Origin of the sequence: Streptomyces sp. HNM0574, from assembly GCF_012726235.1 — a bacterium.
Lineage (GTDB): Bacteria > Actinomycetota > Actinomycetes > Streptomycetales > Streptomycetaceae > Streptomyces.
Genome location: NZ_JAASAH010000008.1, coordinates 1 through 56775, shown reverse-complemented (window position 1 = coordinate 56775; position 56775 = coordinate 1). Strand labels below are relative to the sequence as shown.

The following is a 56775-nucleotide window of genomic DNA, read 5'->3' as shown; positions in this document are numbered from 1 at the left end:
CCGGCCGGTTCCCCCGCCCGTACGCGCCCTACCACCTCCGGCTGGACTGGCAGATGTGGTTCGCGGCGCTGTCACCCGCCTACGCGCGCGGCTGGTTCGAAGTGTTCGTCACCAGACTGCTGGAGGGCGACCGCGCCACCCTCCGTCTCCTGCGGCACGACCCGTTCCCCGAAACACCGCCCGTCCACGTCCGCGCCCGGCTGTACCGCTACCGCTACACCACCCGGAAGGAACGGAAGGAGACCGGCGACTGGTGGCACCGCACACTGGTGCGGGAATTCCTGCCTCCCGTACGACTCGGGGACTGACCGCACACCACGGAACCGCGGACCGTCCCGCACGGAGCACCGGACACGTGCGGACGGGCGAAGATCCGACAGCTCGGAGACATCCGCCCGCCGAGCCCGGGACCGCCCGGCCCACCGTCCTACGGTGAGGACGTGAACCGCTCGTCGATCACCACCCGCCGCAGCCCCGGCGCCCCTCCGCCGTCACCCCCCGCACCGCACAGCCCCGACCGGGGCACACGAGCCGACCTGTGCGCCGTCCTCCTGGCCGCGCTGCTGTTCACCGTCGCCACCGTCGCGGGCCAGGCGATCGAGAACGACCACGGGACACTGCGACTGCGCTGGCCACCGCTGTACGCCTACTGGCTGCCGCACCTCGGCCCGGGAACCCCCGCAGCCCTCGCCATCGCCATGCTGACCATCGCGTACGGACCGGCCCTCGCCCGGCGCATGCGCTGGCGCCCGCTCGTCCTCGCCGGCTGGGGCGGCGCCATGGCGTGGAGCTGGTCGCTCGCCCTCATCGACGGCTGGCACCGAGGAGTCGCCGAACGGCTGACGACACGGTACGAGTACCTCCAGTCCGTCCCCGTGCCCGACATCGGCGCCATGCTGCGAGAGTTCACGAGCCGCATCCTGCTGAACTCACCCGACAACTGGCCCTCTCACGTGGCAGGCCACCCACCCGGTGCACTCCTCACATTCGCCTGGCTCGACCGGATCGGACTGAGCGGAGGCGGCTGGGCCGCGGCGTTCGTCATCACCGTCGGCTCCTCCGCCGTCGCGGCCGTCCTGGTGACCGTCCGAGCCCTGTATACGGAGGACGCCGCGCGCAGGGCCGCACCGTTCCTCGTGCTCGCCCCCGCCGCGATCTGGATGGGCGTCTCCGCCGACGGCTACTTCACCGCAGCCGGCGCCTGGGCCGTGGCCCTCCTCGCCCTGTCCACGCAGGAGACGGCACGAGCGCCCCGGGCCACCGCTGTCGCATCCGGGCTGCTGTTCGGGCTGCTGTGCTACCTGAGCTACGGGCTGGTACTACTCGCGGTCGTCGCCGTCGCCGTACTCGTCGCCGGACGGACCGTACGCCCGGTGCCGTGGGTCCTGTTGGGAATGATGCCGTGGGTGGCCGCGTTCACCATGGCCGGATTCTGGTGGTTCGACGGGTACTTCACCCTCGTCGAGCGCTACTACCAGGGCGCGGCACGCATCCGCCCCTACAGCTATTTCGTCTGGGGCAACCTCGCCGTGCAGACCGCGGTCGTCGGCCCCGCCGTCGTCGCCGCCCTGCGCCGGACCTTCGCCCGGCGGAACGGAAACCTCGCACTGCTCGTCGCGGGTGGACTGTGCGCCATTCTGCTCGCCGACCTGTCCGGCATGAGCAAGGCCGAAACAGAACGCATCTGGCTGCCCTTCGCCCTGTGGCTCCTCCCCGCCACAGCGCTGCTGCCCCGACGAGCCGTCCCGTGGTGGCTGTCCGGCCAGGCGGCACTCGCCCTCACCATCAATCACCTCTTCATCACCGGATGGTGACCCGTGCGTCTGCATGTGCCCATGCCCGCGTTCCGCTTCCGCGGAGCGCTGCACGATCCGCGCACCGCGACCGCCGTGGGCCGCTTGCTGGGCGCGGCCCTGCTGACCTGCTTCGTCACCGGCGTCCTCAGCCACGTACTCCAGGAACCGCCCCACTGGCTCGCCGACCACCTCCCCACCCGCCCCGTAGCGGGATACCGCTTCACACAGGGGTTGCACGTGGCGGCCGGCATCGCGGCGATCCCTCTGCTGCTGGTGAAGCTCTGGACGGTCTACCCACGACTGTTCGTCCAGCCCCCGCTCCGCGGCGTGCGGCACGCGCTGGAACGACTGTCCGTAGCCGTACTCGTCTCGACCGCGCTGCTGCAACTCCTCCTCGGACTCGTCAACACCACACAGTGGTACCCCTGGCCGTTCTCCTTCCGTGACGTCCACTGGGCACTCGCCTGGGCACTCACCGGCTCCCTGCTGCTGCACATCGCGGTGAAGCTCCCCCAGATCTCCTCCCACTGGCGCCGCACCGGCACAGGCACCCTGCGGCTGCCCGAAGACAGCGCCAGAGACAGACGCTCCCTCCTGCTGGCCACGGGAGCGGCCGTCGGTGCGGTCACCGTCACCACCGTGGGCCAAGCCGTGCCGTGGCTCCGGCAGGCGACCCTGCTCGCACCACGACGCCCCGACATCGGCCCCCAGGGCCTGCCCGTGAACCGGACGGCAGCCGAGGCCCAGGTGTCCCACGAGACCGTGCGCGACTGGAAGTTGACGGTCACAGGCCCCCGCGGCTACGTACTCTCCCTCCCCCAACTGCACGCCATACAGCAGCACACCGTGGAACTGCCCATCGCCTGCGTGGAGGGCTGGAGCATGCCGGCCCACTGGCACGGCGTCCGCGTACGCAACCTCCTCGCCCTGGCGGACGCACCGTCCTGCGCCCGCCTGCGCATCGTCTCCCTCCAGCAATCAGGCGCCTACGCCGTCACAGAAATGGGCGCCGGATACGCACAGGACCCACTGACCCTGCTCGCGCTGCAACTCAACGGCAGCACCCTGCGCCTCGACCACGGCTACCCGGCCCGCATCATCGCCCCCAACCGCCCGGGCGTTCTCCAGACCAAGTGGGTGCACCGAATCGAGGTACTCGAATGACCGGACGGAGGTAGTGAGATGAGCGGCAGCACAGGCGACGGTCCGACGGGGTCTCGAACACCGGGCACGAACGGAGGCAGAGCTTCGGACGGGGCTCCAGCGCCGGATGGAGACACGGAAAGAACCGTCAGTGCCCCGCGGGGAGGCCCGACTCCAGAGAGGGGTTCGCCCCCGGACAGAGGCGCGGCAGGCGGTGCAGGACGCGGGAACGGCGCTGTGGGCGGCGGCAGCCACACCGACGACGTTCCCGAGAAGCGGCACCAGGTCGCACGGGGCGTGCTGGGGCTCGCCGGAACGGGCGTGATGGCCGTCGGCGCGTGGCTGCTGTTCGCCGACACCCGCGCGGGCACAGTGCCCCAAGTGGCTCTCTGGCTCGCCGGGTCCCTCGTCGCCCACGACGGACTGCTCGCCCCAGCCGTACTGCTCACGGGCCTCGTACTCGGCCGGACAGCGGGACGGACGAGAGGACGGACGGTGTGGCGCGGCGCTCTGGTCACCGGCGGCTGCCTGACAGCCGTGGCACTGCCCGTGCTCCTCGCCCCGAGCGCCCCGGGCAATCCGTCCCTGCTGCCGCTCGACTATCCCCGCAACCTCGTACTCGCGCTGTCCATCACAGCTGGAGTCGCCGTGTGCGTGTTCCTGACCCGCAGGACTCGCGGCTCATGGGAGAGGCGCAGGCAGAGGAAGGGCCGTTCGTAGCAGCGCCATTCCCGCACCACGCGCCATCCGCCGGCCTCCGCGCACGCCCGGAGGGCGCCCGTCCCCACACGGGCCCACGGGAAAGCAGGACCGCTGCCCCCGAGCCCGTCGTCCAGCCGGACCTCGAACCGCTCCTCCACCTCGGCCGGTGCCGCCTCCACCAGCAGCATCCCGCCCGGGGCGAGGAGTTCACCGACCCGGGCGAGGAGTGCCGACGGGTCGCCGCCGATCCCGATGTTGCCGTCGAGCAGCAGCGCACTCCGCCAACGGCCCTCCCCGGGCAGCGGGTCGAAGACGGAACGCTCCAGAGCGGCTCCCCCGTCCCGGCGTGTGCGCGCGACCGCGGCCGGAGAGGAGTCGATGCCGAGGGCAGGTCTGCCGAGCGTGCTGAGAGCGACGACGAGCCGGCCCGGGCCGCAGCCGATGTCGAGCACAGGGCCCCGGCACCAGCGCAGCACCGACAGATCGGCACTGTCCGCACGTCCGCACCAGCGCTCCACTTCCAGTGGCAGCACCCAGCCGTCGGGCCTGCGGAGGAACAGAGGGCCACGTCCGGCACGCAGCGCCGTCGCATAGGGGCCCGTGCACCAGGGGGCCAGCCGCGTGCTCACCGGCGTACCACCCCTGCCACACGCTCGTGAACGGCCGCGAACCTGCTGGCCGTGCCACCCGAGCGCACCCTGTCAGCCAGGTGCTCGGCGACCTCCGCCGCGTCCTCTGCAGTGTCCACATCGCGCAGCACCGGCAGGTCACGCACCATCAGTCCAGCCTCGACCAGACGACGACGTTGCAGCGTCCCCGTCGACTCCAGTGACATGGGAACGCCACGCACCAGTTCGGGCCGGGGTTCGGCCAGGCCGAGCGCCCAGAAACCACCGTCGGCGGCGGGGCCGAACCAGGCGTCGCAACCCTCCCAACCACCCGCTTCGAGGGCAGGTGCGAGCAGCTCAGGCGTGATCTGCGGGGTGTCCATCCCGACCAGCAGAGCGGGCCCCTCGCACAGGGAGAAGGCCGCAGCGATCCGCTCGTCCAGACCGCCCCCGGACTGCGGCACCGCCTCGAACCCGTCCGGCAGCCACGGGCCCGGAGCTCCTGCGAGTACCAGCACGCGCCTGCGCGCGGGCAGCGAGCGGACGGTGTCGAGGGTGTCGGCCAGCGACGCCTCGGCCAGCTCGGCCGCCTCGTCCGGCGAGAACGGTGGCGTCAGACGCGTCTTGGCCCGTCCTGGCACCGGTTCCTTCGCGATGACCAGGAGTGTGGTGCAGGAGGTGGGCGCCGTTTCGGGGCTCGGACAGTCGCCCGGTGACGGTCCGTCCGGTACGTCGTGGCCCTCCGGCGTGCCAGGCTCGTGCAGCACGTCGGGACGCCCGTTCACATGGGACTCAGGGCTCATCGCAGTACCGCCCTCATGTCGCGCACGGCGTGCCAGGTGCCACGCCACGTTCCCGTCACCTTCGACCTGCCGGAGCGCGGCAGATAGTCGACGTCGCGTTCGACCACCCGCCATCCGGCGTCCGCCGCGCGCACCACCATCTGGAGCGGGTATCCACTGCGACGGTCCGTCAGCTCCAGGTCCAGGAGGGCCTTCCTCCACGCCGTCCGCAGCGGCCCCAAATCGTGCAGTGCGTAGCCCGTGCGCCGTCGCACCATTCGGGACAGAGCACGGTTCCCGGCACGGGCGTGCACCGGCCACGCACCGCGGACGACCGGACGCCGCCTGGCGAGCACCAGATCTGCCGCACCGTCCCGCACCGGCTCGGCGAGACGGGTCAGTTCGCGCGGGTCGAGCGTGGCATCGCAGTCGCAGAAGGCGACGAGATCCGCCTCCGCCGCCATCAGCCCCGCGTGACAGGCCGCCCCGAACCCGCGCCGCTCCTCGCGCACCACGGTCGCGCCCAGCTCACGTGCGATCTCCGGCGAGCCGTCGTCCGAACCGTTGTCGACGACGACGGCCCGCCAGCCCTCCGGGATCCGCTCCAGGACCCACGGCAGCGCCGCTGCCTCGTTCAGACACGGGAGCACGAGATCTCCCTGCCAGGTAAGGGAATCAGTCATCTGCCTCACCCTAGGCAGGCAGAACGGACATAAAGGGCCGACGCTCCTTGTGAAGCCCCGACGTCTCTCCCCGCCCCCTCCTCCGGCGGCACGTCTCTGCCGTACGGGTACCGGAGGAGACTCGACGGGCAGGGAACGCGCGGATGCGTCGGAAGCCGCCACGGCAGCGTGGTGAGGGCGAGCCCAGACGCTCACCCAATCTCGCGGCACCCTCCACACCAGCGCCGCATCAAGCTCGGACCGCGACGCCGGCGCGCCCCGGAGTGTCGGCGAGGGGAGCCGTCGCGAAGGCCCGCATTCCCTCGGCGAAGCCGACCTTCGCGCGCCAGCCCAGCTCCCGGCGGAGGCGCTCGGAGGACGCGGTGATGTGCCGTACGTCCCCAAGCCGGTACTCACCCGTCACCACCGGCTGCGGCCCGCCGAACGCCGTGGCCAGCGCCTCCGCCATCTCCCCCACCGTGTGCGGCGTACCGCTTCCCGTGTTGTACGCCCGCAGCTCCCCCTCGGCCAGGTGTCCGGGCTCCCGCAGGGCCAGCAACGCCGTGCGGTTCGCGGCGGCAACGTCCTCGACGTGCACGAAGTCCCGTCGCTGCCCGCCGTCTTCGAACACTCGCGGTGCCTCGCCCCGCTCCAGTGCCGACCTGAAGAACGACGCCACGCCCGCGTACGGGGTATCGCGCGGCATGCCCTCTCCGTAGACGTTGTGGTACCGGAGGCTGATCACCCGGCCGCCCGTCATCCGCGCCCAGGCCGCCGCGAGATGCTCCTGCGCGAGCTTCGTCGTCGCGTAGACGTTGCGCGGATCGACGGGCGCGTCCTCACCCACCAGCTCGGGCGATAGGGCCGCACCGCACCGCGGGCACGGCGGCTCGAACCGGCCACCGTCCAGATCTCGTACGGACCTTGCCCCAGGGCGCACGACCCCGTGCTCCGGGCAGCTGTAGCGCCCCTCGCCGTACACCACCATCGAGCCCGCCAGCACGAGGTGACGGACACCGGCATCCGCCATCTGCTTCAACAGGACGGCCGTGCCGTGGTCGTTGTGACTCACGTAGTCGGGCGCATCGGAGAAGTCCTTCCCGAGGCCGACCATCGCCGCCTGGTGGCACACCGCGTCGACGCCGACGAGGGCTGCCGCAACCTGCCCCGCATCACGGACATCGCCCTTGATCCCCTGCCCACGAGGTGCCGCGTCGAAGACCACAGCCTCGTGACCAGCAGCCTCCCAGGCCCGCACGACGTGTGAACCGATGAACCCCGCCCCGCCAGTGACCAGTACGCGCATGCGCACACGCTAGGGCCTCAACTCCCGCGCGCAGCCGCACCACGGGCCTGTGTCAGCGATCCGTGAGAACTAACGGTTGGGGCTCTGGGGGCTCCCCCTCCCCCCCCCGGCCCCTCCACCCGCCTCCGCTCCCACCCCCAGCCGCCATGCCCCACCAGTTCGCGACGTTCAGCTCCACGCAACGCTCACGAGGTACACCAGTTCGCGTCCAGCCCACGCCGCGAGCGCAGCGTCCACGGCCAGCGAGACGGGAAGCTACGCACTACTCGTCGTCGCCGTGGGTGAGGAGGTCACGCAGACCTCCTCACCCACGGCTCAAGCCCGGCCCGATTTCACGGCATGGCGTGCCGCGGGCGAGTGGTGGTGGGGGTCTTCTTGTGGGCCGGTGTTGCTCCTCTCCCCTTTTCGTAGACGGTCAGTCCTTGTGAGAGGCGTAGCGGGACGAGGAGCAGCTCGACCGTCACGGCCTTCCACGCGTAGTAGAGGTTGACGAGCTTGTTGGGGTACACGCAGGGGATGTTGAGGAGGACTCGCCACGTGGGGAGCTTTCGCCTGCGTGCCGCGTAGACGAGTGGCGGGATCATGAAGACGAGTTCTGCGGCCGTCCACCAGGCGAGGGTTTCGCCGACGGGGTGGCCGTAGCCGAGGGTCAGGACGAGGGGTGCGGACCACCACACGGGTGCGGTGATGATTTCGAGCATGGCCAGGAGGACCCAGAGGGCCAGCATCGGCTTGTGGCGGATCAACTGGCCGGTGTGGAGGCGGACGTTCTGGCAGAAGCCGGCCATCCATCGCCAGACTTGTTTGCGCAGGTACAGCAGGGTTTCCGGGTCGGCGGCCCAGGCGACGGCGTCGGCGACGTACCGGGCGCGGCGGCCGGCGATCTGCTGGGTCCAGGTGAAGTCTATGTCTTCGACGATGGTGCGCTCCGGGAAGCCTCCCGCTGCGACGAGGACGTCGCGGCGGAAGACGGAGCAGCAGCCCGAGCAGACCATGGGGCTTGCGGCGAGGTGCTGGATGGGCCGGTGCCAGTGGAAGCCGAAGAGGTACTCCACGGAGCGGCCGCGTTCCCACACTGTCCGGGTGAAGCGGGTCTGGACGTTGCCCGCGGCGATGACGACGTCCGGGTCGTCGAAGGCGGGGAGGATGCGTTCGATGTAGTCGGGGGCGAGGACGGTGTCGGCGTCGACGGCGAGGACGAGTTCGGTGGTGCAGAGCGGCAGCGCGTGGTTCTGCGCTTTGGCCTTGCTTCCGAGGTTCGCCGGGGGTCGTGCGACGTCGACGCCGTATTGGCGCGCGACGTCCCCGGTGCGGTCGCGGGAGGCGTCGTCGACGACGATGACGCGGTCCGGTGGCACGGTCTGGCCGAGGACGGAGTCGAGGGTTGCGGGGAGGCCCTTCTCCTCGTCGTGGGCGGGGATGATCACTGTCACGCTGCGGCGCATGCCGGCCTCCTCCGCTTCCGCTCTCCTCCGTGGCGGTTCCGGCACCGTCGGGCGCCGTCGCGCAGGAGTGCGGCGACGCCGACGGCGCCGTAGATCAGCACGCTGAACCCGATCATGGGTAGTCCCCCGTGCATGCGGCTCCTTCCTTGCTCGTGGGGTGACGCCGGTCGTGGCGTCGGTCACGGGGAAGAAGCTAACGGCGATGGTCACTTTGCGTGCGACGGGCTTACTTTCTGTGGATAAGGCGGGGTTTGTGGATACGGCCGTCACCGGATCGTGGGCGCTCGGTCGCCGGGAGCTGCAGGGGAGAAGGAGGCTCCGGCTCCGCGTACGGTCGGGCTTCGGGCTGGTCACGCCCGGTGGCGGGCGGAGGGTGGGCGCGAGCACCGGGCCGAATCATGTATTGTTCTTCGTGCGCGAGCGGCGCGGGGCGGAAGCCCAGGCCGCAAGGGCACCGGGACGTGGCGCAGTTTGGTAGCGCACTTGACTGGGGGTCAAGGGGTCGTGGGTTCAAATCCCGCCGTCCCGACAGCACGCGAAGGCGTCTTGAGCAGGGAGTGATTCCGCTCAAGGCGCCTTTCGTCGTTTCCGGGCCGCCGTTTCTGGGGTTACCTGCTCGAAGTGCAAGGTCCGGCGAGCGTCGACGGTCGGCATTGTGGACATGCAGGTGGTTCGGCCACGAAATCACGGTCCGACCCGTGCCCCGGCGCAGGGCCTCAGCCGTCCGCAGAACGGCCCTCTTGCCCATCCCGCCCGAGCCCGCAGCTCGACCGGCAGTCTCATCACCCGCACTCCCGAAACAGACTCCCCCTCGACCGCCCCTCCCCGACGCCGAGTTGCCCAGCCAGCGACTCAACGCCCGTGCCACACGGAGGACGTTGCGGCGACGAGCCGCAGGTACCGTCCAGCAGGGAGCACCGGAGTGGCTTCAGGGGGTCTGACCTGCTGATAGACTCTCTTTCGAGAGCCGACGGGCTGGTGCGACAAGCAGCGGCAAGTTTGGTGATCATCGGGACGTGGCGCAGTTTGGTAGCGCACTTGACTGGGGGTCAAGGGGTCGTGGGTTCAAATCCCGCCGTCCCGACCAGCTTTCGGGCGGGTCGTTTCCCGTTCCGCTTTTACGACGCGACTGGCTTCGGCCGGTCGCGTCGTTGTGCGTGTGCCGGTTTTCGCCGAACTTGTTGTGTTCGTAGGGCCTGTTGGGCGCGGGGTGGATTGCCCGCGCCCTTCCGCTTTCGGTGCCGCCCTGCGGGGTGACCGTTTCCGGGCTCAGTGGCCGGTGGTGGCGGTGAGTTCTGTGGTGAAGGTGGTCCGGTCGTTCTGGGTGCCGGTGATGCGGGAGCGGGTGTGACCGTCGGGGGTGCGCTCCAGGGGGGTGGCCTCGATCCAGCACGGGGCATCGAGTTCGGTGTAGCGGCTGAACTCGGTGTGGAGGGCGACGGGGGCGAACGCATCCCGGTCCGCGCCTGCCTGGATGCGGGCGGCCTGGGTGGCGGCTTCGAGGAGGACCATGCCGGGGATGTGGTCGTGCGCGTGGTCGAAGAAGACGTGGTGGGTGACGTCGGCGCGGAGCTGCCAGCGGAGCGGGTCGGGTGTCGGGGAGAGGACGACGTCGCTCCCGTCGGTCTTTCCGACTGCCGTCGGTGTGACGGGTGGTGGGGGTGCGAGGGCGCGGAGGGTGGCTTCCTCGGCGTCGGCGTAGGCGCCGCGCAGCCGGTCGTAGATGACCGGCGGGTGGGCGGTGTAGTGGATGGAGGCGGAGCCGAGGGGGACGCCGTCGCGGGTGACGGTGATCTCGGCGGTGAGGCGCCATGAGCGTGCGCCGCGGCGGGCGTCGGCGCCGGAGAAGCGGACGGTCAACTCGATGCCGGGTGAGCCGCGCTGGACGCGCATGGCGGCGGGGACGAGCCGGGTGTGGCAGTACTCCCAGCCCATGCGGTGACCGAGGGGGACGCCGCAGCCGGCGTGGGTGAGCAAGGCGAGGGACTGGCGCACCGTCTCGGTGAACAGCATGGGGCTGTACGTCCGGTCGCCGGGTGCGTAGACGCGGTGGCTGCGGGGCCAGCGTGCGGTGACGGTGTAGGAGCCGTCGGCGCGTGCGTTCCAGCCGGTGATGAGGACTTCTCCGGGTATTTTCTTGCCGACCAGCCCTGGCGGCAGGGTGGTTGGGCCGGTGGCCGGAGTGCGCTCGTCGGAGGTGTGGACGATGGCCGGCATACGCATTCCCTCCCCATGGAATGTCGTGCGCGTGTGAGGTGCGGGCGCCGAGGTGGTGACGTCGGCCTCCGCGCCACATAACATAGAGAGTGTTCTTTTTTCTGTCGAGTGGTGTCGGGACAGCGGATGGTGAAACCGAAGCAGGACCGTGCTCTGCGGACGCGGGCTGCCATCGTGCGAGCAGCGGCTGAGGCCTTCGCGGAGCAGGGGTTCGCCGGGACGAGCGTCGCGAGCATCACCAAGCGCGCGGGGGTGACGCTGGGCGCACTGTACTTCCACTTCGCCTCCAAGGAGGAGTTGGCGCGGGAGATCGTGCGGGCCCAGCCGGACCAGGTGCGGGCGGAGGGCGAAACCACCGGACTGCAGCGCGCGGTCGATGTGACCATGGCCTGGGCGCACCAACTCCGGGACGATCCGATGCTGTTGGCCGGTGCACGGCTGGTGCTGGAGCAGGAGTCGTTCGTCGACGGTGTGGCGGAGGAGCACTCCCACCAGCAGTGGACGCAGATCATGGAGCACGAGCTGTGTGCCGCGCAGGACCGGGGGGAGATGCGCGAGGGCACCGACGCGCAGGCGGTGGCCCGGCTGGTGGTCAATGCCTGTACGGGTGCGCAGATGCACTCCCAACTGGCCTCCGGCAGGCGGGATCTGCCGCAGCGGGTGGCCGAGATGTGGCGCTGTCTGCTGCCGGCGGTGGCGACCGAGGAGGCCGCGAGCGGCCTGGATCTGAGCGAAGTACGCGGAAGGACGACATGACCTTGCAGAACACCACGGTGCTGGCGGGGGCGACGGGGGCCGTGGGCCGCCATGTGGCGCACCGCCTCGCGGGCGCGGAGGACGTACGGCTGCTGGTGCGCGATGCGGAGAAGGCGGCGGGTCTGGGGCTGCCGGGCCGGGTGGTCCGCGGTGACTACCAGGAGGCGGAGCGGATGAAGGAGGTCCTGGACGGCGCCGAGCGGCTGTTCGTCGTCACGGGGAATCCGCTGCGTCCGGACGAGGACGAGAACCTGCTGGCGGCGGCGCTGGCGGGCGGGGTGCGGCACGTGGTGAAGCTGTCCGGGCTGTCGGTCGCCGATCCGCACGCGCGGGACGTGATCACGCAGTGGAACCGTGACGCGGAGGACCGGCTGCGCGCCTCGGGCCTGTCGTGGACGGTGCTGCGCATCCGTGCGCTGATGTCGAACACGCTGGGCTGGGCGGATTCGGTGCGGAAGGAAGGCGTGGTGCGGGCGTACGGGGGTGACGCGCGGAACGCGTGCCTGGACCCGCGGGACGCCGCCGAGGCGGTCGTCGCGGCGCTGGACGGGGCGGAGCACGCGGGACGTACGTACAGCCTGACGGGTCCGGTGGCGCTGTCGCCTCGGGAGCAGGTCGAGGAGCTGGCCCGGGGGCTGGGGCGGCCGGTGCGGTTCGAGGAGCTGTCGGCCGAGCAGGTGCGGGAGCGCTGGGCCCGCCGTTACCCGGAGTCCATCACCGAGGCGCTGCTGGAGGGGACGGGGCGCCCGACGGAGTCCAAGACCCCGCTCGTGGAGGACATGGTGACGCTGACGGGTCACGCTCCGGGCGACTACGCCTCCTGGCTGGCGGACCACGTCGACAGCTTCCGCTGAGGGTGGCTGCTTTCGGCTAAGAGGGCGGCAACTGGCGCTTGTGGGCGGGCGGTTGCCGCTTCCGGGGCGGCGGTGCCGCTGGCGGCTCGACGGGGCCCGCCGGCGGGGCGAAGGGTTCCGGCCGGCGAGCGGGTCGTGTGCGTTGCGGGACGGGGTCGGGGTGCTGGGTTTCCGGCGGCCCGGCCCCGTTTGCTGTGCGGGGCGGCTCGCTGTGCGAGCTTGTCCCCTCTCCCCCTGCCTGTTCGTTGCCCCGGGGGCGTGGTTCGCTGGCTCGGCCAATTCCCGCGCTGCCCTTCTGCCTTCTCAGGCGCACCCGCCGCCCGCTCTGGCTCACTGCCCCGGGCCGCTCGCTACGGGGGCGTTTCGCCGTCCAGATCGATTGGCCTCTGGCCCTGGTCCTCTCCCAGACCTGCCCGCTGTCCCGGCCTGCTCGGCGCCGCGGACCGCTCGCCACCCAGGCCCGTTGACCATGCTGACCCCATACCCCTCGCCTGGACCTGCCCGCTGACCCGGTCCACTCACTGCCGCAGGCCATTCGCCGCCCGGGCCCATTGGCTGCTGCCCCCTACCCCCTCCCCCGGATCTCTCCCCTGTCCGAGCCGGGGTCGCCCCCGTCCCCCTCTTCAGCCCCGCCCCTGTTCGTATCCCCACCCTCCCGAAAGGGGCGTCAACGTGGTCCCGGCAAAGGCGTGACCAGGCATGTTGCCTGGTGGGGGACGTATAGTGCCGCGGCGGCCCGGGTGTTGCCCGTGTTGCGCGATCTGTACGTTTTCGAGCACAGGGGAATCACGTGACGGCAGCATCAGCCCGGCGGAGTGACGGTCTGCTGGCAGGCAGGACGGTCATGATCACCGGGGCTTCCAGTGGCATCGGGGCCGCGGCCGCCCGGACCTTCACCGCCGAGGGGGCGCGGACGGTGCTCATGGCGCGCCGGGAGGAGAAACTGCGGGATCTCGCGGCCGAACTGCGCGCCGGGGGCGGGGAGGTGGCCCTCTCGGCGGGTGATGTGACGCGGTCGGAGGATGTCGAGCGGGCGGTGTCGGTGGCGGTGACGGAGTTCGGCGGGCTGGACGCGGCGTTCAACAACGCGGGCGAGGGTTCGCTCGGGACGCGGATGCACGAGATGGAGCAGTCCGTCTACGACCGGATCATGGACGTGAACGCCGGGGGTGTCTGGCACTGCATGCGGGCCCAGATACGCGCCATGCTGGACGGCGGGCGTCCGGGGTCGATCGTCAACACCTCCAGTACGGCCGGGTTGTTCGCGACCGGTGCGGCGGCCCCGTACGTGGCCGCCAAGCACGCGGTGCTGGGGCTGACGAAGGCGGCGGCCGCCGAGTACGGCGAGCAGGGTATCCGGGTGAACGCGCTGGTGGTCGGCGGGACGCGTACGGAGATGATGGACGAAGTGCTGCGGGCGCGGCCCGAGTTGGAGGGGCCGTTCGTGGCGCGGGCCATTCAGCGGCGGCTCGCGGACCCCGAGGAGGTGGCGCGTGCGGCGGCGTGGCTGTGCAGCGACGGGGCGTCCTTCGTGACGGGTGGTGCGATTCCCGTGGACGGGGGTTGCAGCGCGGTGTGATGCGCGTTCCGGTTCGGTGAGTCCGTCCGTGCCGCCCGTGGCCTGATCGTGTGCGTGGCCGGGCGGCGCGGGCGTATACGGCGGGTGGGCGTCCGGTGTCGTCAACCCCCGTTCGGGGGACGGGTGTTGGGAGACGCCGGTGGCGGGCCTGCCGGGGCGCCCGGAGGGGGTGTGCGGGGCTCGGACGGGGCGGGGAGGAAGATCGGGAAGACTCAAAGTCGCATGGCTCTGTGCACTGAAGTCCCGAAGTCGTGGCGAAACCGGGCCGATACACGCACCGTGCCCGAGCACCCCGGATACGTTCCCGATGGCTCCGTCGGCTCGACGACGTGGGCAGGAACGACTGGAAGAGCCGCGCGTTCGGCCGAGTTCGCCACCCGGGCACCGAAGACCAGCAGCCCCGCCGATCCGTACCGGCATTTTCGGTCAACGTTGACGCAGGGTTGCCGGTACCCGTGGACGACGCGCGCCACGCGGCGTCGCCACACTCCCCGGAGGACTCTGTGGTCAAGCAGGAGCGGGCCCAACAGACCCGCCGGTCCCTGATTCTCGCGGCGGCCGCCGTGTTCGACGAGTTCGGATACGCGGGCACCTCGCTCACCCGTGTCGTCGCGAACGCCGGGGTGACGATGGGCGCGCTCACCTTCCATTTCCCCACCAAGCCCCAGCTGGCGGACGCCGTGACCCGGTACGGGGCGGCGGCGGTGCGGGCCTCGTTGCAGCGGCGGGCGGCGCAGGCACCGCCCGGGATACAGGGCGTCATCGATCTGACGCACACGCTGGCCGGCCTGCTGGAGCAGGACGCCACGGTGCGGGCCGCCGCGCGGCTGGCGCGGGAGGTCGCGAGTTCGGCGCCGCACTGGCGTGCCGCGTGGATGCCGGTACTGGGTGAGCATCTCGACCGCACCCACGAGGCGGGTCTGCCGCCCACGGAGGCGGTACGGCGGGCCGTGACGGTTCTGGTGGAGCACCTTGTGGCGGGCAGTGAGGCGGTGTCGCAGTCGGCTTGTCCCGAGTGGCGGGAGGAGGGGGCGGGGCCTCGCGAACAGCTGGCGGCGATCTGGGAATTACTGCTGTCGGGGGCACTGTCGGAGGTGCGCGCCGGCGAGTTCGACCCGCACGGACGTCACTGAACCGGAGCGAACTCCCCCGTATCGCCGGGCAGTTGGTGTGACCCTCGTTCTCTTCCGCAGGGAGCGGGGGTTTCGTGCTGAGCGGCCGGACGGTGGGCCGGTGCGGCGGGTCACACGTGCCAAAGTCGCCGGAGTTCGCCTCCCCACTCGAAAACATAGCGAGCACTCTGTATTCTTTTCTGCGGAAGCCACCACGTTGGGGGAGGACAGATGGCCGCACACCCCGTGCGACCGGGACAGAGGGACGCTCTGGGCCGGTTCGTGGAGGAGATCTTCGGGGCCCTGCCCCGGTCCGAACAGCGCCGCTGGGCCGACGTCTATCTGCGCGGCCTGCTCACCGTTCCGGGACGCAAGTCCCTGCAGAGCCTGGCCCGGACCTACTCCCCCTCGCACACCGTCTCGCAGTCGCTGCAGCAGTTCATCAACTGCAGTACGTGGGACTGGAGTCCCTTGCGGCACGCCGTCGCCGGATACGCGCACACCACCGCGCCCGCACACGCCTGGACGGTCGCGACGGTGGCCGTCCCCAAACGGGGCACCTGCTCGGCCGGCGTGCAGCGCCGCTTCGTGCCCGACCTGGGGCGCACTCTCAACTGCCAGAGCGCCGTGGCCCTGTGCCTGGGCACCGACGCCGGGGTGCTCCCCGTCGACTGGCGCCTCCAGCTCGACGGACCGTGGGCCGAGGACGCGCGGAAGCGCTCCCGCGCCCGCATCCCCGACCGGGTGGGCACCGAACCCGCCTGGGCGCACGTGCTGGAGATGACCGCCGGGCTCTCCGCACAGCTGCCGCCCGCGCCCGTGGTCTCCGAACTGTCCTGCGTCGCCGAACCCGGCAGGCTGATGGCCGGACTCCTGGAGCAGGAGCTGGACTTCCTCCTGGAGGCCGACCCCGACAGCACCGTCATGCCGCTGCTGCGCCGTACCACGGGCGCTCCCCCGCAGGGCGTCTCCCGGCCGGCCCGGATCATCGAGCTGGCCCGCCGCGCGGTGGCGGCGCCGGGGCCCGCGACGCCCTCGGCGCGCGTCCCCTCCGCGACCGGCCACGGCCGGGAGGAGCAGCTGAGCGCCTACCGGTTCCCCGTCGCCCTGCCGGGCGTGCGGCAGCCGCTGCGGATGTGGATCCAGCGTCCCGCCGGCCGGAACACGCCCTCGCGGATCTGGCTCACCAATGTCACGCACGCGCGGGTGGACACCGTCGCGCAGCTCATCCGGCACGCGGTCGGACGGCACGACGCGATGGCCCGCCTGGAGCGCGACTTCGGGCTGGCCGATTTCGAGGGCCGCTCCTATCCCGGCTGGCACCACCACATGACGATGGTGACCGCCGCGCACACCTATGACCGGGTCACCCGGCACCGCACCGCCCCGCAGCCCCCCTCGACCGACGGCGCCACCACGCCCGCGCCCGGGACGTCCGCGCGGACGCCGGCCGAGGCGGTACGCGCGCACCGTTCGGGCCCGTACGCGAGCCGCGGCGAGACGCTGCTGGACGACCGGGCCGAGGAGCGGCCCGCCGCACGGTTCGACGAGAGCCGCACTCCGGGCGGCGTCCCGTGGCCCCGGAACCGCACCCGCCGCCCGCGTCCCGAGCGCGCCGGCTCCGACCGCGCCGGGCAGGGCTCCGGCCTCGCCTCGCAGTACGACAGCGTCTCCCGCTGACGGGGACGTCCCCGGGCCGTCCGCACCCCGTGCGTCGTCGTGACGCGCGGGGTGCGGTCGGCTGGGGGTGAACTCCGGGACGGGGGCGCTCCCTTGTGCCTCGCGGAAACGGCCCACTGTCCCGCAGGTATCAGCGCGACGGAACAGGACCGGCCCTCGCCGGGTTCCTCCTCACGGCACATCGGCATGGCGGAACCTGGGCGCCCCGCCGCAGTCGGACGGAAAGGGCAGGATGAGCGGGCTGGAGATCCGGGAGCTGGAGGCGTTTCTCGCGGTGGCGGAGGAGCTGCACTTCGGGCGGGCCGGGGAGCGGATGCACGTCTCGCAGAGCCGGGTCAGCCAGTTGCTGCGGGCGCTGGAGCGCCGGATCGGGGCGCAGCTCGTCGAACGCACCAGCCGCAGCGTCCGGTTGACGCCGCTGGGGCAGGAGCTGCTGGCGGGGCTCCGGCCCGCGTACGACACGCTGCGGGACACCGTGGACGACGTGCGCAGTGCCGCGCGGGGTGTGCGGGGCAGTCTGCGCGTCGGGTTCCAGGGGGCCGCCGACGACGATGTGGTGAACGCGGTCGCGCTGTTCCAGAACCGGCATCCCGAGTGCGCGACGGATCTGGCGGAGATTCCGCTGTCGGACCCGTTCGGGCCGCTGTACCGGGACGAGGTGGACGCCGCCGTTGTTCTCCTGCCCGTCGAGGAGCCCGAGTTGGTGGTGGGCCCGGTCTTCTCGCGGCAGCCGCAGACGCTGGCCCTGCCGACGCGGCACCCGCTGGCGAAGCGTGCCGCGCTGGGCGCCGAGGAGCTGGCGGACGTCCCGCTGATCGGCGTCGACGGTCCGGCGCCCGGGTACTGGCGGCAGGCGCTCGCGCCCGCGCGCACCCCGGGCGGGCTGGCGACGTGCGGGGGGCCGCGGGTCAGCACCTTGCAGGAGGGGCTGACGCTGGTGGCGGCCGGGCGCGGCGGGATGCTGCTGTGCCGGCACACGGCCAGCTTCTACGGCAGGCGGTCCCTCGCGTTCGTGCCCGTCACGGGCCTGGAGGACTCCTTCCTCGGTCTGGTGTGGCACCGCGACCGGGAGAACGCCCGCATCCGCGCCTTCTCCCGCACCCTCGCGGCGACCGCCACCACGGTCGCGGGAACCCGTCCGGCGGCCGCTCGTCAACCTGCCTGACGATCGGGGGACTTGGCCGCCCCGTCGCATGAAAAGGCCGGAACCGGGCCGTACGGAAAAGGGCAAGCGAACCCCAATTCGCCCGCCCGAGCCCCGAATTCAGACCGGAATCCCAACGATCCATTCCCGCCGCTCATCGCCCCATGAGTAAACACCCGTTGTTCCGGCCCTCAGCCCCCGGTTGGCTTGCCGTATGACACATGTTGAGGACGTCACGGGAACGCCGCCGGTGCGGGAGAAGTCGGTGGTGCGGGGGTGGCTCGGGGTCGTCGCCGTCGCGATCGGCACGTTTACCGTGGTCACTTCGGAAATGATGCCCGTGGGCCTGCTGACGCCCATGGGTGAGGCCTTGAATGTGGCGGAGGGAACGGCCGGTCTGACGCTGACGATTACCGGTCTGGTCGCCGCCCTCTCCTCTCCGCTGCTCGTTTCGGCACTCGGACGGTTCGACCGCAGAGCGGTGCTGTGCGGGCTGATGCTGGTGCTGGTGCTCGGGAATCTCGGTGCGGCTTTCGCGAGCGATTTCGGGGTCATGTTCCTCGCGCGGGTGCTCGTCGGGATCGGCATGGGCGGGGTCTGGGCGGTCGCCGCGGGGATCGCCGTGCGGCTGGTTCCGGCGGGGTCGGTGGGCCCGGCCACGTCGTTGATCTTCAGCGGAATCGCCGTCGCGTCCGTGCTGGGCATCCCGGCCGGTGCGTACGTCGGGGCGCTCGCCGGGTGGCGGGCCGCGTTCGTGGCCGCCGCGGCGCTCGCGTTTCTCGTGGTGCTGGCGATGGCGGTGCTGCTGCCCCGGCTTCCGGCGGAGCGGCCCGTTCCGCTGGGTGGGGTGCTGCGGCTGTGCGGTGAACCGCGGGTGCGTACCGGTCTGGTCGTGGTGGCGGCGCTGGTCACCGGCCATTTCGCCGCCTACACCTATGTGCGTCCGGTGCTGGAGGAGGTCTCGGGGGCCGGGGCGGGGATGATCGGCACGCTGCTGCTGGTGTACGGCGTCGCGGGGGTCTGCGGGAACTTCGTCTCGGGGGCGGGTGCGCGCCGTTCGCCGCGCGTGACGCTGCTGGTGATCAGCGCGGTCCTGGCCGCGACGGTGCTGCTGCTGCCCCTGGTCGGCGGTTCGCTGCTGGTCGCCGGTGTGCTGATGGCCGTGTGGGGGCTGACGTACGGCGGGGTGTCGGTGAGTACGCAGACCTGGGTGCTGGCCTCCTCGCCGGACGCGAGGGAGGCGGCGTCCTCGCTGTTCGTCGGCGTGTTCAACGGGGCGATCGCGCTGGGTGCGCTGGTCGGCGGGCGGGCCGCGGACGGTGTGGGCCTGACCGCGGCGATGTGGGTGGGCGGCGCCCTCGCGGTGGCCGCGCTGCCGGCGGCCGCGACGGGCCGCGCGCCCGTCAGCGGGAGGTTCTGACCGGGCGGGCGCCCGTGGTCACCGTGGGTGACGGCCAGGGCGGAGGCGGGGCGGGCCCGAAGGGCCGGAACTTCCGGTCGGTGCACGGCTGTTGACGGCGGGCGCGAAGCGGGCGATAGCTTAAGGGCTGAGATTTTCGCCACTTAAGTCCGCAGCGTGTGCCAGGGTTGACCTTCGGGTGTGCCCTGGTCGCACGCTGCCTCCGCATCCCGTCACCCCGCCTCCCCCGCCCGCGGAGCGCGGCGAAAGGAACCGTCTTGCCAGTCTCCAGCCGTACGACAGCCGTGCCCGCGCCCGCCGACGGCGACCACGGAACGCACCCGGCGGACCGCCCGGCCCCTCCCCCGGCCGGCGCCCTGGAGACGGCCCGCCGGGACTACGCGCGGCTCGTCGGCCAGGGCCTGTCCCTCGACCTGACCCGGGGCAAGCCGTCCGCCGCGCAGCTGGCGCTGTCCGACCCGCTGCTGGCGCTCCCCGGCGAGGGCGGCCACCTGGACGAGGACGGCACCGACGTCCGCAACTACGGCGGGCAGCGCGGCCTGCCCGCGCTGCGCCGGATCTTCGCCGAGGTGCTGCGCGTACCGGCGGAGCAGCTGATCGCCGCCGGGAACTCCAGCCTCGCGCTGATGCACGACTGCCTGGCGCACGCCCTGCTGAGCGGGATACCCGGGGGCACGCGGCGCTGGGCGGACGAGGAACGTCTCGTCTTCCTGTGCCCCGTGCCCGGCTACGACCGGCACTTCGCGCTGTGCGAGCGGTTCGGCATCACCATGCGGCCCGTGCCGATGACGCCCGAGGGGCCCGACATGGACGTCGTCGAGCGCCTCGTCGCCGAGGACCCCGCCGTGAAGGGCATCTGGTGCGTTCCCACGTACAGCAACCCCGACGGCACCTGCTACAGCGAGGAGACCGTGCGGCGGCTGGCCGCGATGCCCGCCGCTGCCGGTGACTTCCGCGTCCTGTGGGACAACGCCTACGCCGTGCACCATCTGACCGACGAGCCCGTGCGCACCCCCGACCTGCTCGCCGCGTGCGCCGCGAGCGGCCACCCGGACCGGGCGCTCGTCTTCGGCTCCACCTCGAAGGTGACCTTCGCCGGAGCCGGGGTCGCCTTCTTCGGCTCCTCCCCCGCCAACGTGGACTGGCTGCTCGCGCACAACGGCGAGCGGTCCATCGGCCCGGACAAGGTCAACCAGCTGCGGCACGCCCGCTTCCTGCGCGACGCGGAGGGCCTGCGCGCACACATGGAGCGCCACCGCGCCCTGCTGGAGCCGAAGTTCGCCACCGTGCTGCGCGTGCTGGACGAGGAACTGTCCGGCACGGGGCTCGCCGGATGGACGCGCCCCCGCGGCGGCTACTTCGTCACCCTCCACGCGCCCGAGGGCTGCGCCCGGGAGACCGTACGGCGGGCCGCCGAGGCCGGGATCGCGCTCACCCCGGCCGGGCTCACCCACCCGTACGGCGAGGACCCGCGCGACTCCGTCATCCGCATCGCGCCGACCTGCCTGGAGACCGACGAGCTGGAGCAGGCCGTGCGCGGCCTCGCCGTCTGCCTCCGCCTCGCCGCGTACGAACGTCACGCCGGCCACGCGGCGCAGGGCCGAGGGGAGGGGCCGGCATGACGGAAGGTGCGCCGGCGGAGAGCGCCCTCCCCGGTGCGGAGGGCGCGGACGGGGGCGGGCTGCGCCGGGGGCTCGGGCGGCGGCAGATGACGCTGCTGGGGCTCGGTTCCGCGCTGGGCACGGGGCTGTTCCTCGGCGCCGGCTCGACCATTTCCGTCGCGGGCCCGGCCGTCCTCCTCAGCTACGCGGCGGGAGCGCTGATCGCGCTGACGGTGGCGCTGGCGCTCGGCGAAATGGTCAGCGCCCTCCCCGTACGCGGGTCCTTCGGCGCTCTCGCGGCCCGCTATCTGGGCCCGTTCGCGGGGTTCGCCGTCCGCTACCTGTACTGGATGGGGCTGATCGCGGGGATCGGCAGCGAGGTGGTGGCGGCCGCGCTGTACGTGCGGTTCTGGTGGCCGGAAATCCCCCTCGCGGCCGCCGTCGTGACCTTCGCCGTGCTGGTGACGGCGGTCAACCTGATCGGGGTGAAGTCCTTCGGCACCACCGAGTCGGTGCTGAGCGCGGTCAAGGTGCTGGCGGTGCTGGCGTTCCTCGTCGTCGGCGTGGTGCTCGTCGTGTTCGGGCTGCCCGAGTGGCCGGCGACGGGGGTGTCCAACTGGACGGCGCACGGCGGGTTCCTCCCGAACGGGGGCCTGTCCGTGTGGCTGGTGATGGCCGTGGTCGTGTTCAGCTTCGCCGGGATCGAACTCGTCGCCATCTCCGCGCCCGAGGCCAGGGACCCGGCCGGTTCGCTGCGGACGGCGCTGCGGTCGCTGATCGTGCGGCTCGCGCTGTTCTACCTCGGCGCCATCGCGATCATGCTCGCGGTGACGCCGTGGCCGGAACTCGCGGGTCACAGCAGCGTCGAACAGAGCCCGTTCGTGGTGATGTTCGCGGCCGCCGGCGTCCCGGCGGCGGCCACCGTCACCAATGTCGTCGTCCTGGTGACCGCGCTGTCGGCCGTCAACGCCAATCTGTACGCGGCCACCCGCATGCTGCACTCCCTCGGCGGCGACGGGCTCGCGCCCGCCTCCCTCGCGGTGACCGACCGCCGGGGCGTGCCCCGGCGCGCGGTGCTGGTGTCGGCGTGCGGGCTGCTGCTGACCGCCGTGCTCGCCGAGTTCTCCGGCTCAGCGGTCTTCCCGCTGCTGCTCTCCCTCGGCAGCTTCGCCGTCATCGCCACCTGGATCACCATCCTGCTGACGCTGCGCGCCTTCCGCAGGGACCCCGACAGGCCGCCGTCCACCGTCCGTCTCCGCGGCGGACGGGTCACCCCGCTGCTGGGCGTCGCGGCGCTGCTGTCGGTGTACGGGACGGCGGTGTACGTCCCGGAGATGCGGATGGCGTGCTTCGTCGGCGTGCCCGTGCTCCTCGCCCTCGGCATCGCCCACCGCGTCCTGCGCGCCCGCCGCGGCAGGGCCACGGCGACGACGCCCGGCCCCGTGGACAGCCCCTCGCCGAAGGGGAGTTGAACACCGGGAGCGGACGGAATCCGGCTCGTTCGGGTGTGCGAGAGTGGCGGCGTGATGGCCATCGGGCTGCTCGCCCCGGCCGACGGCCCGTAGCCCCCGCAGGGACGACCCGAGGAGAGACAGTGGCAGCACGAGAGACCGGCCCGGACGTACGGCACCACGACGTCGAGGTGAACGGCGTCCGGCTGCACGTCGCCGAGCAGGGCGAGGGCCCGCTGGTGGTGCTGCTGCACGGGTTCCCCGAGTGCTGGTACTCGTGGCGGCACCAGTTCGCGCCGCTGGCCCGGGCCGGGTACCGGGTCGTCGCCCCGGACCAGCGCGGCTACGCGCGCAGCGAGCAGCCGGCCGACGTCGCCGCCTACACGCTGCCGCACCTGGCCGGTGACGTGATCGGCCTGATCCACGCGCTCGGCGAGGAGCGGGCCGTGGTCATCGGTCACGACTGGGGCGCTCCCGTCGCCTGGACGACGGCCATGCTGCGGCCGGACGTCGTACGCGGCGTCGCCGGACTCAGCGTGCCCCCGATGCTGCCCGCGGGCATGGCCCCGCCGTCGGTCACCCGGCAGGTGTACGGGGAGGGCTTCTACCAGGTCCGGTTCCAGGAGCCGGGCGTCGCCGACGCGGCCTTCGGCCGGGATCTCGCCTCGTCCTTCCGCCGCGTCCTGCACAGCGGCTCGGGCGACAACCCCCGTACCCGCACGCCCCGTCCGTGGGTGGTGCCGGAGGGGGCGACGCTGCTGGACACCGTCCCCGAGCCGGAGCGGCTGCCCGGCTGGCTCACCGAGGACGACATCCGCGTCTTCGCCGAGGAGTACGCCCACCACGGCTCCGCCGCCTTCACCGGCGGGCTCAACTGGTACCGCAACATCGAGGCCAACCAGGGCCTCCTCGCCGCCTTCCGGGGCCGCACGATCGACATGCCCGCGCTGTACGTCGGCGGCAGCCGCGACATGGTGCAGGGCCTGCGCGGCATCGACAAGGTCCTCGCCTCCCTCGACCGCGTCGCCCCCCGCCTGCACCGGAGCGTCGTCCTCGACGGCTGCGGCCACTGGACCCAGCAGGAACGCCCCGACGAGGTCAACACCCACCTCCTCGACTTCCTGGAGCACGTGGGCTAGGGCGTATCTCTTTGCCGGGGAGGCCAGTTGGCCCCGGCTCACCGGCATGCGCACAGAGCACGAACCCGCCCGGAAGGTGTCCTGCCGCCCTCGGACCAGATCGGTCACCGCACTTGCGAGGCCGGCCCCGGGCCCGACGCCCGGAGGCACTCCGTCTCGCGGCCGTCCTCACCGGGACCCGCGGCTCAGCAACGGCCGGAACCTAGGAGTCTCCTCCGGCCTCGACATTCGCGACCATCCTCCGCAGCACCTTGAGGGCTGCCACGTACTCGTCGTCGCTGATGCCCTCGTGGACCACGGCGCGCAGCTCGGTTGCCAGCTCGCGCACCCGCACCCTGGCCGCTTCCCCCGTGTCGGTGAGGTGCAGGCCCTGGCCCGCGTCGGTCCAAAGCCAGCCGCGGTGGACGAGCTGGTCGACGGCCCGTGCGATCTCACGCTCCCCGTCTGCGAGGGAGGTCAGTTGGAGTACGACGTCCTCGCGGCTCGGCGCTGTGGGCCCACCGTTCACGCGGTTCAGCACCCAGTACTGCGGCTGTGTGACGTCGATCGCGGCCAGAGTGTCCCGCAGACGCCGGGTGACGATCGAGTGGACGAGGCCGCTCCAGTAGCCGATGGGCTGGGTGGCCAAATTGTCGTCGGCGGCGGCCGGATCAGCCGGCGCCTGATCGGTCAGGGGTCTCATCCTCGCGACGCTACAACCAACTGGCGGACCTGACACGCACTCTGCGCCGCGTCCCCAAGTCCCCCTTCCGCACGCCCATTTCGCGCGCGACCGGAGCGTGCACACGTATGGGGAAGGTGCCCGCGCGTGCTGCCCAGGTGCCCGCCCCTGGCTGGTTATCGTCGGGCCGGTGGTGTTCCGAGGTGTGCGGAGGTTTGTGGTGGACGGTGCGTGTTCCGGTCCCGAGTATTCCGGGTTCGAGGCGGCGTATGCCGGGGAGGCGTTGCGGCAGGGGCTGGAGGGGGTGCCGTGGAACATCGGGGAGCCGCAGCCTCCGGTCGCCCGGCTGATCGAGGACGGGCAGGTGCGGGGGCGGGTGCTGGACGCCGGGTGCGGGGTGGGTGAGACCTCGCTGCGGCTGGCGGAGCTCGGCTTCGACGTGCTGGGGGTGGACTCGGCGCCCAGTGCCGTGCGGCAGGCGCGCGAGGCGGCCGCCGAGCGGAAGGTCCCGGCGCACTTCGAACTCGCCGACGTCACCCGGCTGTCCGGCTACGACGGCCGGTTCGACACCGTCATCGACAGCACGCTCTTCCACTCGCTGCCCGTCGGCAGCCGCGAGGAATATCTCGCCTCCATCGCCCGCGCGGCGGCCCCCGGCGCCGTGCTGCACGTGCTGGTCTTCGCCGACACGGCGCGCTTCCCTGGCGGCGAGGGGCCGAACGCCGTCACGGAGGGCGAACTGCGCGAGGCCGTCGGCCGGTTCTGGACGGTGGACCGGGTCGTCCCGTCCCGTATCACGGCGCTCATTCCCGAGAAGCTCGTGCCGGACGGCGAGCGGGACGAGCACGGCCGTCTCCTGATGGACGCCTTCCTGCTGACGGCGCACCTGCCCGGCACACCCCACCCGGCGTCCTGATCCGAGCCGGCGCACACGGCGACGGCCCCAAGAACGCCCACGGCCCGCACCGCTGTCGCGCGGTGCGGGCCGTGGTTTCCCTCGGGGGGACGGTCAGGCATCGTCGCCGGGGACGGCCATCTCGCCCAGGAGGGACCAGTCGTCCTGGTCCAGCGTCGTGTTCACGACGCGCGGGGTGCGGGCGAGGTAGGGCGGCAGCTTCTCCTGCGCCGCCTTGAAGTGCGCCGACTGCACGTGCGCCACGCCGGCGTCGCCGTCGCGGAACGCCTCGACGAGCACGTACTCCGTCGGGTCCTCCAGGCTGCGGGACCAGTCGAACCACAGGCAGCCCGGTTCGCTGCGGGTGGCCGCGGTGAAGTCCGCGGCGATCTGCGGCCACTCGTCCGCGTGTTCGGCGCGGACCGAGAACTTTGCGGTGATGAAGATCATCAGGCTCCCCTGAACGTTCTGGACTTCCGGCCGCACCTGCGTCGCGGCCGGGAATCGGGCGCCACCGCGCAGGTGCCGCTTCCGAAGGCGGTTCCGAATGCAATCGCGAATTCGTTGCCGGGTGCAATTGTAGGCGGATTGCGGGACAGACCACGCACTTGGGTCAGGCACCCGAGGGCCTGGCGGGACGCCCGCCCCGGGGCGCTCAGTTGAGGACGTCCGGGTCGGGGCCCACGCGTTCCCCGGTCTCCAGTCCGGCGAGGGCGGCCATGTCGGCCTCGTCGAGGGCGAAGTCGAAGACGTCGATGTTCTCCGCGATCCGGGACGGCGTCACGGACTTGGGGATGACGACGTTGCCCAGCTGCACGTGCCAGCGCAGCACCGTCTGGGCCGGGGACCTGCCGTGCTTGGCGGCGATGCCGGTGACGGCCGGGTCGTCGAGGACGCCGTTGCCCCGGCCCAGCGGCGACCACGCCTCGGTGACGATGCCGTTGTCCGCGTCGAAGGCGCGCAGCGCGTCCTGCTGGAGCCGGGGGTGCAGCTCGATCTGGTTGACGGCGGGCACGATGCCGCTCTCCTCGAACAGCCGGTTCAGGTGCGCGGGCTGGAAGTTGGACACCCCGACCGCCTTGGCGCGGCCCTCCTCGTGGATCCGCTCCAGCGCCTGCCAGCTCTCCGCGTACTTGTCGAGTGCCGGGGCCGGCCAGTGGATCAGGTACAGGTCGACGTACTCGGTGCCGAGCCGGGCGAGGGAGGTGTCGAAGGCGCGGAGGGTGGTGTCGTAGCCCTGTTCGGTGTTCCACAGCTTGGTGGTGACGAACAGGTCCTCGCGGGGGATGCCGGATCCGGCGAGGGCGCGTCCCGTGCCCTCCTCGTTGCCGTAGAGCGCGGCGGTGTCGACGCTGCGGTAGCCCGCCTCCAGTGCGGCGGTGACGGCGGCGGACGCCTCGTCGTCGGGCACCTGGTAGACGCCGAAGCCGAGCTGCGGCATCGCGGTGCCGTTGTTGAGGGGGATGGCGGGCACGGTGGTCACGGGAGCACCTCGTGTCGGTCGGGCGGGTACGGGTCAGTAGGCGACGCAGATCCGGGTGCGCGGGTGGGCGTCCTGCTCCAGCTCGTCGACCAGGGCGACCGCGTAGTCCTCGGCGCTGATGCGGCTGTTGCCCTCGGTGTCGGTGAGCAGCCGGTCGCCGCCGACGCGGAAGCGTCCGGTCCGCTCGCCGGGGGCGATCTCGGCCGCGGGTGAGATGTACGTCCAGTCCAGGTCGACGACGGAGCGGCACAGGACGAGCAGGTCGCGGTGGGCGCGTGCCTCCGGCTTGTACGCCGTGGGGAAGCCCGGGGTGTCGACCAGTTCGCGCCCGGGCGCGGCCTCCAGGCTGCCCGCGCCGCCGACCACCACCAGGCGCCCCACGCCCGCCTCGCGCACGCCCTCGATGACGGAGCGGTACGCGGCGAGGAAGGGCTGTGTGGGCTCGGAGCCGTCGCGGGGCGGGGCGAGTGCGGAGACGACGGCGTCGTGCCCCTCGGCCAGCTGGGCGACGGCCTCCCGGTCGGTGACGTCGGCGGCGACGGAGGCGAGGACGGCCTCGGGCTCGGTGTCGTGCACGCTGTCCGGCGAGCGCCCCGAGCGGCTGACGGCGGTGACGTCGTGACCGCGCCGCAGGGCCTCGACGGCGATACGGCTGCCGACCATGCCGGTGGCGCCGAGCAGCAGGATTCTCATCGCGGCTCCGTTGGTCCGTGGCGGGTGCCCGGCGGCGGCCGAGCGGCGGCCGCCCCCGGACATGGTCCGTCCCCGGGCCCGGCGCCGCATCAGGAACGGGGCGGCGGTCCGGGCGCGGAGGCGGGAACCGGAGGGCCGGTCAGAGGTCGAACTCGGCCGGGGGCAGCTCCAGGGTGTGGCACGCCTCGCGGACGACGCCCTGTTCGGTCTTGTCGAAGTCGCCGTCCGCGCCGCCGATGACGATGCCGATCTGGATGACCGCGCGTGCCTCGGTCGGCTTCTTCTTGACCTTGCCGATCTCCTGGAGGACCGAGACGCGGCCGAAGTCGAAGTCGGCGGTGAGCTTGTCGAGGTAGGTGTCGAAGCGGCGCTGCAGGTCGTCGGCGGGGAAGTTCTGCAGCACGTCGTTGGACATGATGAGCTGCGCGACCCGGCGGCGCTCGCTGGCGTCGACGGTGCCGTCGGCGGCGGCGACCAGGGCGCACATGGCCATGCTCGCGTCGCGGAAGGCGCCGCTCTTCAAGTCGTTCTTCTTCGCCTCCAGTTGGCTCTGCATCGACTGCGCGGATTCCTTGAGACGGTCCCAGAGGGCCATGCCCGCTCTCCCCATCGTCGGACGGCCCGCACCGCTCTCCGGCCCGGACCGTAACTTCTACAACGATGTAGAAAATAACAGGTCGTGACGGTCCCCCGGCCCCGCAGGGAGGGATTTCCGGGCATCCGCGCACCCCCGGAACCCGCCCCCGCGCACGGGAACTCCCGGCATCTCCCCGGCCGTTGAGTACGGTGCCTGTCCGCCCTGGCCGTCGAGCGGCTCGGACCGGCCGCGGTGCCGCCGGCTGGACGACGAGGCGCTGCGCGCCGTGCGCCGGACACGCCCTGCCGGTGCGGGAATTGGACAGCCGGGTGCCGCCGTTCCTGCGCGAGGCCGACGCGCGGACGGGCGGCCCGGTCACCGCCCCCGGGGCCGGAGGGTGAAGAGGGCGCCGTCCGGGTCGGCGAGGGTGACGGCCGGTCCCGGTCCGGTGCCGTTCTCGGCGGAGAGGCTGCCGCCGGCGGCGAGCGCCGCCTCGGCTGCCGCCTCCAAGTCGTCCACGTAGAAGGCGACTTCCCAGTGCGGCCGCACCCGCGGGTCCGGCGCCGCCTCGACCGCGCCGCCGTACAGCGTCGCCGCGACGTGCCCGCCCGCGAGCACCGCCACGGTGTCCTCGGCGTACTGGACGTCGCAGCTGTCCGCGTCGCCCGAGTCCGTCCAGCCGAGGACCTGCGCGTAGAAGATCGCGGCGGCGAAGGCGTCGCGGGTGCGGAGGTCGAGCCGGGCCGGGGGTTCCCGGCGTCCGGCGTGCCAGCTGGGCAGGACGGTGCCCTGCCACATACCGAACCGTCCGCCGTGCGGGTCGGCGGCCAGCGCGACGCGCCCCTCGCCGAGTTGCAGCGGCCCGACCGCGACGGTCGCCGCCCGCTCCCGCACCCGCGCGGCCGCCGCATCCATGTCGGGCACCGCGAAGTACGGCGTCCAGCCGACGGGGACGCCGTAGGAGCGGGCGACGGCGCCGATACCCGCGACGGGGACGCCGTCGTGGTAGCCGACGACGAACTCCTCGCCGAGGGAGCCGGGTTGGAACCGCCAGCCCAGCACCGTGCCGTAGAACTCCTCCGCCGGTTCCAGCGCCCCGGTCATCAGGCTCACCCAGCACGGGGCGCCGGGGACGGGATCGATATGGGCGGTCATGCCGCTCGCCTTCCTGCCCGGATGTCGTCTCAAGGGGGTGCCCCCGGTGGTCCGTTCCTACCGGTATACGCCACATGCCGGGCACGGGCCTTCCGGCCACGGCGGCCGGGGCCCGCGCGTTAGCCCCCGGCCGCCGTGGGTACCCGGGCCGGACGGCAGGACGGACCGACCACGGACAGGGAGCGGACGGCACATGGCGAACACCGACCTCACGGGCCACCGGGTCCTCGCGATCACCGCCAACCACGGCGTGGAGCAGGACGAACTCCTCACCCCCGTGCACCGGCTGCGGGACCTGGGCGCCGAGGCCCACGTCGCGGCCGTCTCCGGCGATCCGGTGCGGACCCTCGTCCACGACCGGGACCCGGGCAAGACCGTCGACCCGGACCTGACCCTCGCGGAGACGGACGCGTCCGCGTACGACCTGCTGCACATCCCCGGCGGCACGCTCAACGCCGACGCGCTGCGGCTCGACGACACGGCCGTCGGACTGGTCCGCGCGTTCCTCTCCACGGGGCGGCCGGTGGCGTCGATCTGCCACGGCCCGTGGCTGCTGGTGGAGGCGGCCGTCGTGGAGGGCAAGACGCTCACCTCGTACCCGTCGCTGCGGACCGACATCCGGAACGCGGGCGGCAACTGGATCGACCAGTCCGCCGTACGGGACAACGCGGGCGGCTGGCCGCTGATCACCTCCCGCAACCCCGGCGACCTCGACAACTACGTCGCCGAACTGACCACGGCCCTCGCCGAGACCCCGGCGCGGGGGTGACGCGCCCCGGCGCCCGGAGCTCCCGGGCCCGCGCGGACGGGCTGCCCCGCGCCGGGGCGCGGGAGGCGGCCGGGGTCGCGGCGCACGTACTGCTGCCCGCGCTCACCGCCGGGGAGGTGCTGCGGCGGCCGCGCGGGATGGCGTGGACGGAGCGCGCGGGCCGGGACCGGCGGGGCATCGAGCTGGTCCGGGCGCTGCGGGAGCGGCACGGGCCGGGGCCGCTGCGGGTCACCGTGCGGGGCCGTCCGCTGGTGCTGGTGCTGGAGCGGGAGGACGCGGCGCGGGTGCTGGACGGGACGCCCGCGCCGTTCTCCCCCGCGTCCGGGGGGGAAGGTGGCGGCGCCGGCCCGGTTCCCGCCGCACGGCGTGCTGCTCAGCGAGGGGGACGTGCGCGAGGAGCGGCGCGCCTTCCACGAGGAGGTGCTCCAGACGCCGCGCCCGGTGCACGGTCTCGCCTCCACGGTGATCCGCGTCGCCGAGGAGGAGTGCGCCGCGCTGCTCGCTCCGTACGCCGACGGGCGCGGGCCCGTCGCGGAGCTGGACTGGGCGGCGTTCGACCGGGCCTGGTGGCGGATCGTCCGCCGGATCGTGCTCGGTGACGCGGCGCGCGACGACCTCGTCCTCGCCGAGCAGCTGCGCCGGCTCCGGGCCGCCGCCAACCGGCCGCTGTCACACCGGCTGTCCGGCCCGCGGCGGCGGGCGCTGCGGGACGCCTTCCTGCGGCGGCTCGGCGGGTACCTGGAGCGGGCGCCCGCCGGCAGCCTCGCCGGGATCGCCCGGCGGGTGCCGGTCTCCGCGCGTACCGATCCGGCCGGGCAGCTGCCGCACTGGCTGTTCGCGTACGACGCGGCCGGCATGACCACGCTGCGTGCCCTCGCGCTGCTCGCCGCGCACCCGGGTCAGGCAGCGCTGGCGCACGGCGAGGCGGTGCCGCGCGGCGGCGGCCCGCGCGAGCTGCCGCTGCTGCGGGCGGCCGCGCTGGAGACGCTGCGGCTGTTCCCGACCACGCCGCTGCTGCTGCGGGAGAGCACCGCCGGGACGGTGTGGCACGGCGAACGGGTGCCGCCCGGCACCGTGTTCCTGCTGTACGCCCCGTATCTGCACCGGGCGGGTCCGGGCGCCGCCTACGGCGACGTCTTCGCGCCCGCGCACTGGACGGGCGGCGCGGCTCCCGGTGATCCGGCGCTGGTGCCGTTCGGCGCGGGGCCCGCCGGGTGCCCCGGCGAGAACCTGGTGCTGCTGACGGTGAGCTGCGTGCTGGCCGCGCTGCTGCGCGGGCACAGTCACCGGCTCACCTCCCACCCCGCGCTGAACCCGCTGCTGCCGGTCCCCGCCGCCCTCGACCCCTTCGCCCTCCGCTTCCGCGTCACCCCGCACGCGGACGCGGGCCGGTGAGGGGCGGCTAGGCGCCGGGGCGGCCGGTGGCGGTGGAGTCCGGGCCGTTCTCGTCCCGCCGTGCGGGGCCGTTGCCCGGCTCGGGCTCGTCCTCCTCGGCCGTGTCCGGCTGGGTGCTGATCTCGTACGGCATGCGGCGCCTGCCGTCGTGCGGCATCTCGGCCGGGTGCACGTGGTCGTCCTCCTCGAAGCCCGGGTGCGGTCCGGCCGGGGGCTTCTGGCGGGGCGGCAGGGAGCGGGTCTTGCCCGCGCGCATGCCGAAGACGACGGCGAGGATCAGGGCCGCCACGATCAGGATCCCGAGGATGAGCGGGCCGATACCGATGAGGTGGTCCCGGTGAGCGGCCAGCAGCGTGATGACGTCCATAACGTCACGGGTTTCCCGATTCGCCGGTTTCTCACCCGGTGTGCCCGTGCGGGTTTCGGTGCCGGGCGGAAGGGCACCCGGGCGGCAGGAGCGCACGGAGTGGGTGCGCGCGCCCGCGCGAGTGAGGGAGAGCAGTCATGACGGCTGTCCGAGAGGACGCGACGCAGGTCTCGGTGCAGATCAGCGAGGGCGCCTGGCGCGACGTCGAGACCGTCTTCCGGGTGCTCGGCACCCTCTTCGAGACCGACCGGGGCGCGCACGCCCCGCACCAGGCGACGGTCGGCCACCCGCACGTGTGGGCCGCGCAGCTCACCGTCGAACCCCCGTGGGAGCGGCCCCGGCCCACCCCGCTGACCGGTCCGGTCACGGCGGAGCTCCAGGGCACACCGCAGGCGGTGGACACCCTCGCCCGCGCGCTGACGGATGCCTTCGTCGTCCGCGAGGAGGGCATGGCCTCCGGTGACCAGGAGCGTCAGGTGTGGCTGCGCCTGGAGTGCCACGCCGACGTCCCGCACATGCCCGACGCGTGACGGGAGCGGTCAGGAGCCGTCCGGTTCCGGGCCGGCCTCGCCCGCGTCGATCTCCTCGCGGACGCGGCGGCAGGCGCCGGCGAGGAGACGGGAGACGTGCATCTGGGAGATGCCGAACCGGCGGGCGATGCTGGACTGGGTCATGTCGCAGAAGAACCGCAGATAGAGGATCTCCCGCTCGCGGCTGGGCAGCCGGGCCAGGCAGCCGCGTACGGCCTCCCGGTCCACGGCCAGGTCGTAGCCGTGCTCCTCGCTGCTGAGGGTGTCCAGCAGGCCGAAGCCGTCCTCGCCGTCGCCGCCCGCGACGGGTGCGTCCAGGGAGAGCGAGCGGAAGCCGTGCAGGGCCTCCATGCCCAACTGCACGTCCTCCTCGGTCAGTCCGCTGTGCTCGGCGATCTGCGCGACGGTGGGTGAACCGCCGGGCGTGACGAGGCTGAGCTCGCGGATGCTGACCCGCACCTGGTTGCGCAGGTTCTGCACCCGGCGGGGCACGTGCAGGTCCCACAGGTTGTCGCGGAAGTGCCGCTTCAGCTCGCCGTAGATGGTGGGGATGGCGAACGGTTCGAAGGCGCCGCCGCGCTCCGGGTTGAACCGTTCGACGGCCTTGACCAGGGCGAGCGCGGCGACCTGCTGGAGGTCCTCCATGGTCTCGCCCCGGTCCCGGTAGCGGCGGGCGAGCCGGTGGGCCATCGGCAGCCAGGCCCGTACGACCCCGTCCTGGAGCCGTTCCTTCTCGGGGCCTTCGGGCATGACGGCGAGGCTGGCGAACTCGGCCGAGGTGTCGGGGGTGTGCCGGGCGTGCCGGGTCGTCCGGGGCTGGGTACGAAGCGGGCTGGTGCTCATGCGCTGTGCTCACTTCCGGTGATTCGCATCGGGGTGCCCGGCAGCCGGGCGGGGCATCCGCGCGCGTCGTCACGGGCACGGCCCGGAGGGGGCGCGCCACTTCCCACCATGGCACCCGCCCGTCACAGCGGCGAACGCACAGCGCAACGGCACCGCGCGGGCGCCCGCCGGTCCCCGCCGCCCGGCTCTAGCGCGTGCTCCGGGCGCCCTGGCCCGCGGTCTCGTTGAAGCGTCCGGCGGCGCGTTCGTTGAGGGCGCTCAGCGCCCGCTGCCAGCGGCCGCGGCCGGCGTCGATCTCGGCGCCGGTCCTCCGGCGGTGCCCGTCCGCGCCGTTCGCGGGCGCGTCCGGCAGCAGGCGGGCGACGCCCGCGTCGGCGCGGCTGACGAGGACGGGGGCGAGGCCGTGCGCGCGGGCGCCGAGCCTGGCCGCCGGGGTGAGGACGAGGCGGGGGCGCCGGCGCTCGACGGCGGCGACGATGCGTTCGGCGGCGCGTTCCGCGTCCATGGAGAGCAGCGGCAGCCCGGCGAGCGTCGCGAACCAGCCGTACTCGCGCCGCGCGTCCCCGGCGAACTCGGCCCGCAGGTGCGACCCGGTGCGCATGAGTCCCGGGTGCACCTCGGTGACGCTCACGCCGAGTGCCGCGTGTTCGGTGCGGAGCCCCTCGGCGAGCGCGGCGACGGCGGACTTCGCGCAGGAGTACGGCACCAGGTGCGGCACCGGGATCAGCCCGCCCACCGAGCCGATCAGCGCCAGCCGCCCGCGGCCTTCCCCGTCTCGCAGGTACGGGAGGGCGGCGAGGGAGGTGTGCAGGGCGCCGAAGAACATGGTCTCCATCGCGTCCCGGAAGGCGTCCGGGCCCGCCGCCTCGGCCGGGCCGACCTGGATGACGCCCGCGTTGGCCAGCACCACGTCGAGTCCGCCCTGCTCACGGGCCGTGCCGGCGACGAGCGTGCGCACGGCCTCCGCGTCCCGTACGTCGCAGACGCGGCCGGTGACGGCGCCGGGGGTGCCCCGGCCGAGCAGGCCGACGGCGCGGTCGAGTTCGTCCCCGTCCCGGGCGGCCACGGTGACCGCGCAGCCGCGGGCCTTGCACTGCCGGGCCAGCAGCAGCCCCAGGCCCCGCGATCCGCCGGTGACCAGTACGGAACGTCCTCGCAGCGCGTCCATGGCAGGCTCCCTGTGCGATCGGCGCGGCCGCCGCCGGGCGGCCCGCACCTCCCGCCGGTTCCCCCCGGGGCGCGCGTCACACCCCCGGACCGTGCTCCGGTCCGGTAACGGTGACGGTGGTGGTCAGCCGGCGGTCGGTGACGCTGCGGGCGGCCTCCACGGCGTAGGTGCCGGGCAGGAAGCGCCAGTCGTCCCGGTCCTCGTCCCAGATCTCGAACGCCCGGCGCGGCAGCGGGATTTCGGCCTCCGCCGCCTCCCCCGGGCCCGCCGTCACGCGCGCGAACCCGGCGAGGACGCGGGCCGGGCGCGCGGGGCCGGGGCCCTCCTCGCGCGGGGCGAGGTAGAGCTGCACGGTCTCGGCGCCCGGCCGGGCGCCGGTGTTGCGGACCCGGACCCGGGCGAGGCCCGGGGTGGCGGTCAGTGACTCGTACGTCCAGTCCGTGTAGCCGAGGCCGTGCCCGAAGGGGTAGGCGGGGGCGGTGCCGGACCGTTCCCAGGCCCGGTAGCCGATGAACACGCCCTCGCTGTAGGACAGTCGGCCGTCCGTCGGGGTGACGCGGCGGACGGGGGCCTCGGCGAGGCGGGCGGGCCAGGTGGTGGGCAGCCGGCCGCCGGGTTCGGCGTCGCCGAGGAGGACGTCGGCGAGGGCCGCGCCCGCCTCCTGTCCGGGGAACCAGGTGAGCAGCACGGCCGGTACCTCCGCGCGCCACGGAAGCTCCACCGGGGAACCGGAGTTGACGACCACGACGGTGCGCGGGTTGGCGGCGGCGACCCGCGTGACCAGTTCGTCCTGCCGGCCCGGCAGGCGCAGGCCGGCGCGGTCGAACCCCTCGGACTCGGTCTCCTCGGTGGTGCCCACGACCACCACGGCCACGTCCGCGCGCCCGGCCGCGCGCACCGCGGCCGCGATCTCCTCCTCGGGCCCTCCGTGCGGTTCGGCGTGCCCGAGCGCGAAGACCAGGGCGGGCAGCGCGTCCTCCGCTCCGGTGCCGAGGGGCACGCAGCGGAGGGTGACGGGGACCGTCCGGCCCTCGGTGAGCGGCACGGGCAGCCGGGTCTCGGGCGGGTTCAGGTAGGCCTCGAACGGGTCGCCGCCGTCGGGGGCCCGGTGCTCGTCGAGGAGCACCTCGCCGTCGACGGTGAGCCGCAGGCCGCCGGTGCCGGAGACGGCGAGGGTGTGGGTGCCGCCGGTGCGCGGGGTGAGCTGCCCGGTGAGCTCGACGGCGGCGAGCGCGGCGGCGGTGACGCCCTCGGGGAGGGTGCCCAGGGCCTGCACCCGGCCGTCGGACTGCCGCTGCTCCGCGAGGACTTCGCCGTCGTGGCCGAGGTAGCGGGCGCGCAGGGCGAAGCCCTCGCGGGCGGCGGGGACGCGGGCCCGCGGGTCGGCGCCGGGCGCGAAGGTGAGCGCGACGTCCTCGGGCAGCGCGTCCCGCAGCCCCTCCAGCGGGGAGACGACGTGCTCGGGGAAGACGGTCGCCGAGCCGCCGCCGAGCACCCGCGCGTCCCGCGCGCAGGCGCCGACGACGGCCACCTCGCGCAGCGCCCCCGGGTCCAGCGGCAGCAGCGCCGAACTCCCGGGGGCGGCCGGCTCGTTGCGGAGCAGGACGAAGGAGCGGCGGGCGATCTCGCGGGCCAGCGCCCGGCCGTCCGTCTCCGGTGGCAGGTCCGCGGGCGCGACGGCGGCGGGGACGCCCGCCAGGCGGCCGGCGCGGGCGGCGAGCAGCAGGACGCGGCGGACGGCGGCGTCCAGCTCGTCCTCGGCGACGCGGCCTTCCCGCACGGCGGCGGCCAGCGGCGGGCCGTAGACGGTGCGGGGCCCGGGCATGGCCACGTCGAGGCCGCCGCGCAGGGCGCGCACGGTGTCGCGGGCGGCGGTCCAGTCGGAGACGTTGCAGCCGTCGAAGCCCCATGCGCCGCGCAGCACCTCCCGCACCAGGTGCCGGTGCTCGGTCATGGTCGTGCCGTTGACCCGGTTGTAGGCCGTCATCACGCCCCAGGGGCGGGCGTGCCGGACGATGTGCTCGAAGGGGGCGAGGTACAGCTCGCGCAGCGGGCGCGGGGCGATGCGGTTGTCGACGGTGTACCGCTCGGTCTCGGCGTCGTTGCCGACGAAGTGCTTCACGGTCGTGCCGACGCCGCCCTCCTGCACCCCGCCGACGTAGGCCGCGCCGATCCGTCCTGTGAGGTGCGGGTCCTCCGAGAAGCACTCGAAGTGCCGCCCGCCGAGCGGCGAGCGGTGCAGGTTGACCGTCGGCGCGAGCAGCACGTGCACGCCCTTGCGGCGGGCCTCCTGCGCGAGCAGGTGCCCGGCGCGGCGGGCGAGCCCCGGGTCCCAGGTGGCGGCGAGCGCGGTGGGGCTGGGCAGCGCGACGGACGGGTCGCCGGCGCTCCATCCGGTGCCCCGCACGCCGACGGGCCCGTCCGACAGCACGAGGGTCCGCAGTCCGATCCGGGGGACGGCGGGCAGGGTCCACATGCCGCTGCCGGACAGCAGCCCGGCCTTGGTGTCGAGGTCGAGCGCGGCGAGGGCCCGCTCGACGGCGGCGGTGTGTGCGGGGTCGGGGCCGGTCGGGTCGGTCATCTGCGGTTCCCTCCGGGCGGGTCGGGGCCGGGCGCAGCATCCTGGCGCCTTCGCCGAGCGAACGGTAGGCACCGCAAGGTTTTCGTTACACGCGGGGAGGAACGGACGCACCGGCCGGGGGACGCGGGGTGCCCTAGCGTGAGGGCGCCGGGCGCCCGTCCGGCAGGTGCGGAGGAGGAGTCAGGATGGCCCGGCTGATCTACGCGGCGCTGATGTCCCTCGACGGCTACGTGGCCGACGAGGACGGCGCGTACGAATGGAGCGCCCCCGACGAGGAGTTGCTCAGCTTCATCAACGCGCTGGAACGCCCCGTCGGCACCTATCTGTACGGGCGGCGGATGTACGAGGAGATGCGGGTCTGGGAGGACCCGGAGACCGTCGCCGCGCAGCCGCCCGAGGGGCGGGAGTTCGCCCGCGTCTGGCAGGCCGCCGACAAGGTCGTGTACTCGACGTCGCTGCCCGCCGTCACCACCTCCCGCACCCGGCTGCTGCGCGCCTTCGAGCCCGGGGAGGTGCGCCGGCTGAAGGAGTCGGCGGCGGCCGATCTGAACGTGAGCGGCCCTGAGCTGGCGGGGCACGCGATCCGGGCCGGGCTCGTCGACGAGTTCCAGATGTACGTCACCCCGTTCCTCGTGGGCGGCGGCAAGCCCGCCCTCCCCCGGCACGCCCGGCTGGACCTGGAGCTGCTGGAGGAGCGCCGGTTCGGCAACGGCACCGTCCTCGCCCGCTACCGTCCACGCGCGGCACCGGGCGACGGGCCGAGGTGAGCCCGTACGCAGGGAAAACGTCGCGGTGGTCGTACTCTCGTACGTATGGCCGACATCATCGATCCCGCGCAGCACGCCTCCCTGGTCGCACTCCAGACCGCCGCCGACGACGCGTTCACCGCCCTCGACGCCCACACCCGCGAGGTGGGCAAGCCGGGGGCCGAGTGGACCGACGAGGAGAAGCAGCGCGCCGAGGAGCTGCGCGAGGCCGTCCGGCAGGCGGTCGGCGCGAAGGACGAGGCGCTGGCCGAGTCCGGCCTGGCCGGCGAGCACGGCTGGTACCTGGCGGGCCAGGCCCTCAAGGCCGCGGCGCGGGAGTCGGCGGAACAGGCCGGGTGACGGCGGGAGTTCAGCTCTCCGTCCGGTCCCGGGGGACGACGCGGACGGCGGTGCCGGCCGCGCGGACGGAGCGGACCTCGGCCTCGGGCAGCCCGTCGTCGGTGACGAGCAGGTCGAAGTCCGTGAGCGGGGCCAGCGCGTAGAGCCCGTCGCGGGTGAACTTGGTGTGGTCGGCGAGCAGCACCTTCCGGCCGGCGGCCCGCAGCATCGCCCGCTTGACCTGCACCGTCTCCGGCGAGGTGTGGTAGCAGCGGCCGCCGGTGACGGCCGTGGTCGAGAGGAACAGCACGTCGGCCCGGTACGCGGCGACGCTCTCGGCGGTGTGCAGTCCCATGAAGGCGTCGTAGGCCGGGAAGTAGCTGCCGCCCAGTCCGATCACGGAGATGCCGGGTTCGCGGGCGAGCGCGGTGAGCGCGGGCAGCGAGTTGGTGAGGACGGTCAGCGGGGCCCGCTCGGCGAGGAGCCGGGTCAGGGGCAGGCAGGTGGTGCTGTCGTCGAGCAGCACCGTCTGCCCGGGGGTGAGGATTCCGGCGGCCTCCCGCGCGAGGAGTTCCTTGGTGCGGGGCATGGCGGCCGTGCGCGCGGCGACGCTGCCGTGGAACCGCGCGGAGGGCATGCCGGTCGCGCCGCCGCGCACCTTCCGCAGCCAGCCCTGCGACTGGAGCGCGTCCAGGTCGCGGTGGACGGTCATCAGGCTGACGCCGGCGCTCTCGGCGAGCTCGCCGGCGCGGACGAAGCCGCGCGCGGCGACCGTCTCCCTGATCCATTGCCTGCGCGCGTCCCGCGCGTCCGTCCGGTCCGTCACGCCACCCTCCGTGTGATGTCGCCGTGTGATGTTCTCACGGTGGTATCACGCCCCGGGAGGGCGCGGGAGCGGGGGCGGCGCTCGCGGCCCGGCCGGTTTCACACGGCCGCCCGACGGGCTCGCGGGAGAAGCCCGCGGATGCTTGACGCCCGTTCCGCGTCGGCTATTTGCTGCTTGCCACGCGCCGCCGGGCGGCCGGAACCCCGGCCGCCGCTCCCGCCGCACGCCGCGCCCCGCCTGCCCGAAAGGACCGCCCGTGTCCGTACTCGCCGTCGACCTCGGCACCACGGTGATCAAGTCCGTCGTCCTGGACGACCGGGGCGAGGAGACCGCCGTCGCGCGGCTCGCCACCGAGGTGCGGCGCCCGCACCCCGGCTGGGCCGAGCAGGACATGGAGGCCGTGTGGGAGACCGTCGTCCGCTCCGTGCGGCAGGTCCTCGCGGAGCGGCCGGGGGACGACCCGGTCCGGTTCCTCGCGTTCACCGCGCAGGGCGACGGGGTGTGGCTGGTCGACGCGGCCGGGCGGCCCACCGGCCCGGCCGTGCTGTGGTCGGACGGCCGGGCCCGCGACGTCCTCGCGGCCTGGGAGGCGGACGGCGTGCTGGCCGAGGGCTTCCGCCGCAACGGCTCGCTGACCTGCGGCGGCATGCCGAACGCGGTGTTCTCCTGGTTCGCCGCGCACGACCCGGCGCGGCTCGCGGAGTCCACCGCCTCGCTGACCGCGGCGGGCTGGCTGTTCCTCCGGCTGACCGGGGTCACGGCCGTGGACACCTCGGACGCCTCGGCGCCCTTCCTCGACCACGCCACCGGCGGCTACGACCCGGAGCTGATCCGCCTGTTCGGCCTCGAACCGTACGCGCGGCTGCTGCCCCGGGTGCTGCGCGAGGAGGAGCGGGTGGCCCAACTGACCGGCGAGGCGGCCGGGTTGCTGGGCCTGCCGCCCGGGCTGCCGGTCGTGATGGCCCCGTACGACATCGCGGCCACCGCGCGCGGCGTCGGCGCCGTCTCGCCCGGGCAGGCGTGCGGGATTCTCGGCACGACGCTGTGCACCGAGGTCGTCCGCGAGGGCCCGGACACCGGCGGCGAACCGTCCGGGGTCACCATCTCCTGCGGCGACGGGCGGGTGCTGCGGGCCTTCCCCACCCTCAACGGCGCCGACGTGCTGTCCTGGGCGGCGCGGACGCTGGACCTCGCGGGCCCGCCCGAGCTGGCCGAACTCGCCTTCCGCCGCGAGGGGCCGCCGCCGGGGCTCGCCTTCCTGCCGTACCTCTCGCCCGCCGGGGAACGCGCCCCGTTCCTCGACCCGCGTGCCCGCGGCGCCTTCTGGGGCCTGTCGCTGGAGCACACCCGCACCGACCTGGCCCGTGCCGTGCTCGACGGTCTCTCGCTGATGCTGCGGGACTCCCTCGCCGTCTCCGGCACGCACGTCACCGAGCTGCGGCTGTGCGGCGGGGGCGCGAACAGCGACGCCTGGTGCCGGCTCATCGCGGACGTGACCGGGGTGCCCACCAGCCGCTCCGCCGACACCGAACTCGGCGCCAAGGGCGCCTTCCTGACCGGCCTCGTCCTCACCGGCGCGGCCCCCGGCCTGGAGCACGCGGCGGCCGAGTACGTGCGGATGCCGTCGGTGTGGCAGCCGGACCCGGAGCGGGCCCGGGCGTACGGGGCGCTCTACGACGACTTCGTCCGCTGGCGGACGCTGGCCCGTGCGGCGGGCTGGAGCAGCCAGGTGCCCGGCGCCCGTCCCGGACAGCCGGCCGCCACCGGGCGAGGAGTGCTCCGTGACTGACCCGCTGTCCCCCGACTCCGTCTGGCTCGGCCTGGACCTGGGCACCCAGAGCGCCCGCGCCACCGCCGTCGACGGCACCGGCCGGGTGCTCGCCACCGCGTCCCGCGCGCTGACCAGCCGCCGCGAGGGCACCCGGCACGAGCAGGACCCCGAGGAGTGGTGGCGGGCGCTGGCCGCCGCCTGCCGGGAGGCGCTGCGCGGGCTCGCGCCGTCCCGCGTCCGCGGTCTCGCGCTCGACGCGACCTCCGGCACGGTCCTCCTCGCCGGCCGCGACGGCCGCCCCCGCACCCCCGGGCTGATGTACGACGACGGCCGCGCCGCCGCGCAGGCCGCGCGGGTCAACGAGGCGGGCGGGCCCGTGTGGGACGAGCTGGGCTACCGGCGGATGCAGCCGTCCTGGGCCCTGCCGAAGCTGCTGTGGCTGCTGGAACACGAACCGGAAACGGCGCGCGCGCCCGGCACCCGGCTGCTGCACCAGGCCGACCTGATCACCTGGCGGCTGGCCGGTGAGCAGACCGCCGCCGACGCGAGCCACGCGCTGAAGACCGGCTACCACCTGCTCCAGGAACGCTGGCCCGAGCGGGAGTTGGAGCGGCTGGGGGTTCCGCCGGGGCTGCTGCCCGGGGTGGTGCGCCCCGGCACCGTGCTCGGCACGGTGTGCGCGGCGGCCGCCGGGGCGACGGGCGTGCCCGAGGGGACGGCGATCGTCGCCGGGACGACGGACGGCTGCGCCGCGCAGATCGGCGCGGGCGCGCTCGCGCCCGGCGCGTGGAACTCGGTGCTCGGCACCACTCTCGTCCTCAAGGGCGTCAGCCCGCACCTGGTGCGCGACCCCGGCGGCGTCGTCTACTGCCACCGCGGGCCCGGCGGGGTGTGGCTGCCGGGCGGGGCGTCCAGCAGCGGCGCCGGGGTCCTGGCCCGGCGCTTCCCCGGTGCCGATCCGGAGCGGCTGACGGCACGGGCCGCGGAGCGGCTGGCCACAACCGGCAACGCGGTCGCGTACCCGCTGGTGTCCGACGGCGGGGAGCGGTTCCCGTTCCGCGCCCCGGACGCGGAGCCGTTCCTGCTCGGGGAGGCGGCGGACGAGGCGGCGCTGTTCCACGCCCAACTCCTGGGCGTGGCCTGCCTGGAGCGGCTCTGCTTCGACTACCTCGACCACCTGGGCGCCCCCGTCGACGGCCCGCTCACCTTCACCGGCGGCGGCACCCGCAACGCGTACTGGAACCAGTTGCGCGCCGATATGCTCGGCCGGACGGTGCGGCTGCCCGAGGCGGCGAGCAGCGCCCTGGGCATGGCCGTCCTCGCCGCCTCCTCCGGCGGGGTGCCGGTGGCGGAGGCCGCGGCCGCGATGGTCCGCACCGGCGCCGAGCTCCGCCCCGACCCGGCGCGCACCGCGCGCTTCGCCCCCGTCCACCGCGCCTTCACCGACGAGCTGGTCCGCCGCGGCCTGCTCGGCGAGGACGTCGCCGACCACGCCCGCCGGAGGGCCGAGCAGTGACCGACATCCCGTCCGAGGCCGGAGAGCCGACGGACTTCGTCCTCGTCCGGCACGGCGAGACCGTGTGGCACGCGGAGAACCGGTACGCGGGCCGCACCGACGTCGCGCTCACCCCGCGCGGCCTGGAGCAGGCCGAGGCGCTGGGCGCCTGGGCCGCGCGGCAGCGGATCGACGCCGTGCTCTGCTCCCCGCTCTCCCGCGCCCGCCGCACCGCGGCGCCCGCGGCCCGCGCCCTCGGCCTGGACCCGCGCGTCGACGAGCGGCTGTACGAGCTGGACTTCGGGCGCGGCGAGGGGCTGACCAGGGCCGAGATGCGGGAGGCGTTCCCGGAGCGGCTGGCCGCCTTCCTGGACGACCCGGCCGGCTGCCACCTGCCGGACGGCGAGGACCCGTCGGCGGCGGCCGCGCGGGCGGCGGCGTGCCTGCGGGAGACGGCCGGGCCGCTGCCGGGCGGGCGGGTCCTCGTCGTCGCGCACTCCACGCTGCTGCGGCTGCTGCTCTGCCGCGAGCTGGGCATCCCGCCGCGCGACTACCGCCGCCGCTTCCCCCGCCTCGACAACGGCGCCCTCACCGAACTCCGCCTGGGCCGGGGAGGCGCGGCGCTGCTGCGCTTCAACTCGCCCGCGTCCACGGAGAGTTGATCCCTGATAGCGGGACGGGCCGCAGGCCCGTTCCCCGGCCCGGATTGCCGCGGCTGCCGGGCGGGTGTGGACTGCCTGTGCAGCAGTCCGTCTCCGGCGCGGGGTGAGCGACATGGTGGGCCACGGTGTGGACGCGCGGGCGGCCGGCTGGGCCGCCGAGCACGACCGGCAGCTGCGCTCCCGCGGCCTCCGGGGCCGGGGCGACGTGCTGGGCCGTGAGGATCTGCCCACGGAACGGGCCGGCCCGCTGTGCGGCGCCTTCCCGCCGGACGAGCCCGGCCAGTACGTGTGCCCCGACCCGGGCGGGTTCCACGGGCTCGACCCGGACCGGCTGATCGCGGCCCAGCGCGCGCGGTGCGCCGAGCTGGGCACACCGGCCGACTGGTACCTCCCGGACGGGCTGGCCCCCGGCGTCCCCGAACGGCTGCGGGCCGCGGGTATCGCGGCCCGGGAGGAGGACCGGGAGTCGGTGATGATCGGCCGGACCGCCGACGTGCTGGCAGCGGGCGCCGCGCTGCCGTCGCTCCCCGGGGGCGTGCGGCTGCGGGAGACGGCGGCACCCGACGACTTCGCGCGGGTGCGGGACCTGGCCGAGGCCACCCGGGGCGGCGGCCGCGAGTGGGTGCCCAGGGCGCTCGCCCGGTGGGCGGAGGACGCCGACGACCCGTGCGTCACCGTCGTCGCCGAGGCCCCGGACGGCGAGATCGTCGCCACCGCCTGGGTCCGCTTCCACACCGGCACCGCCTTCGCCTCCCTGTGGGGCTCCTCCACTCTGGGCCCCTGGCGCGGCCGGGGCCTGTACCGCACCCTCGTGGCCTACCGCGCGGCCCTGGCCGACGGCCGCGGCCACCCCTTCCTGTACGCCGAGGCCCTCCGCACCAGCAGCCCGATCCTCGCCGCCCTCGGCCTCGCGCCGGGCCGCACCCAGACCCCGTACCGCTTCAACTCGCCTGCGGACAGCGGCACTTGGGGCTGACGGGCGGCGTCCCCCGTCCCAGCGGCGCCTCAGCCGGACCGGTGTCCCCGCAGGTCACGGGGCGGGCTTCCCACCGTGGCGCGGGCCGTGGCGCCGGGCTCCGGGCCGTTGCGAGAGTCGGCGACGGAGCGGCCCCGGGGAGGGGCCGCGAAGGGAGGACGGGGACGTGGAGGCCGACACCAGATGGATGCGGAACGCCGCCGACGACTGCGACGCGACGGCGAACGGCATCCGCAAACTCCTCACCGAGGCCGACGACGCCGTGGAGACGCTGAACCGGGCGGCGGCCGGATTCGACCTCCTCGGCGGCCAGGTCGAACTGTCCCGCCGTTTCGAGCTGCTGAACAAGCTGCTGCGGGACGAGCTGGAGGAAGCCGCCGAGAACATCCGCTTCTGCGCGAGCAAGCACGACGGCAACGAGAACTTCGTCACCGAGACCTGGCACGCGCTCACCCACTGAGCCCGGCCGGACGACACCGAGGGGGACGTGCACCATGGCCGACGCACACGCGCTGCTGAACCTGGACCTCAAGGGCATGCGGGACGCCGTCGACGCCTGGGAGGCCATCGCCACGAAACTGAGCAACCACGCCGAGAGCTTCCAGGAGTCCGTCGTCGGCCCGCTGCGGAAGAAGAGCAGGTGGAGCGGCGAGGACGCGGACGAGGCCGCGCGGACCTGCGGGCGCGTCAAGCAGGACATCGACGCGGTCGCGGCCGAGGCGGCGGCGCTCAGCTCCTACCTGAACGGCATCGTGTCCGCCGAAGGGGACGGGCTGAACTTCGGCAACCTCACCGACCACCGGGAGGAGGCCGTCGCACTGCGGGAGCGCGCGGCGGAGAAGGGCCTGACCGTCCAGGCGGACGGTCAGGTCGGCGGGGTGTTCTTCGAGGACCCGGCCAAGCCCTCCACGGGGCAGGACGGGGCGGACTCCGGGGCCGACGCCATCGAACGGGACCTGAAGGCTGTCATGAAGAAGGTCAACAGCCTGGACGAGGAGGTGCGGGACGGCCTGGAGGTCGCCTTCGGCACCGAGGACAACTTCCGCACCGAGGACCGCGACCGGGTGGAGGAGGACCAGGCCGGCCTCAAGGACATCTGGACGGACCTGAAGCTGCAGGGCGTGCAGATGTACCTGAACATGCGGGGCTGGGACGAGGCCGCCGACATGCTCGACCACTTCCAGAAGGGGAAGGGCGGCGAGTACGAGATCGACGCCGACAAACTCCTGGACGACCTCCCGAAGTTCCAGCAGGACCTCGACGGGACGCTGGAGGACGTGCGGCAGCGTCCGGACGGCGCGTTCAGCACCGAATGGCAGAGCAGTTCCGCCGACCACAACGCCGAGGACGCGGGCAACCGGAACTGGTACTACGCCCTGAACAACTTCCAGTACCGCGTCGTGGGCGAGAAGAACGGGGACGAGCTCACGTACCACGTGGAGGTGCAGAAGGACTACGACTGGGGGCTGCCCAGCGAGCACCGCCGCGACCTGGAGTACTGGGGAGCCCCCGTCTTCGAGCAGGCCGACATCGCCCGGCTCGTCTACGTCGGCAAGGCCGAGGACTACGACGTCACGGGCCGGACGGAGACAAGGACCGAGTAGCCCCGGTCACCGGCCGGCCTCCGGTGCGGGGCCGGCCGCCGGCCGCCAGCCGCCGGAGCCGCTGCCCGTCCCCGCCCCCGCCCAGTAGAGGCGGCCGTCGAGGCCGAGGACGGTGACGGCGGCCCCGCCCTCGGGAAGCGGGGCCGTGGCGGGGGCGCCCGCGAAGAGGAAGCCGGTGCGGCTCCACTGCGGGGCCTCGTCCCGCGCGGACCGGGCCGCGCCGCCGGTCACGGTGGTGGCCAGGTCGCCGGAGGCGGCGCGTCCGGCGACGAGGGTGCCGCCGTCCGGCAGTTCGCCGACGCCGAGCGGACCGTAGCCGGCGGCGCCGCCGAGGTCGGTGATCCGGGGCGGCCGCACCCTCGCGTCCGGTCCGGCGGCCGCGTTGCCGAGCAGGTCGTCGGCGCGCAGCAGGGCGGCGCGCGCGTCGCCGGAGGCGGGCGCGCGGAAGGCGACGCGCACGCCCTCGTCGCCGTTCCCGTCCGGGCGGAGGACGAGCGGGCCCGCGACGGCGGGCATGCCCGTGGCGACCGGCCCGGACAGCGGCTCGCCCGGGCCGCCGCGTACCCAGGCCAGCACCGTGCGGCCGGTGCTCGCGAGCAGGTAGTCGCGGCCCGCGCCGTCCGTCGCGGCGGCCGGGTCGCCGTGCACGGTGCCGCCCAGTCCGCGCCACGGCGCCCAGTCGCCGTCGGGTGACTGGACCCGGACACTCAGCTCGTGGCGGCTGGTGCGCACCGCGACGGTCGCGGCGCCGTCCTCGTCGACGGTCACGGCGGGCGCGCTGATGTCGGACAGTCCCGCGGTGTCGGAGGGTTCGGGGGTGCCGAGCGACCGCCACGGGCCGAACCGGCCGCTCCCCGGGCTCTGTTGGACGGTGTAGCCGATCTCCTTGCGGTACTCGCCGGGCCCGTGCAGCGTCCGCGTCCCGTAGACCGCCGTGCGGCCGTCGGGCAGGCGTACGGGGCGCAGCCCGGCGACGGTGCCCTCGCCGGGGAGCAGCTCGGGGCCGCTCCAGCGGGATGCCGCACCGGAGGGCCGGTGCCAGACGGCGATGCGGCCGTCGAGGACGGCGTAGGCGCGCAGCGAGCCGTCGTCCTCGGTCCGCAGCCAGGAGGTGCTGCCGCCGCTGGTGTGCCGTATCCCGTGGGACCAGCCCAGGTGCTTCTCGCGGGGGATCATCTTCCGGTCGCCGCAGCCCGCCGGGTGCGGGCAGGACTCGGCGCCGGGGGCCCGCCAGGCGTAGGTGTCCAGGGCGCGGAGCTTGTGCTCGGCGGTGTCCTCGTCGAGGACGTGCGGCAGCCCGCCGTTGAAGTAGCCGAGGTAGGTCTCGACGCCGAAGTGCGGGCCCTCGCCCTTCGCCGCGTACGCGGCCATCGCCTCCTGCGCGAACCGGGCGCCGGCGAAGTGGTCCTGGTGGTCGGCGAACTTGCCGCTCCCGTCGAGCCGTCCCGGGGTCGGGTCCAGGGTCCGCACCTGGGTGGGCCGGAACCGGTCGAGGTAGCCGGTGAGGGTGTCGACGAGCTGGGCGCGGGTGTAGCGGAAGCCGCGGGTGACCGGCCCGGCGGAGGTGAGCTGCGCGTCCAGGGTCTCGGTCTCGCCCGACCACAGGCCGTAGAGGCTGTGCGGCCGGTGGGCGCTGATGCTGCCCGCCTCCCGCACCAGGCTCCACACCAGGCGGATGTGCGGGTGGCCCTGGAGGGTGTCCAGTTCGGCCCGGCCGCCGCCCGCGGTGCGCAGCACCGAGCGCCGCCACGGGGTGCCGCGGTCGCCGGTGGCCATCTCGGCGTAGGCGCGGCGTATGCCGTTCTGCCGGGACTCGGCGTACACGGCCCGGTCCGCGGTGGCCGGGGTGCCCGCCGGTACCTCGCCGGGGCCGGAGGCCGCCTGGCGTGCGGCGCCGGCCTTGCCCCCGCCGCCGCGTTCCCCGCGCGGGGCGTTGACGCCGTCGGACTCGCCGGAGGTCAGGTAGACCGTGGTCAGCGGCCGGCCCGAGCGGAGGGACTGCCCGACCTCGGGGTTGATGAAGTACAGGTCGTCATCGGGGTGGGCGACGATCTGCAGCACCGACTCCGAGGTGCGGACCGGCTCGCCCTGCCCGGCCCAGGCACCGGAGGGCGCGGGCGTCCCCGGCGCGGGCGCGGCGCTCACCCGGGCCTGGCCCTTCGGCCGGGTCGTGACGTCGCTCCCCGTGGTGCACGCGCCCAGCGCTCCGGCGAGCGTGACGGCGGCGAGCAGGGCGGCGAGGAACGCCCTGCGCCGGGACGGGCGCGGGGTGCGGCGGACGGTCTGAGACATGAACGGCGTGACTTTCCGGCATGCGGGACGTGGGCACGTCCGCACGCGTGCTCGGCGGTGCTGCGGTACGGGAGGCGGGCGCGCGACGCTGCGCGGGTGCGGGCGGGCGCGGGGCGCCCCTGCCCGGCGGGCTACGGCCTGGAGCCGGATTCCGCTTCCGGCCGCGACGAGGTTCCGCGGTCCGGTACGGACCCGGAGACGGTACCGGGCCCGGACGCGGCGTCCGTCATGGGGTCCGCCGCCGCGGAGCGGGCGGACTCCTCGCTGCCGGTGACCTTCAGCGCCAGGTTGTTGCGCACCGTGAGGTACGGCCTGACGGTGAAGTCGCCGTGCGGGGTGGGGACGCGCGCGGGCGGGAAGACGTCGGTGCGCTTGCGCTCGACGACGTCACCGAAGAGCCGCGCGGGCCGGACCGGCTTGCCCCCGTCGACGGGCGTGAGCCGTACGTCCCACACGGCGTCGCCGCCGGGGTGCCACGCGGCGGGCAGCGACAGCGGCAGGTCGGCGGTGAACCGGCCGCACCCGTCGGTGCGGCAGGGCACCTCCAGCGTCACGGGGCCGGTTCCGGATGCGGCCCCGGTTGCGCTTCCGGTTCCGCGCAGGTGGCAGGTGAGCCGGTAGCCGCCGGGCGCGGTGGCGCCGTGCAGGGTGCCGTCGAGCATCAGCCGGGTGCCGCTCACGCCGACGGGGCCGAGCTCGGCGTGCCGGGCCCTGGCCCAGGTGCGCACCGCCAGCTGCCCCTTGCCGGTGGCGTACGGCACGGCCGCGACGTGCCCGGCCCCCGACGGGTCGGCCGGGCGCGGGGACAGCAGCCGGCCGGTCTCCACCAGCCCGGCGGCGGCCCGGCGGCTCCGGCCGCCCCGGCCCAGCTGCCGCAGGTGCACGTCCCAGTGCCCCTCGGCCAGCGGGCCGCGCTCGGGCAGCGGCCCGCCCTCGCGCGGGAGGACGACCAGCGCCGTGGCCGCGTCCTGCGCGTGGCTCCCGCGGAGCACGCGGAACGGCAGCGGCACGGTGCCGCCGCCGGTGCCGTGCCGCGGGCGCAGCTCCAACTGCCACTCCCCCGGCGCGAGTTCGGCGGTGGGCACGCGGAAGGTCAGCGATCCGTCACCGGCGGCGCGGCAGCCGACGTCCACCCGGGGCAGCGCCTTGCCGAGCAGCGCGGCCACCCCGAGCCGTTCCGCGAGCGCGCCCGCGCGGGCGCGCAGGCCGGTCCGGGCGCGGGGCCCGTCCGGTACGGGTGCGGTTTCCGGGGCCGCGGGGGCCGTGGCGAGGTGCGGGGCGAGGTCGGCGATCAGGGCCTCGTACTGGCGGGCGACGTGGTCGGGGAGGAAGCGGCGGGCGTTGTGCCGGGCCGCCCGCGCCATGCGGTGGCGCTCGGCGTCGTTGGCGATGAGGCGGCACAGCGCGTCGGCGAGCCCGTCCTCGGCGGTCTCCGGCCTGTCGAGCGGCACCAGCAGGCCGTCCTCGCCGTGCGTGATGATCTCGCGGGGCCCGTAGTCGCAGTCGGTGCTGACCACCGGGACGCCGAGCCGCATCGCCTCCACGATGGTCATGCCGAAGGACTCGGTGGAGCTGGAGACGGCGGCGATCGCGCCCTTCGCCCACTCGGTGTCGATGGGCGTGTGCGGGCCCATCAGGAACACGTGGTCGTGCAGGCCGAGTTCGTCGATCCGGCGGCGCAGCTTCGCCTGTTCCCGGCCGCGCCCGTAGATCCGCAGCGTCCAGTCGGGGTGCTGGGCCGCGACCTTCGCGAAGGCGCCGACCAGGCGGTCGTACCGCTTGACGGGGATCAGCCGACCGGCCGCGACGACGGTCCTGGAGTCGCCCGCGGAGGGCTCGGCCTCCGGTGCGGGGCAGCAGTTGGGGATGTGGGTGAGGCGGGTGCCGACGTCCGGCAGGGCCGCGCGGTAGGCGCGGGCGTCCCCCTCGGAGACGGTCACGAACGCGTCGAGTTCCGCCAGCGCCGCGTCCTGCTCCCGGCGCAGTTCCTCGCGGTGGAAGGCGTGGGTGAGGTGCTCCTGGCCGATGCGCAGGCAGTCGGCACGGCCGTGCCGCGCGAGGAAGGAGACCAGGTAGGGCCGGGTGGCGACGACGACGTCGGCGTCGGTCCCGCGCAGGAAGTGCGCGAGGCGCTCCTCGGTGAGCCTGCTCGGCGGGGTCTTGCCGCGGTACGGCGCGTCGTGCGGGCACACGGTTCCGGGTATCCGCTGGCCGGGCTCGTCACCCGCGTAGGCCCGGGAGCGGGGGCGCAGGTCGACGAGGGATCTGACGCGGACCCCGGGTCCTGCCGCCAGCCGCATGGTGTCGGCGGTGCGGACGCAGGAGACGATCTCGACCTCGTGCCGGGCCGCGAGGGCGGTGGCGAGATTCGTGGTCGCCCGGATCGTGCCGCCGATGCCGTAGGCGTTGTAGAGCAGGAAAGTGATCTTCATCGGGTCGTGTGCCTCGGGCGGTTCGTTTCGGGCGGTAGCTCTCCACCGTCGCGAATGCGCAGCTCAGCCGGTATCCGGCAGATGTCCGAAGGCAACCCCCCACCCGGCGGTTCTCCGACCCCCGCCGGGTGGGGGGTGCGGGCCCGCCGGCCGTGTGCGACAGGGCTCCTGGTTGCGGTGCGGAGCAAGTCGGGCCATATGGTCAGATGAGTCATCTGGTGGCGGTCCGAGAAGGAAGAGCGAGGCGGGGCACACGTGATCCGGGTAATGGTGGTGGACGACGAGGCGCTCGTCAGGTCCGGCTTCGAGCTGATCCTGAACGCGGCCGACGGCATCGAGGTCGTCGCCACCGCGGCCGGCTCCGAGGCCGTCCCCGCCGTCCGCCGCACCGGCCCGGACGTGGTGCTGCTCGACATCCGGATGCCGGACGTCGACGGGCTCAGCGTGCTCCGCGAGATCCGCACCCTGCCCGAGCCGCCGGCCGTGGCGATGCTGACGACCTTCGACACCGACGAGTACATCCTCGCCGCGCTGCGCTCCGGCGCCGCCGGCTTCCTGCTCAAGGACACCGAGCCCGAGCAACTCGCCCAGCTGGTCCGTACGTTGGCGGCCGGCGGCGTGGTGATGTCCCCGAAGGCGTCCCTCGCGATCCTGCACAGCCACCCCGCGGGGGACCCGGACGAGGACGTCCCCGGGCCGCCGAGCACCGCCCCCGAGGACGGCGCCGTGCGGGACGCGGCCGGGCATCCGGGGACCGCGCGGGTCGGGACGCTGACCGGACGGGAGCGGGACGTGCTGGTGCTCGTCGCGGAGGGGCTGTCCAACGTCGGCATCGGCGCCCGGCTGCACCTGAGCGCGGGCACGGTGAAGGACCACGTCAGCGCGATCCTCGCCAAGCTCGGGGTGGGCAGCCGGGTCCAGGCGGCGCTGCTCGCGCAGCGCGCCGGGCTGCTGTCCGGCACCCCCGGGAGCGCCCCGGACGGCACGCCCCGCGACCACGGGGACCGCCGGTGACGACCGGATGGACCGCACGCCGGCGGCGCATACCGGCGCCGGCCGTCGACGGCGGGGTCGTCGCGCTGGCCGTGCTCGACGCCTGCATACCCCCGTTCGACGCCGACCCGCTCTCGGTGTCGACGACCGTGCTGGCCTGCGGGGCGCTCGCGTTCCGCCGCCGGTTCCCGCTCCTCGTGCTGCTGCTCACGCTGCCGGCCACGCTGCTGCTCGGGGTCGTCGTCGCGCCGGTCGCCGCGCTGTTCACGCTCGCCGACCGGTCCCGCGACCGGCGCGTCCTCGCGGGCTGCGCCCTGCTGTTCGCCGCCGCCTCCGCCGTCCCCTGGCCGCCGTCGGACTACACCCCCGACGAACGCACCTGGGCGCTCTTCGACTTCGTGTACCTGCTGGCGTCCGGCGCGGCGCCGGTGCTCCTCGGCCAGCTGCTCCAGGTGCGCCGCGACCTGTCGCGGCAGCTCGTCGAGACGGAGGAGGCGCGCGAGCACGAGCGGGCCCTGCACGCCCAGGCCGCCGTGGCACGCGAACGCGCCCAGCTCGCCCGGGAGATGCACGACGTCGTCTCGCACCAGGTCAGCCTGATCGCCGTGCGGGCCGGGGCGCTCCAGGTCGGCGCCAGGGACGCCGACGCGAAGGACGCGGCCCGCACGATCCGCTCGCTCAGCGTCAACACCCTCGACGAGCTGCGGCACATGGTGACCCTGCTGCGCGCCTCCAGCGGCGGCGGCACCGAGCTGACCCCGCAGCCCACCCTGGCCGGCCTGCGGCGGCTGGTGGCGACGAGCGGGATCGAGGCGGAGCTGACCGGCAGCCTGCCGGAGGACATCGGCAGCCCGGCACAGCGGACGGTCTACCGCACGGTGCAGGAGGCGCTGACCAATGTGCGCAAGCACGCCCCCGGCGCCACCGCCACCGTCCGGCTGTGGCGCGAGGGCGGCCGGGTCGGGGTGACCGTCGGCAACACCGGGCCGACCCGGCCGGCGCTGCCGCTGCCCAGCTCGCAGCAGGGGCTGCTGGGGCTGCGCGAGCGCGCGGAGCTGCTGCACGGCACGCTCACCGCGGGGCCCCTCGCGGACGGCGGCTTCGAGGTCCGGCTGAGCATCCCGGAGCAGGACACCTGACCGTCGCGTCCCGCCGAACGGGCCCGCGGGTCAGCGGAGTTCGCTGAAGCGCTCCGTCTGGCGGGTGCGGCCCGCGACGATGATGGTGTCCTCGGCGCGGACCACGGTGTCGGCCGTGGCGTAGGTGAAGCCCTCGCCGGGCCGTTTGATGGCGACGACGGTGAGCCCGTGGTGCGTCCGCACGCCGCTGTCGCCCAGGCGTTTGCCGACGACGACGCTCGGCGGGCTGGTCTTCACCAGCGCGAAGTCGTCCTCGAACTCGATGTAGTCCAGCATCCGTCCGCGCACCAGATGGGCGACGCGCTGGCCCATGTCGTGCTCCGGGTAGACGACGTGCTGGACGCCGAGCTGGGTGAGGATGCGCCCGTGCGCCTGGCTGGTCGCCTTCGCCCACACGTCCCGGATGCCGAAGGAGACCAGCAGCGAGGTGGTGAGGATGCTGGCCTCCAGATCGGTGCCGATGCCCACCACCGCGCGGTCGAACTCGTGCACCCCGAGCTGCCGCAGCGCCTCCTCCCGCGTCGAGTCGGCGCGCACCACGTGGGTCAGCGCGCCGGACAGGGACTGCACGATCTCGGCGTCGGAGTCGACGCCGAGCACCTCGGTCTCCTCGTCGGCGAGCTCCAGCGCCAGGGCCTGGCCGAACCGGCCCAGTCCGATGACGGCGACGGACTCGGCGTCCGTGGCCCGGCGCGTCCGCGCGCGCGTTCTGCGGTTCCTAACCAATGACGGGTCGCTCCTCGGGCAGGTCGTAGAGACGGACTCGCGCCCGCAGCGCGAGCGCGGAGGCGACGGTGATCGGGCCGAGCCGGCCGACGAACATCAACACGATCAGCAACACCTGCTCGAAGCCCGGCAGTTCGGGGGTGATGCCGGTGCTCAGGCCCACGGTGGCGAAGGCGGAGATCACCTCGAACAGGGACCGGTCGAGGCTGTAGGTGGTCGTCACCATGAAGACCATGGTGGAGCCGATGACGGCGGCCACCGACAGCAGCACCACGGTGAGCGCCTGCCGCTGGATGTCGCCGTGCAGCCGCCTGCGGAAGATGTTCACCGCGCCCTCGCCCCGCACCTCGGCGTAGACGACGAACAGCAGCACGGCGAAGGTGGTCACCTTGATGCCGCCCGCCGTACCGGCGCTGGCGCCGCCGACGAACATCAGCACGTCGACGCCCAGCCAGGTCTGCGGGTACAACTGGCCGACGTCGACGCTGTTGAAGCCGGCCGTGCGCGGCATCGTGCCCTGGAAGAACCCGGCCAGCAGCTTCCCCGGCACATCCATCCGCCCCAGCGTTCCCGGGTTGCTCCACTCCAGGCCGGTGACGTAGAGGGTGCCGCCGAACAGGAAGGCCGCGCTCGCCCAGATCACGATCTTGGTGTGCAGGGTCCAGCTCCGCGGCCTGCGGAAGCGGCGGCGCAGTTCGAAGAGCACCGGGAAGCCGAGCCCGCCCGCGATCACCGCGAGGGCGACGGGCAGGCAGATCAGCGGGTCGGTGGCGAACCGCGTCAGGCTGTCCGAGTACAGCGCGAAACCGGCGTTGTTGAACGCCGAGACGGCGTGGAAGACGCCGAGCCACAGCGCCCGCGCCCAGCCCGTGTCGTAGCCGAGGCCGAAGCGGAGGACCAGCACGAGCGCGGTCAGCGCCTCCAGCAGCAGGCTGACCTTGACGACGCCGAAGACGACGCCGCGCACGTCCCCGATGCCCAGGCTCTTGGTCTCGGCCGCCGCCGTCATCCGCGCCCGCAGCCCCATCCGGTGCGAGACCAGCGCGACGAGCAGCGAGGCGAAGGTCATGATCCCGAAGCCGCCGACCTGGATCAGCGCGAGGATCACGCCCTCGCCGAAGCCGGTCCAGTACGTCGGGGTGTCCACGACGGCCAGCCCCGTGACGCACACCGCGGAGGTCGCGGTGAACACGGCCTCCAGCGCGCCTGCGCCGCCGGGCCCGGTCCGGGCCACGGGCAGCATCAGCAGCAGGCTGCCGGTCACCACGGCGGCGGCGAACCCGGCCACCACGACCTGCGCGGGGTGCCGCGGCCGGGGGATGCGCAGCAGCGTCCGCCGCACCGCACCGGGTGCCGTACCGTCGCGGCCCGGTGCCGCCGTCGGTTCGAGTCCCACGTCGCGACGATAGCCAGGGCCCGCCGGCGCGACCCTCCGGAACTGCGCCGTCCGGCGGCGGGGGTTCAGGCTCCCGACGGGTGGGTGCGCAGCCAGTCGAGGACCTGGCCCGCGTGCTCGTTCGGCGGGAACACCGGGTAGAAGACGTGCTCGACGGCGCCGCGCGTGACGATCAGCGTGAGCCGCTTGTACAGCCGTTCGCCGCCCGCCTCGAAGGTCGGCAGGTCCAGCGCGTCGGCCAGGGCCAGTTGCGGGTCGGAGAGCATGGCGAAGGGCAGGTTCAGGCGCTCGGCCGCCTCCCGCTGGTAGCCGCTGCTCTGGCTGGAGAGCCCGTACACGCGTCCCGCGCCCGCCGCCTTCAGGTCCTCGAAGTGGTCGCGGAATCCGCAGGATTCGGGGGTGCAGCCGCGGGCGCCGGGGATCGCGTCCCAGCCGGCGGGCATGTCGACGCCGGGCAGTCCGGTGAGCGGGTAGATGTAGACGACGCTGCGGCCCTCGCCCAGGTCGGCCAGGCCGGCCTCGCCGCCGTCGGTGGCCGGCAGCCGCAGCGGCGGCAGCTCGCGTCCGGGGAGGTGCCGGGCGGCTCCGTCGTCGACGGGCTCCGGCAGGTCGTCGGGCAGGGAAAGGTAGTTCGGCACGGGGCGGCCCTCCTCGCTTCTCGCGGTGGTGAACGTACGGGAGGCGCTCTCCGCCAGACGTGCGGCCAGGGCGTCCCGGCGCGCGGTGAGAGCGGCGATGCTGCGGTCCAGCTCGACGATGCCGTCGCGGTACGCACTCAGCGAGGACGGGCAGTCGTCGCTGTGCTCGTGTCCCGCGACCAGGCACTCGACGAACGGCGCGGCCCGGCCGGGCGCGATCCCCACCTGTGCCAGCGCGCGGATCTCGGCGACGAGCAGCACGTCCGACTCGGCGTACTCGCGGTACCCGTTGGCCCGCCGTACGGGCCGGACCAGGCCGAGCCGCTCGTAGTAGCGCACCGCCTTCGCGGTGACGCCCGCACGGGCGGCCAGCTCTCCGATCCGCATCACGGCCTCCTTCTTTCTCCGGGACGCTAAACCTTGCCCCCGGGGTCAAGGTCAAGTTCGCCCGCGCCGCGCGCCCCGGCAACCGGACGCTCCCGTTCCGCGCCCCGCCCGCGTTCCTACGCTGAATGCCTCCGTCCGGAAGCCGGGCACCGGCGGCCGCTGTGTAGTGGGAGGGCCGCGTGCGGCGGCGCACCCCCGTGCGGAGAACCGAGGAGAGACCGGATGAGGAACAGCAGGAGCACGGCCCTCGCCGCCGTCGCGGTACTCGCGGCGGCGGTCAGCGGATGCGTGGACGAGGGCAACACCCCGTCGGAGAAGGAGATTCCGAGCGCCTCGCCGACGGACTCCCCGACCGCCTCCCCCACGGACTCCCCCAGCGGCTCCCCGGCCGGCGGGGCCGCTGGCACGGTCGGCACCCGCTCGGCCGAGGGCCTCGGCACGATCCTGACCGACGCGCAGGGCCGCACCCTGTACCTCTTCGAGGCGGACGAGGACGGCAAGCCCACCTGCACCGGCAAGTGCGCCGACGCGTGGCCCCCGTTGACGGCCGAGGGGAAGCCGAAGGCGGCCGGGAAGGCGAAGTCCGGCCTGCTGGGCACCGTCGAGCGCGAGGACGGCGGCAAGCAGGTCACGTACAACGACCACCCGCTCTACCGCTACGCGGAGGACGGGAAGCCGGGTGAGACCAAGGGCCAGGACCTCGACGACTACGGGGCCGAGTGGTACGTCCTCAACACCTCCGGCGACAAGCACGAGGGCGAGGGCGCGGGCAAGAAGCCGGAAACGGACAAGGAGCGGGACGGGGAGCGCGACCAGGACCAGCCGGAGGACGGCGGCGAGTCGCGGGAGCCGCACCACGACCCCGACTACTGACGTCCGCCGCCGATGTCGGGCCGAACACCCGCCGCACGCCCGCGAGTTGGCCGTTCCGAGCTTTCCGGAACGGGAGCCCGCCGGGTGCGGCAGGCCGGCGTCCCGGGTGTGGGAATCAGCCGTTCCGGACGCGGCACAGGACCGTCCGGAACCTGGCCTGATATACCCCCCAGGGGTAGTTGACCAGCGATTTCCCCCGCCCTAGCATCGTCGTCACCGGATACCCCACAGGACGAGGAGACGGTCATGGCAGCACGGCACGAGACGGCGGCGGAGCAGCCCGGCAGGGACGAAGCGGAAGGCGCGCCCGCACTCCGGCAGCCGCCGCAGGACTGGCACTTACGCGGTGAGTGGTTCGACGTGTGCAGCTGCTCCACCCCGTGCCCCTGCACCTTCGCGCAGGCCCCCACGCACGGCGACTGCCTGTTCACCCTCGTCTGGCAGATCCACGAGGGGCACCTCGGCGACGTACGGCTCGACGGTCTCGGCGTCGTCGCGCTCGGCGAGTTCGCCGGGAACATGTGGGTCGGGGACCCCGACGCCACGATGCAGGTGATGTTCTACATCGACGCGAAGGGCGACCAGCGGCAGCGCGACGCGCTGGAGGCGATCTTCCGGGGCACGCTGGGCGGCTGGCCCGGCACCTTCGGCGCGCTGATCAGCGAGGTCCGCGAAGTCCGGTACGCGCCCGTCCACTTCGAGGCGGCCGAGGACCTCGCGTACTGGAAGGCGCGGGTGCCCGGCAAGGTCGAGGTGGGCGCCACGGCACTGACCGGACCCACCGCCGATCCCGCCCGCCGCGTCCAGACCGTCAACCCGCCCGGGTCCGAGGTCGGCCCCGGACAGGTCGCCACCTGGGGCGTGGTGGACGCCGACCACGCCGAGGGCTTCGACTTCTCCCACCTGTACCGGGGCGGCGCGAGCAAGCACATCCCGTTCGACTGGCGCCCCTGACCGGCCCCGCCC

The 56775-nt window shown here is 73.9% G+C and carries 51 protein-coding genes and 2 tRNA genes (1 of these 53 only partly in view); 31 read left to right on the top strand and 22 right to left on the bottom strand.

All coding sequences use genetic code 11. The annotated features are described in order from the left end of the window. The 3 genes from HCC30_RS15825 to HCC30_RS15815 form a co-directional block, all read left to right on the top strand. Positions 1-308: the 3' end of a lipase maturation factor family protein gene (locus HCC30_RS15825; RefSeq protein ID WP_169443324.1), read on the top strand. Its footprint begins 1102 nt before the window's first position; the window shows 308 of its 1410 coding nt (coding positions 1103-1410); its start codon lies off the left edge, out of view; it ends in the stop codon at positions 306-308. 228 nt (positions 309-536) lie between these two features. Continuing rightward, the gene (locus HCC30_RS15820) at positions 537-1814 is read left to right on the top strand and encodes a hypothetical protein (protein ID WP_169443323.1); all 1278 of its coding nucleotides are present in this window, start codon (positions 537-539) and stop codon (positions 1812-1814) included. Positions 1815-1835: 21 nt separating this feature from the next. Next, positions 1836-2960, top strand: coding sequence for a molybdopterin-dependent oxidoreductase (locus tag HCC30_RS15815; protein ID WP_169443322.1), 1125 nt, complete (start codon positions 1836-1838; stop codon positions 2958-2960). A gap of 578 nt (positions 2961-3538) precedes the next feature. On the opposite strand, the gene HCC30_RS15810 is transcribed toward HCC30_RS15815, so the two are convergent. The 5 genes from HCC30_RS15810 to HCC30_RS15790 form a co-directional block, all read right to left on the bottom strand. Further along, complete coding sequence (locus tag HCC30_RS15810; protein WP_169443179.1) at positions 3539-4270, bottom strand: methyltransferase domain-containing protein; 732 nt, start codon at positions 4268-4270, stop codon at positions 3539-3541. After that, complete coding sequence (locus HCC30_RS15805) at positions 4267-5052, bottom strand: DUF2064 domain-containing protein (protein ID WP_169443178.1); 786 nt, start codon at positions 5050-5052, stop codon at positions 4267-4269. Before HCC30_RS15805 ends, HCC30_RS15810 begins: the two co-directional genes overlap by 4 nt. Next, positions 5049-5714 carry a glycosyltransferase family 2 protein gene (locus HCC30_RS15800; protein WP_169443177.1) on the bottom strand — a complete coding sequence of 222 codons (666 nt, stop codon included), beginning with the start codon at positions 5712-5714 and terminating at the stop codon, positions 5049-5051. Before HCC30_RS15800 ends, HCC30_RS15805 begins: the two co-directional genes overlap by 4 nt. A 229-nt stretch (positions 5715-5943) precedes the next feature. After that, a complete protein-coding gene (locus HCC30_RS15795; RefSeq protein ID WP_169443176.1) occupies positions 5944-6999 on the bottom strand; it encodes an NAD-dependent epimerase/dehydratase family protein in 1056 nt (351 codons plus the stop codon). A 332-nt stretch (positions 7000-7331) separates the two neighbouring features. After that, on the bottom strand, positions 7332-8444 hold the full coding sequence (locus HCC30_RS15790; RefSeq protein ID WP_169443175.1) for a glycosyltransferase family 2 protein: 1113 nt from the start codon (positions 8442-8444) through the stop codon (positions 7332-7334). Between the two features lie 455 nt (positions 8445-8899). On the opposite strand from HCC30_RS15790, the gene HCC30_RS15785 reads away from it, so the two are divergent. Then, positions 8900-8973 (top strand) — tRNA-Pro (locus HCC30_RS15785). Positions 8974-9454: 481 nt separating this feature from the next. After that, a tRNA-Pro gene (locus HCC30_RS15780) sits at positions 9455-9531 on the top strand. Positions 9532-9713: 182 nt separating this feature from the next. Here the strand turns inward: HCC30_RS15780 and HCC30_RS15775 are convergent. Beyond that, positions 9714-10661 (bottom strand): ScbA/BarX family gamma-butyrolactone biosynthesis protein, encoded by a 948-nt coding sequence (locus tag HCC30_RS15775; protein WP_169443174.1) that lies wholly within the window; start codon positions 10659-10661, stop codon positions 9714-9716. Between the two features lie 126 nt (positions 10662-10787). Between HCC30_RS15775 and HCC30_RS15770 the strand changes: the two genes are divergently transcribed. From HCC30_RS15770 to HCC30_RS15725, 10 genes are all read left to right on the top strand, one after another. Then, positions 10788-11417 (top strand): ScbR family autoregulator-binding transcription factor, encoded by a 630-nt coding sequence (locus HCC30_RS15770; protein WP_206323898.1) that lies wholly within the window; start codon positions 10788-10790, stop codon positions 11415-11417. Then, a complete protein-coding gene (locus tag HCC30_RS15765; RefSeq protein WP_169443173.1) occupies positions 11414-12271 on the top strand; it encodes an NAD(P)H-binding protein in 858 nt (285 codons plus the stop codon). Before HCC30_RS15770 ends, HCC30_RS15765 begins: the two co-directional genes overlap by 4 nt. An 844-nt stretch (positions 12272-13115) precedes the next feature. Continuing rightward, positions 13116-13850: an SDR family oxidoreductase gene (locus tag HCC30_RS15760; RefSeq protein ID WP_169443172.1), complete on the top strand. Its 735-nt coding sequence runs from the start codon at positions 13116-13118 to the stop codon at positions 13848-13850. Positions 13851-14353: 503 nt separating this feature from the next. Next, complete coding sequence (locus tag HCC30_RS15755) at positions 14354-14983, top strand: TetR/AcrR family transcriptional regulator (RefSeq protein WP_169443171.1); 630 nt, start codon at positions 14354-14356, stop codon at positions 14981-14983. Between the two features lie 210 nt (positions 14984-15193). Continuing rightward, the gene (locus HCC30_RS15750) at positions 15194-16642 is read left to right on the top strand and encodes a transposase (RefSeq protein ID WP_169443170.1); all 1449 of its coding nucleotides are present in this window, start codon (positions 15194-15196) and stop codon (positions 16640-16642) included. Between the two features lie 232 nt (positions 16643-16874). After that, positions 16875-17807: a LysR family transcriptional regulator gene (locus HCC30_RS15745; RefSeq protein WP_169443169.1), complete on the top strand. Its 933-nt coding sequence runs from the start codon at positions 16875-16877 to the stop codon at positions 17805-17807. A 193-nt stretch (positions 17808-18000) separates the two neighbouring features. Continuing rightward, positions 18001-19206, top strand: a complete 1206-nt coding sequence (locus HCC30_RS15740; RefSeq protein ID WP_169443168.1) for an MFS transporter — start codon at positions 18001-18003, stop codon at positions 19204-19206. Between the two features lie 356 nt (positions 19207-19562). After that, a complete protein-coding gene (locus tag HCC30_RS15735) occupies positions 19563-20828 on the top strand; it encodes an aminotransferase class I/II-fold pyridoxal phosphate-dependent enzyme (RefSeq protein WP_206323911.1) in 1266 nt (421 codons plus the stop codon). Further along, a complete protein-coding gene (locus HCC30_RS15730) occupies positions 20825-22279 on the top strand; it encodes an amino acid permease (protein ID WP_240979631.1) in 1455 nt (484 codons plus the stop codon). The genes HCC30_RS15735 and HCC30_RS15730 overlap by 4 nt, the downstream gene beginning before the upstream one ends. A 122-nt stretch (positions 22280-22401) precedes the next feature. Further along, the gene (locus tag HCC30_RS15725; protein WP_346776647.1) at positions 22402-23397 is read left to right on the top strand and encodes an alpha/beta hydrolase; all 996 of its coding nucleotides are present in this window, start codon (positions 22402-22404) and stop codon (positions 23395-23397) included. Between the two features lie 202 nt (positions 23398-23599). On the opposite strand, the gene HCC30_RS15720 is transcribed toward HCC30_RS15725, so the two are convergent. Then, positions 23600-24079 (bottom strand): MarR family winged helix-turn-helix transcriptional regulator, encoded by a 480-nt coding sequence (locus HCC30_RS15720; protein ID WP_169443167.1) that lies wholly within the window; start codon positions 24077-24079, stop codon positions 23600-23602. Positions 24080-24275: 196 nt separating this feature from the next. Here HCC30_RS15720 and HCC30_RS15715 point away from each other — a divergent pair, with 196 nt between their 5' ends. Next, complete coding sequence (locus HCC30_RS15715) at positions 24276-24974, top strand: class I SAM-dependent methyltransferase (RefSeq protein ID WP_206323897.1); 699 nt, start codon at positions 24276-24278, stop codon at positions 24972-24974. Positions 24975-25067: 93 nt separating this feature from the next. On the opposite strand, the gene HCC30_RS15710 is transcribed toward HCC30_RS15715, so the two are convergent. From HCC30_RS15710 to HCC30_RS15690, 5 genes are all read right to left on the bottom strand, one after another. Further along, entirely contained in the window at positions 25068-25403 is a 336-nt protein-coding gene (locus HCC30_RS15710) for a putative quinol monooxygenase (protein WP_169443166.1), read from the bottom strand. 205 nt (positions 25404-25608) lie between these two features. Continuing rightward, complete coding sequence (locus HCC30_RS15705) at positions 25609-26436, bottom strand: aldo/keto reductase (protein WP_169443165.1); 828 nt, start codon at positions 26434-26436, stop codon at positions 25609-25611. A gap of 33 nt (positions 26437-26469) precedes the next feature. Next, positions 26470-27129: an NAD(P)H-binding protein gene (locus HCC30_RS15700; RefSeq protein WP_169443164.1), complete on the bottom strand. Its 660-nt coding sequence runs from the start codon at positions 27127-27129 to the stop codon at positions 26470-26472. 139 nt (positions 27130-27268) lie between these two features. Next, a complete protein-coding gene (locus tag HCC30_RS15695) occupies positions 27269-27724 on the bottom strand; it encodes a TerB family tellurite resistance protein (RefSeq protein ID WP_169443163.1) in 456 nt (151 codons plus the stop codon). A 357-nt stretch (positions 27725-28081) separates the two neighbouring features. Beyond that, positions 28082-28861: a VOC family protein gene (locus HCC30_RS15690; RefSeq protein WP_240979630.1), complete on the bottom strand. Its 780-nt coding sequence runs from the start codon at positions 28859-28861 to the stop codon at positions 28082-28084. Positions 28862-29054: 193 nt separating this feature from the next. Here HCC30_RS15690 and HCC30_RS15685 point away from each other — a divergent pair, with 193 nt between their 5' ends. Beyond that, on the top strand, positions 29055-29630 hold the full coding sequence (locus HCC30_RS15685; protein ID WP_169443162.1) for a type 1 glutamine amidotransferase domain-containing protein: 576 nt from the start codon (positions 29055-29057) through the stop codon (positions 29628-29630). A 333-nt stretch (positions 29631-29963) separates the two neighbouring features. Then, a complete protein-coding gene (locus HCC30_RS29185; RefSeq protein WP_169443161.1) occupies positions 29964-31025 on the top strand; it encodes a cytochrome P450 in 1062 nt (353 codons plus the stop codon). 7 nt (positions 31026-31032) lie between these two features. On the opposite strand, the gene HCC30_RS15675 is transcribed toward HCC30_RS29185, so the two are convergent. Continuing rightward, positions 31033-31392 (bottom strand): DUF6479 family protein, encoded by a 360-nt coding sequence (locus tag HCC30_RS15675; RefSeq protein ID WP_169443160.1) that lies wholly within the window; start codon positions 31390-31392, stop codon positions 31033-31035. Between the two features lie 137 nt (positions 31393-31529). Here HCC30_RS15675 and HCC30_RS15670 point away from each other — a divergent pair, with 137 nt between their 5' ends. Further along, a complete protein-coding gene (locus tag HCC30_RS15670) occupies positions 31530-31922 on the top strand; it encodes a hypothetical protein (RefSeq protein ID WP_169443159.1) in 393 nt (130 codons plus the stop codon). Between the two features lie 9 nt (positions 31923-31931). On the opposite strand, the gene HCC30_RS15665 is transcribed toward HCC30_RS15670, so the two are convergent. The 3 genes from HCC30_RS15665 to HCC30_RS15655 all read right to left on the bottom strand — a co-directional run bounded on the left by HCC30_RS15665 (position 31932) and on the right by HCC30_RS15655 (position 36514). Next, a complete protein-coding gene (locus HCC30_RS15665; RefSeq protein ID WP_169443158.1) occupies positions 31932-32765 on the bottom strand; it encodes a SigB/SigF/SigG family RNA polymerase sigma factor in 834 nt (277 codons plus the stop codon). A 187-nt stretch (positions 32766-32952) separates the two neighbouring features. Next, positions 32953-33933, bottom strand: coding sequence for an SDR family NAD(P)-dependent oxidoreductase (locus HCC30_RS15660; RefSeq protein ID WP_206323896.1), 981 nt, complete (start codon positions 33931-33933; stop codon positions 32953-32955). 76 nt (positions 33934-34009) lie between these two features. After that, entirely contained in the window at positions 34010-36514 is a 2505-nt protein-coding gene (locus HCC30_RS15655; protein ID WP_169443157.1) for a glycoside hydrolase family 3 C-terminal domain-containing protein, read from the bottom strand. 185 nt (positions 36515-36699) lie between these two features. On the opposite strand from HCC30_RS15655, the gene HCC30_RS15650 reads away from it, so the two are divergent. Together HCC30_RS15650 and HCC30_RS15645 are read left to right on the top strand one after the other, a co-directional pair. Beyond that, positions 36700-37281 (top strand): dihydrofolate reductase family protein, encoded by a 582-nt coding sequence (locus tag HCC30_RS15650; RefSeq protein ID WP_169443156.1) that lies wholly within the window; start codon positions 36700-36702, stop codon positions 37279-37281. A 45-nt stretch (positions 37282-37326) separates the two neighbouring features. Next, positions 37327-37620 (top strand): hypothetical protein, encoded by a 294-nt coding sequence (locus HCC30_RS15645; protein WP_169443155.1) that lies wholly within the window; start codon positions 37327-37329, stop codon positions 37618-37620. 10 nt (positions 37621-37630) lie between these two features. Here the strand turns inward: HCC30_RS15645 and HCC30_RS15640 are convergent, their stop codons facing one another. Continuing rightward, positions 37631-38425 carry a DeoR/GlpR family DNA-binding transcription regulator gene (locus HCC30_RS15640; RefSeq protein WP_169443154.1) on the bottom strand — a complete coding sequence of 265 codons (795 nt, stop codon included), beginning with the start codon at positions 38423-38425 and terminating at the stop codon, positions 37631-37633. A 256-nt stretch (positions 38426-38681) separates the two neighbouring features. Between HCC30_RS15640 and HCC30_RS15635 the strand changes: the two genes are divergently transcribed. From HCC30_RS15635 to HCC30_RS15610, 6 genes are all read left to right on the top strand, one after another. Continuing rightward, entirely contained in the window at positions 38682-40214 is a 1533-nt protein-coding gene (locus HCC30_RS15635) for an FGGY family carbohydrate kinase (RefSeq protein WP_169443153.1), read from the top strand. Continuing rightward, the gene (locus tag HCC30_RS28670) at positions 40207-41712 is read left to right on the top strand and encodes an FGGY family carbohydrate kinase (RefSeq protein ID WP_169443152.1); all 1506 of its coding nucleotides are present in this window, start codon (positions 40207-40209) and stop codon (positions 41710-41712) included. Before HCC30_RS15635 ends, HCC30_RS28670 begins: the two co-directional genes overlap by 8 nt. Further along, positions 41709-42353, top strand: a complete 645-nt coding sequence (locus HCC30_RS15625; RefSeq protein WP_346776646.1) for a histidine phosphatase family protein — start codon at positions 41709-41711, stop codon at positions 42351-42353. Before HCC30_RS28670 ends, HCC30_RS15625 begins: the two co-directional genes overlap by 4 nt. A gap of 112 nt (positions 42354-42465) precedes the next feature. Then, positions 42466-43329 (top strand): GNAT family N-acetyltransferase, encoded by an 864-nt coding sequence (locus tag HCC30_RS15620; RefSeq protein ID WP_169443151.1) that lies wholly within the window; start codon positions 42466-42468, stop codon positions 43327-43329. Positions 43330-43495: 166 nt separating this feature from the next. After that, positions 43496-43789: a hypothetical protein gene (locus HCC30_RS15615; protein WP_169443150.1), complete on the top strand. Its 294-nt coding sequence runs from the start codon at positions 43496-43498 to the stop codon at positions 43787-43789. Positions 43790-43823: 34 nt separating this feature from the next. Beyond that, complete coding sequence (locus HCC30_RS15610; RefSeq protein ID WP_169443149.1) at positions 43824-44933, top strand: hypothetical protein; 1110 nt, start codon at positions 43824-43826, stop codon at positions 44931-44933. A 6-nt stretch (positions 44934-44939) separates the two neighbouring features. Here HCC30_RS15610 and HCC30_RS15605 read toward each other — a convergent pair whose 3' ends face one another. Further along, a complete protein-coding gene (locus HCC30_RS15605) occupies positions 44940-47225 on the bottom strand; it encodes a PIG-L family deacetylase (protein WP_169443148.1) in 2286 nt (761 codons plus the stop codon). A 131-nt stretch (positions 47226-47356) separates the two neighbouring features. Beyond that, positions 47357-49657, bottom strand: coding sequence for a glycosyltransferase (locus HCC30_RS15600; RefSeq protein ID WP_169443147.1), 2301 nt, complete (start codon positions 49655-49657; stop codon positions 47357-47359). Positions 49658-49912: 255 nt separating this feature from the next. On the opposite strand from HCC30_RS15600, the gene HCC30_RS15595 reads away from it, so the two are divergent. Continuing rightward, positions 49913-50671: a response regulator transcription factor gene (locus HCC30_RS15595; protein WP_346776645.1), complete on the top strand. Its 759-nt coding sequence runs from the start codon at positions 49913-49915 to the stop codon at positions 50669-50671. Positions 50672-50700: 29 nt separating this feature from the next. Further along, on the top strand, positions 50701-51789 hold the full coding sequence (locus HCC30_RS15590) for a histidine kinase (protein ID WP_169443312.1): 1089 nt from the start codon (positions 50701-50703) through the stop codon (positions 51787-51789). Positions 51790-51819: 30 nt separating this feature from the next. On the opposite strand, the gene HCC30_RS15585 is transcribed toward HCC30_RS15590, so the two are convergent. The 3 genes from HCC30_RS15585 to HCC30_RS15575 all read right to left on the bottom strand — a co-directional run bounded on the left by HCC30_RS15585 (position 51820) and on the right by HCC30_RS15575 (position 54936). Continuing rightward, entirely contained in the window at positions 51820-52515 is a 696-nt protein-coding gene (locus tag HCC30_RS15585; RefSeq protein WP_169443146.1) for a TrkA family potassium uptake protein, read from the bottom strand. Further along, positions 52508-53911 (bottom strand): potassium transporter TrkG, encoded by a 1404-nt coding sequence (locus tag HCC30_RS15580; RefSeq protein ID WP_346776644.1) that lies wholly within the window; start codon positions 53909-53911, stop codon positions 52508-52510. Before HCC30_RS15580 ends, HCC30_RS15585 begins: the two co-directional genes overlap by 8 nt. Positions 53912-53976: 65 nt before the next feature. Next, the gene (locus HCC30_RS15575) at positions 53977-54936 is read right to left on the bottom strand and encodes a MerR family transcriptional regulator (protein ID WP_169443145.1); all 960 of its coding nucleotides are present in this window, start codon (positions 54934-54936) and stop codon (positions 53977-53979) included. A gap of 222 nt (positions 54937-55158) precedes the next feature. Here HCC30_RS15575 and HCC30_RS15570 point away from each other — a divergent pair, with 222 nt between their 5' ends. Both HCC30_RS15570 and HCC30_RS15565 read left to right on the top strand, forming a co-directional pair. Then, the gene (locus HCC30_RS15570; protein WP_169443144.1) at positions 55159-55809 is read left to right on the top strand and encodes a hypothetical protein; all 651 of its coding nucleotides are present in this window, start codon (positions 55159-55161) and stop codon (positions 55807-55809) included. A 246-nt stretch (positions 55810-56055) separates the two neighbouring features. After that, positions 56056-56763 (top strand): DUF1326 domain-containing protein, encoded by a 708-nt coding sequence (locus tag HCC30_RS15565; RefSeq protein WP_169443143.1) that lies wholly within the window; start codon positions 56056-56058, stop codon positions 56761-56763. Positions 56764-56775 lie beyond the last annotated feature (12 nt).

Excerpts from the sequence above, each read along its gene's own strand:
- HCC30_RS15815 (WP_169443322.1), top strand. The coding sequence starts at position 1,836 with ATGCCCGCGTTCCGCTTCCGCGGAGCGCTGCACGATCCGCGCACCGCG.
- HCC30_RS15805 (WP_169443178.1), bottom strand. The coding sequence starts at position 5,052 with ATGAGCCCTGAGTCCCATGTGAACGGGCGTCCCGACGTGCTGCACGAG.
- HCC30_RS15800 (WP_169443177.1), bottom strand. The coding sequence starts at position 5,714 with ATGACTGATTCCCTTACCTGGCAGGGAGATCTCGTGCTCCCGTGTCTG.
- HCC30_RS15795 (WP_169443176.1), bottom strand. The coding sequence starts at position 6,999 with ATGCGCGTACTGGTCACTGGCGGGGCGGGGTTCATCGGTTCACACGTC.
- HCC30_RS15790 (WP_169443175.1), bottom strand. The coding sequence starts at position 8,444 with ATGCGCCGCAGCGTGACAGTGATCATCCCCGCCCACGACGAGGAGAAG.
- HCC30_RS15775 (WP_169443174.1), bottom strand. The coding sequence starts at position 10,661 with ATGCCGGCCATCGTCCACACCTCCGACGAGCGCACTCCGGCCACCGGC.
- HCC30_RS15770 (WP_206323898.1), top strand. The coding sequence starts at position 10,788 with ATGGTGAAACCGAAGCAGGACCGTGCTCTGCGGACGCGGGCTGCCATC.
- HCC30_RS15765 (WP_169443173.1), top strand. The coding sequence starts at position 11,414 with ATGACCTTGCAGAACACCACGGTGCTGGCGGGGGCGACGGGGGCCGTG.
- HCC30_RS15760 (WP_169443172.1), top strand. The coding sequence starts at position 13,116 with ATGATCACCGGGGCTTCCAGTGGCATCGGGGCCGCGGCCGCCCGGACC.
- HCC30_RS15750 (WP_169443170.1), top strand. The coding sequence starts at position 15,194 with ATGGCCGCACACCCCGTGCGACCGGGACAGAGGGACGCTCTGGGCCGG.
- HCC30_RS15745 (WP_169443169.1), top strand. The coding sequence starts at position 16,875 with ATGAGCGGGCTGGAGATCCGGGAGCTGGAGGCGTTTCTCGCGGTGGCG.
- HCC30_RS15740 (WP_169443168.1), top strand. The coding sequence starts at position 18,001 with ATGACACATGTTGAGGACGTCACGGGAACGCCGCCGGTGCGGGAGAAG.
- HCC30_RS15730 (WP_240979631.1), top strand. The coding sequence starts at position 20,825 with ATGACGGAAGGTGCGCCGGCGGAGAGCGCCCTCCCCGGTGCGGAGGGC.
- HCC30_RS15720 (WP_169443167.1), bottom strand. The coding sequence starts at position 24,079 with ATGAGACCCCTGACCGATCAGGCGCCGGCTGATCCGGCCGCCGCCGAC.
- HCC30_RS15710 (WP_169443166.1), bottom strand. The coding sequence starts at position 25,403 with ATGATCTTCATCACCGCAAAGTTCTCGGTCCGCGCCGAACACGCGGAC.
- HCC30_RS15700 (WP_169443164.1), bottom strand. The coding sequence starts at position 27,129 with ATGAGAATCCTGCTGCTCGGCGCCACCGGCATGGTCGGCAGCCGTATC.
- HCC30_RS15695 (WP_169443163.1), bottom strand. The coding sequence starts at position 27,724 with ATGGCCCTCTGGGACCGTCTCAAGGAATCCGCGCAGTCGATGCAGAGC.
- HCC30_RS15690 (WP_240979630.1), bottom strand. The coding sequence starts at position 28,861 with ATGACCGCCCATATCGATCCCGTCCCCGGCGCCCCGTGCTGGGTGAGC.
- HCC30_RS15685 (WP_169443162.1), top strand. The coding sequence starts at position 29,055 with ATGGCGAACACCGACCTCACGGGCCACCGGGTCCTCGCGATCACCGCC.
- HCC30_RS15675 (WP_169443160.1), bottom strand. The coding sequence starts at position 31,392 with ATGGACGTCATCACGCTGCTGGCCGCTCACCGGGACCACCTCATCGGT.
- HCC30_RS15670 (WP_169443159.1), top strand. The coding sequence starts at position 31,530 with ATGACGGCTGTCCGAGAGGACGCGACGCAGGTCTCGGTGCAGATCAGC.
- HCC30_RS15665 (WP_169443158.1), bottom strand. The coding sequence starts at position 32,765 with ATGAGCACCAGCCCGCTTCGTACCCAGCCCCGGACGACCCGGCACGCC.
- HCC30_RS15660 (WP_206323896.1), bottom strand. The coding sequence starts at position 33,933 with ATGGACGCGCTGCGAGGACGTTCCGTACTGGTCACCGGCGGATCGCGG.
- HCC30_RS15655 (WP_169443157.1), bottom strand. The coding sequence starts at position 36,514 with ATGACCGACCCGACCGGCCCCGACCCCGCACACACCGCCGCCGTCGAG.
- HCC30_RS15650 (WP_169443156.1), top strand. The coding sequence starts at position 36,700 with ATGGCCCGGCTGATCTACGCGGCGCTGATGTCCCTCGACGGCTACGTG.
- HCC30_RS15645 (WP_169443155.1), top strand. The coding sequence starts at position 37,327 with ATGGCCGACATCATCGATCCCGCGCAGCACGCCTCCCTGGTCGCACTC.
- HCC30_RS15620 (WP_169443151.1), top strand. The coding sequence starts at position 42,466 with ATGGTGGGCCACGGTGTGGACGCGCGGGCGGCCGGCTGGGCCGCCGAG.
- HCC30_RS15610 (WP_169443149.1), top strand. The coding sequence starts at position 43,824 with ATGGCCGACGCACACGCGCTGCTGAACCTGGACCTCAAGGGCATGCGG.
- HCC30_RS15605 (WP_169443148.1), bottom strand. The coding sequence starts at position 47,225 with ATGTCTCAGACCGTCCGCCGCACCCCGCGCCCGTCCCGGCGCAGGGCG.
- HCC30_RS15600 (WP_169443147.1), bottom strand. The coding sequence starts at position 49,657 with ATGAAGATCACTTTCCTGCTCTACAACGCCTACGGCATCGGCGGCACG.
- HCC30_RS15575 (WP_169443145.1), bottom strand. The coding sequence starts at position 54,936 with ATGCGGATCGGAGAGCTGGCCGCCCGTGCGGGCGTCACCGCGAAGGCG.
- HCC30_RS15570 (WP_169443144.1), top strand. The coding sequence starts at position 55,159 with ATGAGGAACAGCAGGAGCACGGCCCTCGCCGCCGTCGCGGTACTCGCG.
- HCC30_RS15565 (WP_169443143.1), top strand. The coding sequence starts at position 56,056 with ATGGCAGCACGGCACGAGACGGCGGCGGAGCAGCCCGGCAGGGACGAA.